Annotated in this window: 31 protein-coding genes; 19 read left to right on the top strand and 12 right to left on the bottom strand. The window is 50.4% G+C overall.

The features are described 5' to 3' along the window. Positions 1-142: 142 nt before the first annotated feature. The 3 genes from VFS25_RS20705 to VFS25_RS20715 all read left to right on the top strand — a co-directional run bounded on the left by VFS25_RS20705 (position 143) and on the right by VFS25_RS20715 (position 5,953). A complete protein-coding gene (locus tag VFS25_RS20705; RefSeq protein WP_326464085.1) occupies positions 143-3,310 on the top strand; it encodes an efflux RND transporter permease subunit in 3,168 nt (1,055 codons plus the stop codon). Then, entirely contained in the window at positions 3,303-4,736 is a 1,434-nt protein-coding gene (locus tag VFS25_RS20710; protein ID WP_326464086.1) for a TolC family protein, read from the top strand. Before VFS25_RS20705 ends, VFS25_RS20710 begins: the two co-directional genes overlap by 8 nt. Positions 4,737-4,915: 179 nt before the next feature. Continuing rightward, positions 4,916-5,953 (top strand): DUF6340 family protein, encoded by a 1,038-nt coding sequence (locus tag VFS25_RS20715; protein WP_326464087.1) that lies wholly within the window; start codon positions 4,916-4,918, stop codon positions 5,951-5,953. Positions 5,954-5,957: 4 nt separating this feature from the next. Here VFS25_RS20715 and VFS25_RS20720 read toward each other — a convergent pair whose 3' ends face one another. Continuing rightward, positions 5,958-6,758 carry an OmpA family protein gene (locus VFS25_RS20720; RefSeq protein WP_326464088.1) on the bottom strand — a complete coding sequence of 267 codons (801 nt, stop codon included), beginning with the start codon at positions 6,756-6,758 and terminating at the stop codon, positions 5,958-5,960. A gap of 217 nt (positions 6,759-6,975) precedes the next feature. Here VFS25_RS20720 and VFS25_RS20725 point away from each other — a divergent pair, with 217 nt between their 5' ends. The 8 genes from VFS25_RS20725 (at position 6,976) to VFS25_RS20760 (ending at position 18,933) form a co-directional block, all read left to right on the top strand. After that, the gene (locus VFS25_RS20725; protein WP_326464089.1) at positions 6,976-7,626 is read left to right on the top strand and encodes a FadR/GntR family transcriptional regulator; all 651 of its coding nucleotides are present in this window, start codon (positions 6,976-6,978) and stop codon (positions 7,624-7,626) included. Positions 7,627-8,252: 626 nt separating this feature from the next. Continuing rightward, positions 8,253-9,491 carry a sialidase family protein gene (locus VFS25_RS20730; RefSeq protein WP_326464090.1) on the top strand — a complete coding sequence of 413 codons (1,239 nt, stop codon included), beginning with the start codon at positions 8,253-8,255 and terminating at the stop codon, positions 9,489-9,491. A 65-nt stretch (positions 9,492-9,556) separates the two neighbouring features. Further along, complete coding sequence (locus tag VFS25_RS20735; RefSeq protein ID WP_326464091.1) at positions 9,557-12,907, top strand: SusC/RagA family TonB-linked outer membrane protein; 3,351 nt, start codon at positions 9,557-9,559, stop codon at positions 12,905-12,907. A gap of 29 nt (positions 12,908-12,936) precedes the next feature. Further along, positions 12,937-14,409 (top strand): RagB/SusD family nutrient uptake outer membrane protein, encoded by a 1,473-nt coding sequence (locus VFS25_RS20740; protein WP_326464092.1) that lies wholly within the window; start codon positions 12,937-12,939, stop codon positions 14,407-14,409. A gap of 15 nt (positions 14,410-14,424) precedes the next feature. Further along, on the top strand, positions 14,425-15,585 hold the full coding sequence (locus VFS25_RS20745; RefSeq protein WP_326464093.1) for a sialidase family protein: 1,161 nt from the start codon (positions 14,425-14,427) through the stop codon (positions 15,583-15,585). A gap of 12 nt (positions 15,586-15,597) precedes the next feature. Then, entirely contained in the window at positions 15,598-16,533 is a 936-nt protein-coding gene (locus VFS25_RS20750) for a dihydrodipicolinate synthase family protein (RefSeq protein ID WP_326464094.1), read from the top strand. Positions 16,534-16,585: 52 nt separating this feature from the next. Continuing rightward, complete coding sequence (locus VFS25_RS20755) at positions 16,586-17,668, top strand: galactose oxidase (RefSeq protein ID WP_326464095.1); 1,083 nt, start codon at positions 16,586-16,588, stop codon at positions 17,666-17,668. A gap of 29 nt (positions 17,669-17,697) precedes the next feature. Beyond that, on the top strand, positions 17,698-18,933 hold the full coding sequence (locus VFS25_RS20760) for an MFS transporter (RefSeq protein ID WP_326464096.1): 1,236 nt from the start codon (positions 17,698-17,700) through the stop codon (positions 18,931-18,933). A 97-nt stretch (positions 18,934-19,030) separates the two neighbouring features. Here the strand turns inward: VFS25_RS20760 and VFS25_RS20765 are convergent, their stop codons facing one another. Together VFS25_RS20765 and VFS25_RS20770 are read right to left on the bottom strand one after the other, a co-directional pair. After that, positions 19,031-19,801, bottom strand: a complete 771-nt coding sequence (locus VFS25_RS20765; protein ID WP_326464097.1) for a response regulator transcription factor — start codon at positions 19,799-19,801, stop codon at positions 19,031-19,033. Beyond that, complete coding sequence (locus tag VFS25_RS20770) at positions 19,773-22,907, bottom strand: ligand-binding sensor domain-containing protein (protein WP_326464098.1); 3,135 nt, start codon at positions 22,905-22,907, stop codon at positions 19,773-19,775. Before VFS25_RS20770 ends, VFS25_RS20765 begins: the two co-directional genes overlap by 29 nt. Positions 22,908-23,077: 170 nt before the next feature. On the opposite strand from VFS25_RS20770, the gene VFS25_RS20775 reads away from it, so the two are divergent. From VFS25_RS20775 to VFS25_RS20790, 4 genes are all read left to right on the top strand, one after another. After that, the gene (locus VFS25_RS20775; protein ID WP_326464099.1) at positions 23,078-26,245 is read left to right on the top strand and encodes a TonB-dependent receptor; all 3,168 of its coding nucleotides are present in this window, start codon (positions 23,078-23,080) and stop codon (positions 26,243-26,245) included. Between the two features lie 20 nt (positions 26,246-26,265). Beyond that, on the top strand, positions 26,266-27,822 hold the full coding sequence (locus VFS25_RS20780) for a RagB/SusD family nutrient uptake outer membrane protein (protein WP_326464100.1): 1,557 nt from the start codon (positions 26,266-26,268) through the stop codon (positions 27,820-27,822). Between the two features lie 27 nt (positions 27,823-27,849). Next, on the top strand, positions 27,850-28,911 hold the full coding sequence (locus VFS25_RS20785) for a glycoside hydrolase family 43 protein (protein ID WP_326464101.1): 1,062 nt from the start codon (positions 27,850-27,852) through the stop codon (positions 28,909-28,911). Between the two features lie 194 nt (positions 28,912-29,105). Next, entirely contained in the window at positions 29,106-30,377 is a 1,272-nt protein-coding gene (locus VFS25_RS20790; RefSeq protein ID WP_326464102.1) for an alpha/beta hydrolase-fold protein, read from the top strand. An 18-nt stretch (positions 30,378-30,395) separates the two neighbouring features. Here VFS25_RS20790 and VFS25_RS20795 read toward each other — a convergent pair whose 3' ends face one another. Both VFS25_RS20795 and VFS25_RS20800 read right to left on the bottom strand, forming a co-directional pair. Then, positions 30,396-30,857: a hypothetical protein gene (locus tag VFS25_RS20795; protein WP_326464103.1), complete on the bottom strand. Its 462-nt coding sequence runs from the start codon at positions 30,855-30,857 to the stop codon at positions 30,396-30,398. A gap of 61 nt (positions 30,858-30,918) precedes the next feature. Continuing rightward, positions 30,919-31,500, bottom strand: a complete 582-nt coding sequence (locus tag VFS25_RS20800; protein WP_326464104.1) for a Crp/Fnr family transcriptional regulator — start codon at positions 31,498-31,500, stop codon at positions 30,919-30,921. A gap of 184 nt (positions 31,501-31,684) precedes the next feature. On the opposite strand from VFS25_RS20800, the gene VFS25_RS20805 reads away from it, so the two are divergent. Further along, positions 31,685-32,386, top strand: coding sequence for a hypothetical protein (locus tag VFS25_RS20805; protein ID WP_326464105.1), 702 nt, complete (start codon positions 31,685-31,687; stop codon positions 32,384-32,386). Between the two features lie 21 nt (positions 32,387-32,407). Here the strand turns inward: VFS25_RS20805 and VFS25_RS20810 are convergent, their stop codons facing one another. Further along, positions 32,408-34,165 (bottom strand): ABC transporter ATP-binding protein, encoded by a 1,758-nt coding sequence (locus VFS25_RS20810; protein ID WP_326464106.1) that lies wholly within the window; start codon positions 34,163-34,165, stop codon positions 32,408-32,410. A 70-nt stretch (positions 34,166-34,235) separates the two neighbouring features. Here VFS25_RS20810 and VFS25_RS20815 point away from each other — a divergent pair, with 70 nt between their 5' ends. The 3 genes from VFS25_RS20815 (at position 34,236) to VFS25_RS20825 (ending at position 38,995) form a co-directional block, all read left to right on the top strand. Beyond that, positions 34,236-35,408, top strand: a complete 1,173-nt coding sequence (locus VFS25_RS20815) for a M20 family metallopeptidase (RefSeq protein WP_326464107.1) — start codon at positions 34,236-34,238, stop codon at positions 35,406-35,408. Between the two features lie 115 nt (positions 35,409-35,523). Beyond that, complete coding sequence (locus VFS25_RS20820; protein ID WP_326464108.1) at positions 35,524-36,300, top strand: SDR family oxidoreductase; 777 nt, start codon at positions 35,524-35,526, stop codon at positions 36,298-36,300. Positions 36,301-36,466: 166 nt separating this feature from the next. After that, positions 36,467-38,995 carry a phosphocholine-specific phospholipase C gene (locus VFS25_RS20825; RefSeq protein ID WP_326464109.1) on the top strand — a complete coding sequence of 843 codons (2,529 nt, stop codon included), beginning with the start codon at positions 36,467-36,469 and terminating at the stop codon, positions 38,993-38,995. A 71-nt stretch (positions 38,996-39,066) separates the two neighbouring features. On the opposite strand, the gene VFS25_RS20830 is transcribed toward VFS25_RS20825, so the two are convergent. The 6 genes from VFS25_RS20830 to VFS25_RS20855 form a co-directional block, all read right to left on the bottom strand. After that, the gene (locus VFS25_RS20830; RefSeq protein WP_326464110.1) at positions 39,067-39,933 is read right to left on the bottom strand and encodes an ankyrin repeat domain-containing protein; all 867 of its coding nucleotides are present in this window, start codon (positions 39,931-39,933) and stop codon (positions 39,067-39,069) included. A gap of 137 nt (positions 39,934-40,070) precedes the next feature. Further along, positions 40,071-40,952 carry an ROK family protein gene (locus tag VFS25_RS20835; RefSeq protein ID WP_326464111.1) on the bottom strand — a complete coding sequence of 294 codons (882 nt, stop codon included), beginning with the start codon at positions 40,950-40,952 and terminating at the stop codon, positions 40,071-40,073. Continuing rightward, positions 40,931-42,223 carry an MFS transporter gene (locus VFS25_RS20840; protein ID WP_326464112.1) on the bottom strand — a complete coding sequence of 431 codons (1,293 nt, stop codon included), beginning with the start codon at positions 42,221-42,223 and terminating at the stop codon, positions 40,931-40,933. The genes VFS25_RS20835 and VFS25_RS20840 overlap by 22 nt, the downstream gene beginning before the upstream one ends. Further along, positions 42,220-44,064 carry a class I mannose-6-phosphate isomerase gene (locus tag VFS25_RS20845; protein WP_326464113.1) on the bottom strand — a complete coding sequence of 615 codons (1,845 nt, stop codon included), beginning with the start codon at positions 44,062-44,064 and terminating at the stop codon, positions 42,220-42,222. The genes VFS25_RS20840 and VFS25_RS20845 overlap by 4 nt, the downstream gene beginning before the upstream one ends. A gap of 27 nt (positions 44,065-44,091) precedes the next feature. Beyond that, positions 44,092-46,980: a glycoside hydrolase family 38 C-terminal domain-containing protein gene (locus VFS25_RS20850; RefSeq protein ID WP_326464114.1), complete on the bottom strand. Its 2,889-nt coding sequence runs from the start codon at positions 46,978-46,980 to the stop codon at positions 44,092-44,094. 220 nt (positions 46,981-47,200) lie between these two features. Continuing rightward, on the bottom strand, positions 47,201-47,731 hold a 531-nt coding region (locus tag VFS25_RS20855), incomplete at its 5' end, for a RagB/SusD family nutrient uptake outer membrane protein (RefSeq protein ID WP_326464115.1).

Genomic DNA, 47,731 nt, shown 5'->3' on the forward strand with positions numbered 1-47,731 from the left:
CTGAACATGATAAAATACTGCTGGAAGGAGTGCAAAAGGTGAGAGATAATGACCAGATCTCATACACTTACCAGGAACCCAAAGCAGTGATCTCTCATCTAAGACTGAAAGCTGAATAACTAAGCACTCAAAAAGTAATTACATGTTCGGTAATTTTATTAAAAGGCCCGTCCTTTCCATTATTATATCGCTCTTTATCCTCTTCCTGGGGATATTGGGCATCTCAAAGCTTCCCATAACACAGTTTCCCGCTATATCGCCGCCAACAGTAAAGGTTACGGCCGAATACCCGGGCGCTAACGGCGAACTGCTGGTGAGAACCGTTATCATTCCGCTGGAAAGAGCCATTAACGGCGTTCCCGGCATGAAGTATATGACCTCCGACGCTACCAATACCGGTGAGGCTAACATACAGATCATATTTGACCTGGGCACTGATCCCAAACAGGCTGCGTTAAATGTTCAGAACCGCATTGCGAAGGTGGTGAACAAGCTGCCGCCGCTGGTAATACGCGAAGGGTTGTTAACCAGCCTTGAGCAGCCGGCCATGCTGATGTATGTTAATCTTTACAGTAAGGATAAGCATACCGATGAAAGGTTCCTGTACAACTACGCCGATATTAATATACTGCCGGAGCTGCGGCGCTTAAAAGGCGTGGGTAATGCCCGCATATTGGGCACACGCGAATATTCCATGCGTATATGGCTAAAGCCCGACCGGATGCTGGCCTATAAGATCTCTGCTGAAGAGGTAATGAAGGCGCTGGGCGAACAAAGCCTGGAGGCCTCTCCCGGTAAAACCGGGGAAAGCTCGGGTAAACGTTCGCAGGCTTTTGAATACGTGTTGAAATATTCGGGAAGGTTCAGTACAAAGGAGGAGTACGAAAATATTATCCTGCGCGCGAATCCCAATGGCGAACTGCTTTACCTGAAAGACGTGGCGGATATTGAGTTCGGCAGCCTGTTCTACGATATTTATTCCAACCTGAACGGCCGGCCTTCGGCGGCTATTGTGCTAAAGCAATATTACGGCAGTAACGCCAGCCAGGTAATTGACGAAGTAAAAGCCACCCTGAAGAAGATCAAGGCCACCTCGTTTCCACCGGGAATGGACTATGAGATCAGCTATGACGTTTCCAAGTTTCTCGATGCTTCTATTGAAAAGGTAATTCATACGCTGGTAGAGGCATTCATACTGGTGGGGATAGTGGTATTTGTGTTCCTGGGCGACTGGCGCTCTACCCTTATTCCAACCCTGGCGGTGCCGGTGTCGCTTGTAGGGTCGTTTTTGTTCATGCAGCTATTCGGGCTTACGCTTAACCTTATTACGCTGTTTGCGCTGGTGCTGGCTATCGGTATTGTGGTGGATAACGCGATAGTGGTAATTGAAGCAGTGCATGCCAAAATGGAAGAGGAGCATCTTTCGCCGTACAAGGCTACCAAAAAAGTGGTTCATGAGATCAGCGGCGCTGTTATTGCCATTACCTTCCTGATGTCGGCAGTGTTTATACCGGTAGCATTTATGTCGGGCCCTGTAGGTATATTTTACCGGCAGTTTTCCATTACCATGGCTACTTCCATTGTGCTTTCCGGTATAATAGCGCTTACGCTTACGCCTGCGCTTTGCGCCATGATATTAAAGAATACGCATGGCATGCCGAAAAAGAAAACGCCCATAAACAGGTTCCTCGACAGCTTTAACAGGGGATTTGAGAAGATTACCGGCAGGTATACCGGTTTGCTGAAGCTGATAGTGAACCGCCGGGTGGTAACCTTTGCCATATTAATCGCCTTTTGCGTTGTTACATGGCTGTTAAGTAAAAGCGTTCCTTCCGGCTTTATTCCCAGTGAAGACCAGGGGATGATTTATGGTATTATACAGGCGCCGCCCGGTTCCTCACTGGAAAGAACCAACGAAATATCCGAACGGCTGCAGAAAATTGCCGAACATATTGAAGGCATACAATCTGTTTCCGCGCTGGCAGGTTATGAGGTGCTGACCGAAGGCACCGGCTCTAACTCCGGCACCTGTTTAATTAACCTGAAAAACTGGTCGGAGCGTAAGCACTCCGCAGCGGAAATTATCCGCGAGCTGGAAGAAAAGGCCAAAGACATCCCCGGCGCCACCATTGAATTCTTTCAGCCCCCCGCAGTACCGGGCTATGGCGCGGCAGGCGGTTTTGACCTGCGCCTGCTGGATAAAACCGGCAGCGGCGACTATAAGAAAATGGAAGCGGTGAACAGGGAGTTTGTAAATGCGCTGCGAAAACGCAAAGAGCTGGCGGCCATATTCTCTTTCTACAGCGCCAGCTACCCGCAGTACATGCTGAGGATCGACAACGCCATTGCCATGCAAAAAGGCGTTACCATTGCCAACGCCATGAAAACCCTTTCTACATTAATAGGAAGTAACTACGAAACCAGCTTTATCCGGTACGGCCGCCTTTACAAGGTAATGGTGCAGGCAGGGCCGCAATACCGGGCATTGCCTGCAGACATCCTGAAGCTGTATGTGAAAAATGACCGCGACGAGATGGTGCCGCTTTCCGACTTCATGAAGATGGAAAAGATATACGGGCTCAATGAAATTACCCGCTATAACATGTACACCTCATCGGCCATTAAAGGTGCGCCCGCGCCGGGGTACAGCAGCGGCGAAGCGATTGAAGCCATTAAAGAGGTAGCGGCCAAAACGCTGCCCAGGGGATATGACATAGACTGGGGCGGTATTACCAAAGATGAAATAGGCCGCGGAAATGAGGCGGTTATCATTTTCCTTATTTGCCTGGTGTTTGTGTACATGATCCTTTGCGCGCAGTATGAAAGCTTTTTACTGCCGCTGGTAGTAATTCTTTCCCTGCCGGTGGGTGTTTTCGGATCGTTGCTGATGCTGAAGGTAATGGGGCTGGAAAATAATATTTATGCCCAGGTAGGGCTGGTGATGCTGATTGGTTTGCTGGGTAAGAACGCTGTGTTGATAGTAGAGTTTGCGGTGCAGAAACACCGTTCCGGTGAAACCGTGCTCAATGCAGCAATAGAAGGCGCCAAAACGCGTTTCCGGCCCATATTAATGACCTCATTCGCCTTTATTGCAGGGTTAATTCCCCTGGTATTTGCTACGGGGCCGGGCGCCGTTGGTAACCGCACTATCGGTACTGCTGCTGCAGGGGGTATGCTTTTCGGAACCGTCTTCGGAGTGATCATCGTTCCCGGGTTGTACTACGTATTCGGCAAAATGGCTGAAAAACGTAAGCTGATTAAAGATGAAGAAGAGAATCCTCTAACCGAAGAAATTGATCACAATGTTTAAAGGAAAAATATATAAATGTATAGGAGCAGCCGGCATATTGTTAGCCTATGCGGCCTGTAAAATTCCCGCTGTAGTTGAAAAAACAGCCAACAATACAGTGCCTGCCAGCTATAACAATTCGCACGATACTGTTAATACAGCAACCGTAAAGTGGAAGAACTACTTTACGGACCCATACCTGGATGCGCTGATTGACACGGCGTTGAAAAACAACCAGGAGCTGAATATCACCTTACAGGAAATAACCATTGCCGGTAATGAAATAAGGGCCAGTAAAGGCGAGTACCTGCCGCTTGTTGGCATAAGAGGCGCAGCAGGTGTTGACAAGGTAGGCCGCTACACCAGCGAAGGCGCCAGTGAGCATAACCTTGAGATCAGGCCGGGCAAAGAAACGCCCGAACCTTTGCCGGACTACCTGGTGGGAGCTTATGCTGCCTGGGAGGTGGATATATGGAATAAGCTGCATAATGCAAAAAAAGCAGCCGTAACCCGGTACCTGTCAACCGTTGAAGGGAAAAATTTCATGGTCACTAACCTGATCGCTGAAATTGCCAATTCATATTATGAGCTGCTGGCGCTGGATAACCAGCTGGACATCGTGAAAAAGAATATTGAGATACAAAATAATGCGCTGGAAATAGTAAAGCTGCAGAAAGAATCTACCCGGGTTACGGAACTGGCTGTACGTAAATTTGAAGCTGAGGTATACAACACCAGGAGCCTTCAGTACGACATTCAGCAAAAGATTACGGAAACGGAGAACAGGATCAATTTCCTGGTGGGCAGGTACCCCCAGCATATTCAAAGGAACTACCAGGCTTTCAGCAACCTGGTGCCTGATACCATTCATGCCGGTATTCCCTCCCAGTTACTGGCCAACCGTCCTGATATTAAACAGGCCGAGCTGGACCTGGAAGCAGCCAAGTTGGATGTAAAGGTAGCAAAGGCCAGGTTTTATCCTTCCCTGGGTATATCTGCATCTTTGGGTTACCAGGCATTTAACCCGTCGTACCTGCTAACCACGCCCGAATCGCTGATCTATTCGCTGGCCGGTGACCTCACTGCGCCGCTGATCAATAAAAATGCAATAAAAGCAACGTATTATAGCGCTAATGCAAAGCAGGTGCAGGCTGTTTACAATTACGAACGCGCTATTTTAAATGCCTACATCGAAGTGGCCAACCAGCTGTCAAAGATCAGCAACCTTGAAAAAAGTTATGATCTGAAATCAAAGCAGGTGCAAACGCTTACGGAATCCATTACTATTTCAAACGACCTTTTCAAATCGTCCAGGGCGGATTATATGGAGGTATTGATGACGCAACGTGATGCGTTGGAGTCGAAATTTGAATTGATTGAAACGAAAAAAGAGCAGATGAATGCCCTGGTTAATATTTACCGGGCCCTGGGCGGAGGATGGAATTAAACAGGAGATGTTGATAGATCAATAGGTGTTAAGAAACCGGAAGCCGCTGATTGCCAGCGGCTTTTTGGTTTTTAAAGCCCGGCATCATACATATGTGTTATATTTATTATATTGGCATGGAATATGCGATAGCATATGGGGGACAAATTCAACATCACCTGGGCAAATCACTACTACCTATGAAAAAAATACTTTCCATCGCGCTGGTCACTATCAGCTTATATGCCTGCCGCTCAACCAACCTGGTAACAATAAGTGTTTTACATCCCGCACCGGTAACCATGCCGGGCAACATCAAAAATGTAGGGATTGTAAACAGAAGCCTTATCAAGCCTAAGAATAAGGCGCTGGATGTGGTAGACAAAGTGCTGTCAATAGAAGGGGATAGCCTCGACATCCGCGCTGCGCATGCAGGCGTTACAGGGCTGGCGGATGAGCTGATCAAGAATAACCGCTTTTCCAGTGTTACGGTGTTCAACAGCATTGATCTCAGGAGCAATGTGCCCGGGCAGTTTCCGGCTCCCCTGGACTGGGATGACGTAGACAATATTTGTAAGGAAAGGGGGGTAGATGCATTATTTGCATTGGAGCTGTTTGATACAGACTCCAAAGTAAGCTATGCTGCTGTTCCCATATCTATGAAAACGCCATTGGGGAATATACCGGGTATTGAGCATCATGCCAATATGCTTACCACTGTTAAAACCGGCTGGCGCATATATGATCCTGCACAGCGGGTAATACTGGATGAATACCCGCTGGCCACCAACATTACCTTTTCAGGGAAGGGGGTAAATCCTGTTGCTGCCGCAGGCGCTATTATGAACCGGCAGGAAGCATTGAAAACCGTTAGCGGCCAGGCCGGCCAGGAATATGCCCGCCGCTTAATCCCATTCTGGATAAGGGTTTCAAGAGATTATTATGTGAGGGGCACAGAAAATTTTAAAATTGCGAAACGCAAGGCGCAAACAGGCAACTGGGAGGGCGCCGCTGAACTATGGAAAAAAGAAACAGCGGCTGCGAGCAGCAAAGTTGCAGGCCGGGCCTGTTACAATATGGCTATTATCTGTGAAATAAATGGCGACCTTGACCTGGCCATACAATGGGCGCAAAAGGCATACGAGAATTATAACAATCACCTGGCGCTGCGCTACGTTAATATACTTAAGCACAGGAAAGAGAATGATGAAGTGTTAAAATTCCAGCAGCAAAACTGATGCGTCACGTTCCCAGCAGCTTATACAACTCATCCAGCCTGGGAGAAAGTATGATCTCCGTTCTCCTGTTTTTGGCCCTGCCTTCGGGGGTGCTGTTGCTTTCAACCGGGTCGTACTGGCTATGGCCGGAGGCTACCACCTTGGTAGGATCTACATGGTAGGTATTCACCAGTATTCTTACAATAGCAGTGGCCCGGGCAGTGCTAAGCGCCCAGTTATCGGGGTATTTGCCGCGGATGGGAATAGAATCGGTGTGGCCTTCAATATCAACTGAAATATCCGGGTTAACGATCAGCACCTCTGCCAGTTTGCTGAGCGCTTCCTTACCCTTGGTGTTCACCTCCGCGCTGCCGGAAGGGAACAGCAGGTTTTCACTAAGGCTCACATATACCTTCCCGTTCTTTTGTGTAACGGTTAATTCATTTGAGCTAAACCCGCTCAGGGCGTCGGTCATTTTTTTCCGCAATTCCGCAGCTTTTTGTTTTTGCTGGTCGAGCAGCGACTGCAGCTGCTCCAGCTTTTGCTGCTGGCGGGCATATGCCTCACGGCTGCTGCTTAACTGGTTTTGCGTGGCGCTGGCGTTTTGTGAAATTTTTTCGTTGGCAGCTTTCAGCTCCCGGATCTGTTGTTCCAGCTCCGCAATGTTTGCTTTCAGGTTATTGACCCTGTTGGCCAGCGTTGCGCTGTCGTTTTTTGACAGGCGTAAAGCAACCTGGGAGTCGAGGTATTTCCTCTTTGAAACGCAGCTTGCCATTAGCAATACTGTTACAATTAATACCGGGAACGTTCTTCCAATGTTCTTCATGATGAAACTTTTGGATTAATATAAAAATAGTGGTGTGCCGTAAATTGACAAACATTATGCCTAAACAGCAACCCTGCCAGTGCCTTTGGCAGCGCGCCTGCGCGGCAAAGGTCCAATATAATATAATTGTAGCGGCAATTTCTTTATATATTTGTTTACTTGTAGTACAAAACAAGCATATATGGTTAATGGTATTAAGCCAATTTCATCCAGGTCCATGGCTGAACAAGTGGAAGTGAGCCTGCGGGAGTATTTTGCACAGAAAGCTTTTAAACCGGGCGACCCCCTGCCCACGGAACTTGAGCTGGCGGCGGCGCTGGGCGTAAGCCGCAACGTGGTAAGGGAAGCGTTAAGCCGCTTTAAGATGCTGGGCATCATAGAGGCAAAGAAAAAAGCAGGCATGGTTATTTCCAACCCTGATATTGTAGGCACCTTTGAAAAGGTGCTCACCCCTGAAATAATGGACGAAGCCACGCTGCAGGACATGTTTGAGCTAAGGCTGGTGCTGGAAACGGGCATTGCCGATCTTTTATACATCCGCAAAACTGAAAAAGACCTGGACGAGCTGGAAGAAATTGCCGCCCGTGAAGTGAAAGACAATAATAATTTCCGCATCAACAACGAGATCGCCTTTCACAGCAAGCTGTATGAAATGACCGGCAACAATACGCTGAAGCGGTTCCAGAACCTGCTGCTGCCCATTTTCGGCTTTGTAATAAAGCTGGAAAAGAAGAAGGTTATTTCCGGGAAGGTAACGCACCAGGACCTGGTAAAAATATTGAGAAAAGGAACAGTAAAAGAATTTAAAGAGGGCATGCTATCCCACCTGCAACCGCACTTTGACCGGGTAAAGAATTTTAAGAAATAGATTTAACCGGCGCGGCAGCTTTCAGGGAGGGGACAGGAGGTATCTGAAATACGTGAAGGGCCGTGGAGGCGCCTGAACGGACCGCTGCCTTCATTGTGTGGAGGGACAATTGAAGAAAGATCGCTGCTTTTGTGACTAACATATAAAAGAAGATTACACCGTGCTTTTGATGCGGCGTTCTTGTCTTTTTCCGGATTTTATAAGAGTCTTATAACGCATTAACCTATCAGTGCCTGCAGACTGCTTGCCCCGCCGCATTTTTCCGGCCTTTTATAAATGCTTTTAATGCCATGTTTAACCTGGTTGCCGCCGGCGCTGCCGTTCAATCAACCTGCGCTGCTTATGAACTGTTGCTGCTCCTCAACCTTTCACGCTTATAAATATCCTTAATGCGGCCTGCAATAGGTACAGCATTATTAGCCCGCCCTTGCTTCAGCCACTATCACGGCGGCCGGATATTTTCCCATATTTAAATGCCCTGAAATACAATACCCTACCGGTTTACAGCCCATTTTACCCCCTGCATTTTTCCATTACCTGAAAAATTCTGCAAAAAAAATTTCTGTAATCTAAAAACAATTTCTACATTTATTATGTAGTACATAACTACTAATAAACTTTACGTTATGAAATTCGCAATTCCACCGTTGGGAAACTGCACACTCATTGCTGTTGCCTGCCTGCTTTTTACCGCATGTAAAAAAAGCGGCGCAGAACAGCGGTTGCAACCTGTACCCACAACAGGTAAAAATGCGGTAATGGCTGCCACCGCCGCCGCACAATCACACAGCTATATGAAGCTTTTCGACGGCGGCCCCAGTGGCCAGCACTCCTTCCGCATTCCCTCCATTGTTAAAACAAAAAACGGAACCCTGGTAGCCATCTGCGAATGCAGGCGCTGGAACAATTCCGACTGGGGGGATATTAATGTAGTATACAAGCGCTCTTTTGACAACGGCGCCACCTGGACCGCCATGGGCGAAATTGCCGCTTCCGGCGATGACACCTGGGGCAATCCTACTTCCGTGTATGACCCTTCTTACGGCACCAATGGCCGTATATGGGTGTTTATGTCATGGAACGATGGTGCGCTCACTGCCATCAGCCAGGTTGATACCTGGGGCGAAAGAAAGGTGTACTCCAGCTATAGCGATGATATGGGCGCTACCTGGTCAACGCCGGCTGACAGAACCGCCGCACTGCTGCCGCCGGGCTACACCTGGGACGCCGTTGGCCCGGGCATTGGTATTGTTACACAGTTCAACCATCCCGGCAGGATCATTATTCCGGCCAAAGGCCGTAACATTTACAGCGATGACCACGGCGCCACCTGGCAGTATGCATTGGCGCCCGCGGGCTCCGATGAAGGCACCATTGTGGAGCTGATGGATGGCCGGTTAATGCGGAACGACCGTCCCGTGAGCAGCCAGTGGGAGCTTTCCAAAAGAAGAAGGGTATCTGCAGGCTCCATTGAGAGCGGCTTTCCTGCCTTTACATCCGATAACACCCTGCTGGATCCCAAGTGCGAAGCATCTATTCTTCGCTATAATACAGATGCGCCGCACCGCATTGTGTTCCTGAACTCGGCCAGCACCGTTACCCGCGGGAAAATGCGGGTGCGCATCAGCTACGACGACGGGCAAACCTGGCCAATAAGCAGGCGTATCTATGATTGGCTTACAGAAGATGAAGCGCAGCAGCAGGGCAAAGGAGGCTATTCCAGTATGATAAAAACCTCCGACTACCATGTGGCTGCCTTAATAGAAGTGAACGAAGATACCGGTAACAATTCCACCAGCCACCGGTCAATAGAATTCCACAAGTTCAACCTCCCCTGGATGTTGAACGGAAATCCTGAACCTTAATACAAAACATACATCCCTTACCAGGCATGCTGCCAATTATTTTGAAACTTTTCAACAAGATGCAAATGACATTCTTCAGAATTTGCTGCTGCTTCCTTTTCCTGTTCGGTATACAGGAAGGTTATAGCCAGACCAACACGTTCACGGTATCAGGGACAGTCCGTGACTCGGCCAACAATGAACCGCTTATAGGAGTAAGCATCTCCGTAAAAGGCCGGCCTGCATCCGGCACAGTTACCGATGCCTCCGGCCATTACACCTTAAACATTGCTTCCGGCAGCGCAACGCTTTTATTCCGGATGATCAACTATGCCGCAAAAGAAATTCCGGTGAACAATAAGCATGAACATAATATTGTGCTGGCCACCACCTCCTCACAGCTGGGAGAAGTATTGGTAGTGGGTTACACGGAACAATCCACCAAAAAGAACACGGCCGCCATTGCCAAGCTGGATGTGGCGGAGCTGGAAAACAATCCCAATCCTAACCCTGTACAGGCATTGCAGGGTAAGGTAGCGGGTGTATCTATTCCCATTACACAGGGGCAGCCGGGCATAGGCGCCACCAACATTATTATCCGCGGCGGCACCAAGCCCAATGCTTATGGTTCCGGTTTAGGTAATAATAACGGTGCTGCAGTAGGTTCATCAGACGGTAACAATCCGCTGGTGATCATAGACGGTGTGTTCCGGTCAATAAATGATGTGAACCCGGACGACATTGCATCGCTGCAGGTAATGAAAGATGCGGCTTCCACCGCTATTTACGGCGCCCGCGGCGCTAACGGCGTTATTGTTATTAAAACAAAAAGGGGCCGGCTTAATCAAAAATCCAGCATTACCTTCAGCCACCGTACTACCTGGGAAACACAGGCCCGCGACTATGATTACCTGTCGGCAGAACAGTACCTGCGCCTGGCGCGCACCACGGTTGCCAATACAGACGATGCTATTAATAAAGACAACCTCCTGAATAACGGCGGCTTTTCCGCCGGTACCCGCATATTCACCAAACCGGGCGAGTATGGCAAAAGCACATACCTGACCGCGTTGTATGATAACATTGTAGACGTGGAAGGCCAGGCCTATGTAGACAACCTGCTGGCCAAAGGCTGGAAAACAATGGACGATCCCATTAATCCCGGTACAAAGCTGCTGTACGCCGATAACCATTACCAGGACATGCTGTGGAAAACCGGTATCAGCAACACCGATAATGTAACGCTCAGCGGCGGTACGGATAAAGCGGATTATAATTTCTCCATGGGCTATACCGATCAGAAAGGCGTGCTGGTAGGCACCGCGTACAAGCGCTATAATGTGCTTGGCAACTTCGGCTACCAGGCTGCCGACAACCTGAAGCTGGACTTTATGGTCAACTACCAGAACGTGATCCCCAAGTATGTAGATGCTTACCAGAACGACCTGGTGCGGGCCATCCGCATTACCCCGCTTATCAGGATATTTAAGGATGACGGCAATCCTGCACCGGGTGAGCTATACACAGTAAGGAACCGTTTTCACACGCTGAAATATGATGATATGCGGACCTCTACCGAACGTATTGTAACACGCGTAGGCGCCGACTGGACAATCATTAAAGGGCTGCACTATAAACCTTCGCTTTCTTATTATATGGATGACTACCGGGAGCTGTTCATGAGAAAAGCCACACCCCCGGATGAGATACAGCCTTCTATGCAGCGCTGGAAAGACGACTACACCAACGACTCACGGCAGCTGATGGTAGACCAGGTATTGCAATATGATTTCAGCGTGCAGCAGGACCATCATGTTACTGTGCTGGCGGGCATGAACTATACACGCAATACCAACCACATTAAGGACATGGGCTCCCAGCGTGCTACCAACGATTATATCTATACCATAGACGAGCCTACCACTACTGTGATCAATGGTTCTGTATTCAGCAACGTGGTAGATTTTGCCACCAACCTGGGAGAAACAAGGTCAGCCAGCTTCTTCGGGCAGTTCAGCTATGATTATAAAACCAGGTACATGCTGGGCGGCACCCTGCGTTATGACGGGTTCTCCAACTTTGCACCGGAAAATAAATACGCGTTGTTCCCCTCCATATCCGCCGGCTGGAACATTGACCGGGAATCTTTCTGGAAGAGCAAAGTTGTAAACGGTCTTAAGCTGCGCGGCAGCTGGGGCATTGCAGGGTTAAGCACTTTAAGCCTGGCAGATACTTACGGAGAATATTCATCCGTTAGCTATGCCATGTATTCCGGCATTTTGCGGTCGGGGTTATCCAACGTTAACCTGCGCTGGGAGTCAACCGTTACTACCGACCTGGCCGTGGACGCATCTTTCTTCAATAACCGGCTTAATCTTTCTGTTGATTATTATAACAAGCTTACCAAAGACCGTCTTACTTCCAAACCGCTGCCTTCAGAAGCGCCTTTTACCACCATCACCTATAACAACGGCGCATTACGCAACCGTGGTGTTGAAATAGCCATCGGCGGCACCGTTATCCGTTCGGGGGCCTTTGCCTGGAATGCGAATTTCTCATTTGCATTCAACAGAACAATGATTACCCAATTGCCGGAAAACGGGCGCGACAAGAACCGACAGGGCGGCGATATTATTTTTGATAAAGCCAGTGGTAAGGAAATAGAAGCCGGTGGCTTCGCAGAAGGCGAACGGCCATACGGCATATGGGCTTATAATGTGCTGGGGGTATTTGCCACGGATGAAGAAGCTGCAGCATGGAACGCGCGCATTAAAGACACCAAGGCCTCTCCGCAGGGTATTCTTGTAGGCAAGCGGGCCGGGGATTTTATTTTTGACGATGTTAATAACGACGGTGTAATAGACACCAAAGACCAGGTATTTATGGGCTACCGCAACCCCGATAAGATAGGCGGTATTCAGAATACATTCACCTACAAAAGGCTCTCTTTAAGGATCACGGCAGATTATGCCATGGGCCACATTATCAGCAACGGCGCGCTGGCACGTTCCCTTGGCCAGGGCAGGGCATTTAATGAAGGCGCCCCCGCAGAAGCACTGGGACCGGATATATGGAAACAGTCGGGTGATGTTGGTAAAAAATATGCGCGCTTCTCTTTTGCGGATTATGACTTCGGGCAGCGCAACTACCTGCGCAGCGCTACGCTGGGCAATAACCAGGGCTACGGGTCAGATGTGTCTGTAATGTACCAGAAAGGCGATTTCCTGGCCCTGCGCGAGATCACGCTGTCATATGATTTCCCGGTTAGCATGCTCAATAAGTTCAAAGCCAGCAGCCTGAATGTTTTTGCAAGCGTGTATAATATCGGCTATATCACTGCTTATAAAGGGCTGAACCCTGAAATATACAGCGGCTTTGATCCCGGCGGCTATCCGCGTCCGCGGCAGTTTTCACTGGGCGCAAACCTGCGATTCTGATTTTTTTAGATTGAGTAAACACGGCTTTTATGAAAAAAATATGCTTAAATATATTAACAGTGCTGATTCCGGTATTCCTGGTAATAGGGTGTACGGATATATTGGAAGTAACGCCGCAGTCCGATATTACGGAACAGGTGTTCTTTAAAAATGAAAGCGACTTTGAACCTAACGTAGCAGGCATTTACACTGTGCTGCGCAGCCTGGCTAATAACGTAACTTATGGCATGGAAAGAGGGGAGGAGCTTATCTCTGCTTCCAACTCACGGTTTACTGTTGCCTGGTCGCACACCTTATCGCCTTCATCCGGGGCGGTAAACTACGCTGAATGGTACCGCGGCATAGGCCATTGCAATTTGCTGCTGGATAAAATAAAAGGTTTTTCCTTCAGCACTAATCCTGACCTGCGTAAAAAGATAGTGGGCGAAACCTATGCTTTACGCGCGTACTTTTATTTTCACCTGGTAAGGGTAATTGGCGATGCGCCCATTATGCTGGATCCTGTGGTGGATGAAAACGTGCCGCAGCTGCCCCGCTCTCCTGCAAAGGATGTAATGAAGCAGATACAGGCCGACCTGGATTCTGCCATACAGAATTTTACCGGTATGGCCAGCTTTTCCCCCACCAGCTATCCTTCCAAATACCGCTTTGCATATGGATCTGCGCTGGCATTAAAGGCCGATGCGCTTTTGTGGAGCGCCAAAGTGCTGGGTGGCGGCGATGCCGACCTGCAGGCTGCCATTACTGCTATTGGCAGTATAGAAACCACCGGGTTAAGCCTGAACGAAAATTTTGGAAATGTAACAGGCGTAAGGGCATCCTCCAACAAAGAAGTGCTGATGGCTGCCTACTACCAGCGGGATGAAACACCGTCGGGCAACTATGCAAAGAATGCGCTGCCCTTCCTGTCTATCATCCAGGGAGCGCTTAATCTCGACTCAATTCCTTATGCCGTATCTTCGGGCAATGGCCAGGGCGCTTACCAGATAAGCCCTTTGTCTAAATCGTTGTTCACCAACAATGCGGATAAACGCATTCCGTTTACCTGGATATTGGAAAGGCAAACCTCCGGCCCTAAAGTATCGTGGATCACCAAATACCCCGGTACCAAGTATTCTGATGACAGGATCCCGGATAATGACCTTATTCTTTACAGACTCGCAGATGTGTATTTAATGAAGGCCGAAGCCTATGCAGCGCTGAATGATGTTGCCAATGCAACCAAATACCTGAACTATGTGCGTGCAAGGGCCGGCACCGGCGACTATGCAGGCGCTATGACCAAAGCTGCCGTGGAAAGGGAAATACTGGATGAACGCGGCCGCGAGCTTTATTTTGAAAACAAACGCTGGTTCGACCTGGTGCGTTTCCATAAAGGAGGTACCATTGATGTATATACGTATGTACCCAACCTGGCCGGTAAAAGCACGCCGCTGTTCTGGCCTGTTAACAGCACGGTAATGGCAAACAACCCGAACATTGAACAAACGGACGGCTACTAAACCCAAGGAAAAATAATGACGTACAGAAATCTTTTCTTTCTGCTGCTGGCTGCAGGTGTGGTAACACAATCCTGCAGCAGCAGCAAACACACCACCGCCGGGCAGGCAGTTGAAAGCCATGTGGTGTATGAACCGGGCGGCATTTATACCTCCATGCGCATACCTGCGCTGGTAATAACAAAGCAAAATACCCTGCTTGCTTTTTGTGAAGCCAGGATAGGAAGCGCCAGCGACTGGGCCGGTATGCACCTGGCCCTGCGTAGGAGCACAGATGAGGGTAAAACCTGGAGCGGGATCACGGTGATTGACAGCAGCCGTGAGTACCCTGCGGGCAACCCGGTGCCTATTGTGGATGATAATGGCACCATCCATTTGCTGTACCAGAAGAATTATAATGAAGGTTATTATACCTGGTCGGCAGATGACGGCCGCACCTGGGCAACGCCGGTTAACATTACTTCGGTGTATGACCAGTTTAGAAACGAATATAGCTGGAAGGTGCTGGCGCCTGGCCCCGGCCATGGCATTCAGCTAAAGAACGGAAGGCTGCTGGCTGCTGCATGGCTGGCCAATTCACGCAGGCTTACGCCGCACCGGAGCCACTGGCCTTCATGCCTGGTTACCATTTACAGCGATGATCATGGTAAAACATGGCAGCGCGGGGCCATTGTAGCAGATAGTTCTGCCGCCGTTGCCAATCCCAGCGAAAGCACGCCGGTGCAGCTGGCAGACGGGCGGGTGCTGCTTAGCATACGTACGGCCACACCGGTTAAAAGAAGAGCGTTCAGCATCAGTAACACCGGCATATCAGGCTGGAGCCCGGTATGGTTTGAGGATGAGCTGTTTGACCCCACCTGCATGGCCAGCATTATAAGTCTGCCTGCGCTGGAAAATAACGGTCATATACCGCTTTTATTTGCCAACCCTGATAGCAGGAATATTGAAAAGCATCCGCGCCGGAACCTTACGGTAAAGGTATCTTATGATGATGGTAAAACCTGGCCGGTACAGCAGGTGCTGGACAGCGGGCCTTCGGGGTACAGCGATATGGCAGTGGGTAGGCAGAACACCGTGTACTGCCTGTATGAAACCAATACTAAAAATTTTAAAGGCTTCAACTATAGCCTGGTGCTGAAAAAATTTAACGCAGCATGGATAACAAAAAATAAAAAATAACATAGCAAAGCAATGAGAATAAAAGGACTGATAGCTGCTACATTCAGCACATTCAAAGAAGATGGTTCGGTAGATCTTTCCCTTATACCCGCCCTGGTAGAAAAACTGATCGGTGATGGCGTGCAAGGCGTTTTTATCTGCGGCACAAACGGGGAGGGGCCTAACCTTACCATTGAGGAGCGGATGGCCATTACAGAAGCATATGTGAAAGCGGTGAACAAACGCTGCCTGGTGCTGGTACATGTGGGGCACCCGTCCATAGCAGATGCACGCAAGCTGGCTGCGCACGCAAAAGCAGCAGGCGCAGATGCAATATCCGCGGTAGCGGCGTTCTACTTCAAACCTACATCTGCAAACAACCTGGTCGATTGCATGGCGGAAATTGCATCGGCTGCGCCGGACATGCCTTTTTATTACTATCACATACCGGTTATGACTGGTGTGGCGTTAGACCTGCTGGAGTTTCTGCGGCTGGCGGAAACCCGTATACCCAACCTGGCTGGTATCAAATACACCGCAGCTACCCTGCATGAATACCAGGCATGCCTGAATTACAAGAACGGAAAATATGATATATTGTACGGGTATGACGAGCTGCTGCTTTCTGCGCTGGCAGTGGGCGCACAGGGTGCCATTGGCAGCACCTATACTTTTGCAGCGCCCCTGTATCTTAAGCTGATGGCGTACTTTCGTGAAGGTAAGCTGCCCGAAGCCCGGCAAATGCAGCTGCATGCCGTTAATATGATACGCTGCCTTTCCCGTTTTGGGCCTATTCCCACGCAAAAAACTATTTTGAAGCTGCTGGGCACCAACCTGGGCCCGTGCCGTTTACCGCTGGTAAGCCTTTCTGCACAACAGGAACAGGAAATAAGCCGTTACCTGGATGAGATAAAGTTTGCAGAAGTGCTGCAGTCCGTTGCACAGGGTACTGCGGTAAACCACAAGTAATGGAGTAATGAAACACACTTTTTATTTCATATTTATTTTCTTAACCTGCTGTATGGCTGAAAGTTGTTTGATGGGCGGAAACACGGTTTCGCAGGCGGGGTATCACTGGGATACGCTGCCTGCCATCCCGGATAGTATTGGATTTGCCGGATCGTTTGCCGGTGTTGCAAATAATGTATTGATTGTTGCCGGCGGCAGTAATTTCCCGGATGGCGGCACGCCCTGGAACGGCGGAAAAAAAGTTTGGTCTGACCGGGTATTTGTGCTGGAGCACCCGGATGGAGCCTGGAAAGAAGCCGGCCGGCTGCCCCGCCCACTGGGATATGGCGCATCCATTTCAACAGGCAAAGGATTGATATGCATCGGCGGCAGCAATGCTGCGGGCCATTACAGCGATGTTTTCCTGTTAAACTGGCAGCAGGGGCGTATTGTTATTACCTCCCTGCCTTCGCTGCCGGCGCCGCTGGCCAATACGTGCGGCGCCCTGGCAGACAGCTGTATTTATGTTGCAGGCGGCCTGCGAACGCCGGATGCCACTGAAACCACGCACGATTTTTTTATGCTGGACCTGGAAGATACTGCCGCTATGCGCTGGCGTGCGCTTCCGGCCTGGCCCGGCCCTTCGCGCATGCTGAGCGTTGCCGGCGCTTTACAGCATGATTTTTTCCTGTTCAGCGGTGCAACGTTAAAGAACGGGCAGCGTGAGTATTTAAAAGATGCCTACAGCTACAATATTCATACAGGCTGGCGTAAGTGCGCAGATATGCCGTTAGCAACGGTAGCTGCGCCAACGCCGGCATGGGCCGGCAATAACCATGCGCTGGTTGTTTTTGGCGGCGATTCCGGTAAAGATGCGGCGCAGGCAGCCACGTTGCGGGAACACCATCCTGGTTTTTCTGATGAGATACTTACCTATGACCTTACAAAAAACAGCTGGATGCAAACCGGGAAAATATACACCCGCCATGATACAGCTGCAGTTACCAATCCCAATGCAGGCATATGGGCGCCGGTAACCACCACCTTTGTGCAATGGAACGGGCTATTGGTATTTCCCGGCGGTGAGGTACGCCCCGGAACAAGAACGCCGCATGTGCTCACTGCAACAGCAGTGAATGGCAGCCCGCAACATTGATCATATATTTAATTACTGCATTGGAAAAGATGAAACACGCAAAATATTATCCTTGGCTGGTTGTGGCGCTGCTTTGGGGGGTGGCCATGCTAAACTACCTGGACCGGCAAATGCTCTCCACCATGAAACCATCCATACAGCTGGATATACCGGAGCTGGAAAGCGCCACCAACTTCGGGCGCTTAATGGCGGTGTTCCTGTGGATTTACGGTTTTATGTCGCCGGTATCTGGTATTGTTGCGGATAAGGTTAGCAGGAAGTGGCTGATTGTAGGCAGCCTGTTCGTATGGTCGGCAGTTACGCTGCTTATGAGCTATGCTACCGGTTTTAACCAGCTGTACTGGCTAAGGGCTATTATGGGTATAAGTGAGGCATTGTATATACCTGCCGCGCTGTCGCTGATAGCAGACTACCACAGCTCCTCCACCCGCTCGCTGGCAGTAGGCATACACATGACAGGGCTGTATATGGGGCAGGCGCTGGGCGGGTTTGGCGCTACCATTGCAGCGGCTTATTCGTGGCAGTTTACTTTTCACAGCATTGGCCTTATCGGCATCGTTTATGCGGTACTGTTAGTACTGTTCCTGAAAGAAAAGCGGCCGCTTGCAATACCGGCGTTGCGCAATACGCGCGAGTCCCCGCATTTTTTGCGCGGCCTGCGGTACCTGTTGCCGCTGTTGCCTTTCTGGATTATTTTGCTGTATTTTTCCATTCCAAGCATACCTGGCTGGGCCATCAAAAACTGGCTGCCCACGCTTTTTTCCAACAGCCTGCATGTGCCTATGAGCGAGGCCGGCCCGGTAGCTACCATTACCATTGCCGCCAGCTCCTTTATAGGTGTTGTTATAGGCGGCCTGCTGTCGGACCGTTGGGTGCAGCACCACGTAAAAGGGCGTGTATACACCAGCGCTATAGGGTTATCGCTCACCATACCGGCGCTGTTCCTGCTCGGAATAGGACATTCCACTTTTTACCTGGTTGCTTCCGCTTTTTGTTTTGGTATTGGCTTTGGTATGTTCGATGCCAACAACATGCCAATACTTTGCCAGTTTGTTCCCCCGCAGTACAGGGCTACGGCCTATGGCATCATGAACATGGGCGGGGTGTTTTCCGGGGCCTTCATCACCAACTTCCTGGGCCGCTCTACCGACGCCGGCCACCTGGGGCGTGATTTTGCTTTTATGTCGCTGGTGATACTGGCTGCTGTTGCTATGCTGCTGGTGTTCCTGCGGCCCAAGGTAAAAGATGCCGTTGAGCTGTCCTGAGCAGCTGTGCAGCATAATAGCGCTGTATGACTGTTATTAGCGGATATTAATGTATATGCTCAATGTACTGCGTAATAATGTGGCCTGTAACAGCGTGCTATTCTTTTTCCGCAGCATTCCGTTTCATATACTCTACGGGTGAAAGCCCGAACTGCTTGCTGAAGCTTCTGCCAAAGTTGGAGAGGGAGCTGAAGCCCAGCATATCCGCCACTTCGTTTACTTTATAATGGCCGGTGAGCAGCAGCTCGGCCGCTTTTTTCAGCCGGGTAAGGCTAATCAGCTCATAAGGGCTCATATCGGACAATACGCTGATCTTCCGGTATAACGTGGGCCGGCTCATATTCATTTGCCTGGCCAGGAAATCTACATCCAGCAGCTTATCATCCAGGTGCTTACCAATAATTTGCTGCAGTGTGCCCAGGAACTGTTCATCTGCTTTATTGTAAGCCATGCTTTTGATATGCGCCAGCGGCGAGCTGGCAAAATGGGCCTTTACCTTATTACGGTTGCTTAGCAGGCTGGCAATCTGCGCCTGCAGGTATTCCGGTGAAAAGGGTTTTTCCACGTAAGCATCTGCGCCTATTTCCAGTCCTTCTATTTTAGCCTGCATGGTATTTTTAGCGGTGAGCAATATTACGGGTATGTGGCAGTACTCCATATTGTTTTTGATATGGCTGCACAGCGCAAAGCCGTCCATATCCGGCATCATTACGTCTGATACGATCAGCTGTATCACTTCATTGTTCAGTATTTCCAAAGCCTGCGCAGCACTTGTGGCAGTGAAGATGGTATATTGCTCCTCAAGATCATCCTGCAGGAAAACCAGTATCTCTTCATTGTCATCTACCAAAAGAAGCGTTGGATTCATAGCGTACCTTTTTAAATTCAAATTCTACATCCTGGTGCACGGGTAAGCGCAGCACAAATGTATTCTTTTCTGTTATCTGCAGTTGCAGCGTGCCGTGGTGCAGGATGGTCAGCGATTTTGCCAGCGCCAGCCCTATGCCGCTGCCTGGTTGGCCGGATGCGCTTTTAAGCCTTACAAACGGTTCAAATATCTTCTCTTTTGCATTATCCGGTACCAGCGGCCCGTCATTTTCTACGGTCAGTAAAAACCAGTTGTTGGCCGGCGCTTCCATGGCCAGGGATATGCTTACTTGTGCAACGCCGTATTTTAAAGCATTATCCACCAGGTTGCCGGCTATTTTGCGAAAAGCCTCTACATCCAGGTAGGCAAACAGGTCTTTTTCCGGCAGGTGCAGCGTATAGCTGCATTTTTTTTCTGCTGCTATGGGCATAAAGTTCTCAAACAACGCTTTCACCAGGTACGAAACATTGGTGCGCACAAAGTTCAGGCGGTATCCTTCTTTTTCCGTTTGGCGAAAATCCAGCAGCTGCTGGCTAAGCTCTACCAGCCGGTTGGTATTGCGCTCCATTGTTTTCAGGTATTTGAGCATGTCGGGCAGCGCAGCTGCTTTTTTCAGCGCTTTTTCCAGCGGACCTTTTATAAGGGTGAGAGGGTTGCGGATCTCATGCGCTACGTTGGTGAAAAATTCAATTTTGGATCGGTATATCTCTTTTTCTTTCTCATGCTCCAGCAGCTCCATGCGGCGGCGGGTGCGTTCCCTGTTACGGCGGTGATAGCCGCGTACCAGCAGCCATACCAGAGAAATAGCCAGCAGCGCATATATTACAAACGCCAGCGGGCTGGCCCAGAAAGGCGGCAGCACTTCAATGAACAACAGTGTTTCTTTGCCGCTCCATTGTCCGCTGCCATTGGCTGCTTTTAAACGAAAGGTGTATTTGCCGGGCTGCAGCTCCGTGAAATATGCTTTACGGTTGGTGCTCAGGTAAGTCCATTCCTCCCGCAGTCCTTCCATTTTATAGGCATACTGCGTCATTTCAGGCGCAGTGTAGCTGAGCGCAGCAAAGCTGATGCTGAAGGATGATTTGTTGTAAGGGAGGCGGATGGTATCGGTAAAGATGATGGATTTTTTGAGAATGCCGTCTGCGCCGCCTATTTCCAGCTCGCGGTTTGATACCTGGAAACCGGTAAAATACACCGGCGGCTCATGATGGTTCTCTGTAAAAGAGGCGGGATTAAAGCGGATCATGCCCTTTACACAACCGAAATACATGTTGCCGCAGCTGTCTTTATAAGCAGAGCTGTAGTTGAACTGGTCGGAGAGCAGCCCATTGGCTTTGGTGTACACGCGCAGCTGCCCGTTGCGCGGATCAAAGCGCACCAGCCCTTTGGAGGTGCTTATCCACAGCTGCTGCCGCTGCACATCTTCCAGCACGCAGTACATAAGGTTGCTGGGAAAGCCCTGCTCCACGCGGTAGCAGTTCCATTTACCGGTGGCCCTTACGTATTGGTACAACCCTTCCTCCGTGGTGATCCAGATGTTGGTATGGCTGTCTTCCACAACCTGGTTAATGCGCTTGTTCTTTAAAAAAAGCCTGCTTGCTCCCTGCGTGTCCATGCAATACAGCCCGTCCCGTGAGGTGCCTGCCCACAACAGGCCTTTGCTGTCCTGCAGCACCGCGGTATAAAACACAACCTCCGGCAGGTCCTTTAGCAGCGTAAAGCCGCTGCGGTCGGGCAGTGCCTGGTACAGGCCATTGCTGGTAGTGAGCAATATATTGCCGCCAGGCGCACGGTAAATGCTGTAAATAAAATTGCTGGTGAAACTATTGGGACCACTGTTAGCCGTATAGTGCTTCATCACTTTACAGGTTCTGATATTGAACAGGTCTAACCCGCTTTCAAAAGTGCCTATCCATAAAGTATCGCCGGTAAGCAGCAACCCGTGCAGGTTGGTGTTGGCAATATCAGTGGGTTTATCGCCTGGTTCAAAGCTGCTGAAGTGGTTGGTGCGGATGTCCAGCATATTCAGTCCGCCGTCTTCCGTGCCTATCCACAGGCGGTCATATGGGTCGGGATGAATTTCACGTATAGCGTTCCCCGTTAGTGAGTTTTCATGCGCAATGGGGAAGAACTTTTCAAAGAAGGTGTACCGTTCAGGGCAATAATTAAGCCCGCCAAAATAAGTGCCTGCCCACATGCCGCCTTCATGATCGCGGCACAGCGTATATACAGCGTTATCGGATAAAGACCACGGGTTGTTATACTGCTTTTGCAGATGGTGGCTTTTGTTTGTTAAGGCATCATATACATATAAGCCCGATTCTGTGGCAATCCAGTAGGTGTGCTTATCCTTGCCCAGGATGTCGCGTACAAAAATAGGCGTGCCGTCATGATTAGTGCGCACCAGGTCGGCGTATGTGTCGGTAAGCGGATCAAACTTTTTAAAGCCCTGTTTGGCGGTGCCTACCAGCAGAAAGCCCTGGCCGGTATCATAGATCTTGTTAATGATCTTTGAGATTGGTTGCGGTGAATGACTGAACAGGTCATAAGCAGTAAAGCTGTCGTGCGCGGCATCATACTTTTCAATTTTACCATTACGGGTAGGCACCCATACAGTGCCGTCTGTTGCTATGCAAACAGTAACGGCATCAAAATATTTTGCAGGATCAAACCTTTGTACCCGGCCGGTGGCGGTATGGTATTTTACCAGCGTAAAATCAGCTATGAACCACAGGTTTCCTTTATCGTCTGCTTTAATGTCCCGCACTGCGGCCTTGCCGCTGGGCGCAAAATGATCAAACTGTTCCGTAGCAGGGTTCATGCGGAACATGCCTTTTTCGGTGCCCGCCCATATCATACCGCCGTATTCGTAAAGAGAGTGAATGTAGTTGTTGCCCAGGCTGCCTGGCACCCGTGCATCCGGCAAAAATACTTTGAAGGAGTAGCCGTCAAAACGGTTCAGCCCATCTGCAGTGCCCAGCCATAAAAATCCCTTTTTATCAAGCAGGCTGCTTAATACCGCATTGTTGGATAAACCATTTTCAACCTGGTATGTTTTGAAATAATACGATTGTCCAGCTACATGATGACCGGCAACAACGGTCATGAATAATAATAAAACAACGTGGCCATAAAAGCGCATCTGGTATAGTTTGTACGCTGGTTAAAGATACAAAAGCTTTATGCAGCAACAGTGAGAAAATTTGAAAACATTTTGAGATATGGTGAATACACTGTTTCCTTCCTTTGCTGTTACTTTACTTTTAAACGAACGTTATGAAATTTTTCTACACACGGGGGAACCGGCTGCTATCTTGTAGTGGCCCTCATGATCCTTTTTTCTCTTTACTCAAAACAGTTTTTTTCAACGCGCGGCTACGGCTGGCGGCTATTTTTCTTACAGCAGGGCTGTTATGCGCGCACACCGCATTATGGGCGCAAACTGCGGTAACCGGCACCGTACGCTCCGGTGAGGGAGAGGCGCTGCCCGGGGCCACGGTAGTGCTTAAAGGCAAGCAGGTATCGGCCAGCACCGATAACGATGGTAAGTTTACCATACAGGCTGCACAGGGCGATATACTGGTAGTATCTTATGTTGGCTATACTACAAATGAAACGCCGGTAACAGGTGCAGTGCATTATAATATTACCCTGCAGCAAGCTAATATTGGCATGAACGAGATAGTGGTAATCGGCTATCAAAGTGTACGGAAAAAAGACCTTACCGGCGCTATTGCGGCAGTGAACACTAAAAACTCTTCCAGCATTACGGCCAATTCCGCGGCAGAGTCGTTACAGGGCCTGGTGCCGGGTGTAACCGTGCGCAATGCCGGCGCGCCGGGGCAAAACCCGGTGGTGGAAATAAGGGGTGTGGCCAGCTTTACCAACAGCGATCCGCTGTATGTAATAGATGGTATGATCGCAGATGCCAACTCTACCATCAACACCAATGACATTGAATCCATACAGGTGTTGAAAGACGCGTCTGCAGCGGCTATTTATGGCTCCAGGGCCGCTAATGGCGTTATTATCATTACTACCCGCAAAGGCCGTTCAGGCCCGGCAAAAGTGAGCTTCTCCGCCAAATACGGCGTGCAGCAGCTGCCAAAACAGTGGGATGTAATGGATGCCGGCCAGTACCTGCAAACCGTTAAAACACAGTACGCCAACTCCGGACAGGGATTGCCTCCCGGCATTGCCGCGCAGCTGGTGAATAATACCATTAATACGGACTGGCAGGATGCTATTTACCGCACCGGTAATACGCAGGATTATAACATTGGCGTTTCCGGCGGCAGCAGCAGCGGCAGCTACCTGATCTCCGGCAGCTATTTCAAGAACAAGGGTACGCTGGTAGCCAATGATTTTGAAAGAACCAGCCTGCGTATTAATACAGAAGCTAAAAAAGGAAGGTTAACAGTAGGCGAGAACATGGTGCTGAGCTATACCAGCGGGCGCAATCCCATGGGCGGCATTAATGCTTTTTATGAAGCGCCGCAGATGCTGCCGATTATTGGTGTGCAAAGCGATGCCTATAAAGCCATTCCCAACAACCCCGGCGGCTGGGGCATTGGTACTACCGAAATGCCCACCTATGCCAACAACTACCTGGCTGTAGCTGCGCTGGACCAGGGTAACTTTAACTACTCTAAAATAGTGGGCAACGCTTATGTTGATTTTAAGCTGGCCGACTGGCTCAGCTACCGTTTTAATGCAGGGGTAGAGGCCAGCTTTGATTTTGCAAAAGAAGTGCGTGATACGGGCATCTGGCGCTATGCCAACCAGCCGGCAGCTACGTTTGTTAACGAACAACGCTCAACCTTTACCAATTTCCTGCTGGAGCATACGCTCAATTTCAACAAAACATTAGGTGCGCATAACATTAACGGCGTGGTAGGTTATTCCTACCAGCAGGTAAGAAGAGAGTATACCAACGGCAGCCGCACCGGTTTGCAGCATGTTGGCGGGCAAACGTTTACTACTATTTCCTCCGGACTGGGCATCTCCTCTGCAGGTAGCGGCGCATCTGAGTTTTACCGTATACAGGGTTTCCTGGGACGCCTGAATTATTCATATAACGATAAATACCTGCTTACCTTATCCGGCAGGATAGACCAGGATTCGCGTTTCGGGCCGGATTACAGAACCGGTAACTTTTATGCAGGCGCTGTTTCATGGCGTATCAGCAAAGAAGATTTCTTTCATGTAGATTGGATCTCGGACCTGAAACTACGTGCTTCTTACGGAGAGCTGGGCATCAGCAATGTGCTGCAGGCCCTGGGCGGTTCCTGGCCTACACTGGGCTTTATTAACCGCAGCCCGCGGGCAGTGTACGGGGTAAGCCAGGTGCCTGTTGCCGGCGGCTACCAGGCCACCATTTCCAATCCTGACCTGCACTGGGAAAAACGGAAGGAAACCAACATCGGTGTGGATGCATCTTTATTCAACGACAAAATAGCGGTATCGCTGGATGTATATAACAACCTCTCAAAAGATGTATTGGTGAATGTGCCTTTGGGCTATTACCTGGGTACAGCCGATTCAAAGATTATAGCAAACGCCGCCTCTATCCGCAACCGTGGCATAGAGTTTACCGTAGCTTACCGGCATAACGAAGGCGCTTTTAAATGGGATGTAGCCGTTAACGGTACTACCATACAAAACCGCGTAGTAGCAGTAGGCAACCAGGGCGCCGGCGTAAATTACGTGGATGTGCCTAACATCACTTTTGTAAGGTCGCAGATCGGTAATGCCATGAGCGCCTGGTATGTGCTGAAGGCAGAAGGTATTTTCCAAAGCCAGGAAGAGATTGATAATTACAAGAGCAAAAATGGTACGGTGATACAGCCGCAGGCCAAGCCCGGTGACATAAAATACCTGGATAATAACGGCGACGGGCAAATCAATAACGACGACCGCGTGTTTATGGGCTCTCCCTGGCCTACGTTCCAGGGTGGCATACAATGGAATGCCAGCTACAGGAACTTTAGTCTGAACCTGCAGCTCACCGGCGTGTTTGGTTATAAAGTGTATAACGATATACGCCGCGTGCTGGACGGCTACCAGAATACCAACTTCCGCGCAGACATTGACCCCTGGACGGCTACCAACACCGGCGCAAAAGATCCCCGGCTGGGTACGGAAGTCAATGATCCGGGCATTAGCTCCAATAACTACGCGAACAGCTCCCGCTGGCTGGAGAATGCTTCCTATGGCCGCATACGCAATATAGAGCTGGGCTATAACCTGCCGCAGGACCTGCTGAAAAAGGTTAATGTTGCCAGCGCGCGTGTGTACGTGAGCGGGCAAAACCTGGTAACCTTTACCGGTTATAAAGGGCTTGACCCGGAAGTACGCGGTTCCGGCGTACAGCTCCGTGGCTTTGACAACGGCAACTGGCCGGCCAGCCGCATTATATCATTCGGGGTACAATGCGAATTTTAATTCACCAGCAAACAAAAGTTATGAAAAAGATATTTTTGGTTTCCGCTACCGCTGTTGCATTACTGGCAGCAGGTTGCAAAAGCAAGCTTGATATACCCAATCCCAATACACCTACTATCAACAACTACTGGAAAACAGCCAAAGATGCGCTGGATGGCGTGAATACATTGTACAGCACCTACCACCGCGTAGGGCTTTGCAGGAACCAGTTTTTCATTGATGTGGTACGTTCCGATGAAGGGTACAGCACCAGCCCGAATGCCACATTGGTGAATAACTTCGACAAGTTTATTATTACGGATTATAACCTGTTTGAAACGCGCTCGCTGTGGCAGGACTGTTACATAGGCATTAACCGCGCCAACCAGGTACTGGATAATGTGCCGGCCATTGACATGGATGAAACCACCAAACAGCAATACCTGGGCGAAGCAAAATTCATGCGCGGGCTGTTCTATTACTACCTGGCCCAGTATTGGGGTAATGTGCCGCTGCAGCTGAAAACACCGGTACCGGACGATCACCCTGCCACATCGCCGCAAGCCGAAGTATGGGCGCAGGTGGAGAAAGACCTTTCAGAAGCAGCGCCGGTGCTGCCCATCCGCTACGATGACAATAACAGGGGCAGGGCTACCCGTGGCGCCGCTTACGCCTTGCTTGGCAAAGCTTATATGCAGGAGCATAAATACCAGCAGGCTGCCGATGCTTTTAAATGGTTCTTTGAAGGAGAAGGCAACGGCGTATATTCATTGATGCCCGATTACAGGGATAACTTTGTAATTACATCCGAGAACAATGCAGAATCTGTATTTGAGTTCCAGTTTGCGGTAAACCCTACAGATAACCATGATGACGATACAGACCCGAACAATACAGATAACCTGAACTACGGCTCTTCACTGCCGCCATTTTTTGCGCCCCGCCCCATTGGCTTTACAGACGGGCAGGCAAGGCGCTGGGTAGTACATGAGTTTTTAATGGAAAAAACAGCCGCCAACCAGCGCGATCCCCGGCTGGCTGCATCTTTCCTGTATGACTCAACCGATGAAAGAGGACCTGATTTTACACTGGTGTATGGTAAAACATTCTCCTCGCTGGGTTACTCCACTGATCCCGCTGCAGTGCCCAATACACAGGATGTATATTTCCGGAAAATGCTGAATGACTTTACGGATAACGTTGAATCTTTCCACTCGGGGAATAATTACCGCTACATTCGTTTTGCAGATGTATTACTTTTATATGCAGAAGCGCTGAACAACTTAAGCAGGGCAACAGAAGCCTATAAGTATGTGGATATGGTAAGGGAACGCGCCGGCCTGCAAAAGCTGTCTGTTGTAAAACCCGGCCTGAGCGGCGATGCATTCCTGGCGCAGCTGAAGCATGAACGGATCACCGAGCTGTCAGGCGAAGGCCACCGCTGGGAAGACCTTGCCCGCTGGGGCGACCTGGGACTGCAGCTGGCCCAGCGCGATGCCGGCTTTGCAAACTTTAAAACAGGCAAGCATGAGCTGTTGCCTGTTCCGCAGCAGGATATAGATGTAAACCCGAACCTGCAACAGAACCCGGGCTGGTAATAACCGTACTTTATTAAAGACTGAACCATGAGTAACCGTATGTTATATTTAGTTTTACTGGCTTTTACAATAGCCTGCTCCCGAAGTAGCGATGCCGGCGGCACTGTTGACAAACCCGACACAACAGGTGCTACCTTTACTAACCCTTTGCTGCCCGGTGGACCGGATCCCTGGGTGTTTTTTAAAGATGGTAAGTATTATTATACCAGTACCCTCGGAAACCGTGTAGGCGTAAGGGTAACCAATAAAATGTCGGCATTGAAAGATGCGCCGCTGGTCACCCTTTGGACGCCGCCGGCCGATGGCCCTTATTCCCGCGAAATATGGGCGCCGGAAATACACTTTGTACAGGGCAAATGGTACGTTTATTTTGCTGCAGACAATGGCAGCAATGACAACCACCGCATGTACGTAATTGAGAACGGCAATGCCGATCCTACACAGGGCAGCTGGACCTTTAAAGGAAAGATTGCCGATGCTACCGATAAATGGGCCATTGACGGTTCTGTGTTTGAATACAACAGCAAGCTGTATATGATATGGTCCGGGTGGGAAGGCGATACCAATGAAAAACAGCAGATATACATTGCGCCCCTGAGCAATCCCTGGACCATTGGCGGAGATCGCGTAATGATCTCTACCCCTACCTACGACTGGGAGAAAAGAGGTAACAGCGGCGGGCTGCCCCAGGTGAATGAAGGACCTGAAGCGCTGATAAGCCCCACCGGACGCCTGTTTCTCACTTACTCTGCCAGCGGCTGCTGGACAGATGATTATGCACTGGGGCTATTGACCTTGAAAGAAGGCGGCGACCCGCTGAATGCGGCAGACTGGCAAAAATCCGCCACGCCTGTTTTTTCCAAAAGCGAAAGCTCCGGCGCCTTTGGTCCCGGTCATAACGGGTTCTTTAAGTCCGTTGATCAAAAGGAGAGCTGGATTATTTACCATGCGAACCCATTGCCTGGCCAGGGCTGCGGCAATAACAGAAGCCCGCGCATGCAGCCGTTCACCTGGAAGGCCGATGGTACGCCGGACTTCGGCCAACCGGCAAATATAGCCGTACCGCTGCAGGTGCCGTCAGGAGAATAAATTTGCTTTTATAAAATTAAAGCGGGCCGTCTTATTGCAAGGCGGCCCGTTTTTTATTTGATGCCATACAGGTTTACAATAGCGAAGCTTACCTGTACTGCGAATACCCTGTTCCGGCCCGCGTTTGCAATGGTTCGTCACATTTTATCAAAAGGGTTGCGCCTTTTGTTTAATCTTGTTCAAAACCATTACTCATGCACCTGAACTGGCGTAAATACGGTAGTCTTTTTTTAGCTGTCATCATTCTCTGGATGCTTGTTATTATCAGCGCAGTAGCCTATGCACAATCCAGTATTATAACAGGAACCAAAACGCATATTCATTCCCGCATTTTAGGGGAAGACCGGGAAATATGGGTACATGTGCCGGAAAGCAATGGTCCCGGGAGCATATTTGCCCCCCAGCGCTACCCGGTAATTTATGTGCTGGATGGCGATGATCATTTTAATGCGGTGGTTGACATAACAAACCAGCTAAGTAAAGACGGCATGAACGCCCTGCTGCCGCCGATGATAGTGGTAGGCATACTGAATACAAACCGTACCCGCGATCTTACGCCCACGCATGTAGCGGCAGTGCCTATGATGGATAGCATGTCTGCAGCGCATTCAGGCGGCGGCGAAAATTTTATTGCTTTCCTGCAGCATGAGCTGATCCCGCATATAGATTCCCTTTACCCTGCTGCGCCTTACCGCCTGTTCATAGGGCATTCCCTGGGCGGGTTAATGGCCGTGCACGCGCTCATCAACCATACCAATTTATTTAATGCCTGTATTGCTATTGACCCCAGCATGATGTGGGACAACCAGCACCTGTTGAAGCAGGCGCAGGCCGCACTGGCCGGGAAAGATTTCACCGGCCGCGCCCTGTACCTGGCCATGGCCAATACCATGCAGAACGGCATGGACACGGTAACCGTACAAAAAGCAACGGATTTCATGAACATGCATCCGCGCTCCATCCTGGAGCTGGGCCATGCCCTGGATGCGCACCCCCATAACGGGTTGCATTACAGCTGGAAATATTATCCGGATTATAACCATCATACCATACCGTTGGTGGCGGCATATGACGGGCTGCAAAGCATTTTCAGCTTTTATAAATATGAATTGCCGTTTGATACGTTTTTTCAGCCGGGTTATAAAAACGACAGCCTGCTAACAGCACATTATGAAAACGTCAGCCGCAACATGGGCTATAAGGTATTGCCGCCGGAGGACCTGTACAACATGCTGGGCTACCAGCTAATGTCATCCAAACAATATGACCGCGCCCATTACTTTTTCATGCAGAATATCAATAACTATCCCCGGAGCTTTAACACCTATGATTCCATGGGTGACCTGTACATGGCAAAAGGCGATAAGCAGGCAGCTAAAAAATACTACCTGCAATCGCTGGCTGTAAAAGAAACAGCAGATACCCGCAAAAAAGTTGAGCAGCTGAACAGGGAAGGGGTTAAGTAGCTGTGGTTAACATAGCCTTCAGTTTGAGGCTAAATAAACAGAGAAATAATATACCCAGCCTGTGAACAAGAGCTGCAATGGCACCCTGAACCACAGGTAACGGGGGCCCGGCCCGTCATAGGCGGCCTTTTCCATGTTAAGGTGCTGCATGGCGGCATAAATGTTACAGGGCAGCAGCAACGCGAAAAACAGGATAAGTATATAACCGGCAGGCACCCTTAACGCAGGTACCAGCAGCGCTGCGCCCAGCAGTATTTCCAGCACGCCGGTCAGGTACACCAGCGCTGCTTTGTATGGCAGAAAGGAGGGGATCATCAGCATCATGCCTTTGGTGAACATAAAATGTCCTGCGGCAGTAAGGAATAGCATAAGGCACATGGCCAGGTTGCCGCTGAAAAACAGGTGCCAGCTGCCTGTGGTAAAGCGCGCAATCAACAATGCAATGGTAAATACGCCGGGCAATACGATTAAAGGTTTCATGGTTGTTTGCTTTGTACAGTACAAAATTCAGCAACCGGCCGGCGCTGGAAAATGATGTATGTTAGTTTCGGCTGTGCTGCTTGCGGATGCGGCTCAGGCTCTCAGGGTGAATGCCCAGGTACGACGACAGGTGTTTAACGGATATTTGTTGTATCAGGTCCGGGTTGCGCCGCATCAATGCGGCATAACGTTCTTCCGCTGTGTGGGATAGCAGGTCCATTTCCTTGCGCAGCCTTTTAATGTACTGGTATTCTGCTATAAGCCTGCCTATTTTTTCGCCGTGGTGGTATTTGCTGTAAAATTCGTTCAGGAACTCCAGGGAAATGGCTATTACCTCCGCGTTTTCCAGCAGCTCAATAAAAACCGTGCTTGGCTCACGGGTAATAAGTGAGTAATAGGCAGTTACAAAATCGCCCTGGAACTGGAAGTCTACCGTGAACTCCTTGCCGTCTTTTATAAAATAATGGCGGGTAGCGCCTTTATTCAGGAAATAAACGAAGTTTTCCACCTGCCCTTCGCGTACCAGGAAATCGCCTTTGGCATACTGTTTAACAAGCAGCTTCCCGGAAAAGTCGTCCCATTCCGCGGCGTCCAGCGGCTGCAGCTTGTAAATGGCTTGCTGTATCAGTGAAAAGTCGCTCATAGGGCCGGGTGGGTTGAATAAGGGAAAATTAGTTAATATTTCCTTTCCCGCCGCCCTATATTTTGATTTTCAGGTCATATGACGTATTTTAGCTATCAATCCGGCGGTGTGAATTTTTCCGATAGATGAATTATTGTTTATGAACCGACTTTTCCAGTTGGCGCCTCTAGCAATTTTGGGTTTGTTGGCTATAGGCGCATTCAGGCATAGCTATCCTGACCTGAAACCCAAGCCCTGTACCTGTGATACCTTACAGACCAGGGCCATTGTCTGCGATCCCAATTATGACCGCATCCCGCAATATGATGCGGATGAATTTACCGATTGGGATTTTTACAAGCTGGATTCCGCTACGAACCGTACGCTATGGTTCCGCGACGTGGAAAGTGTTGATTCTACAAAGCTTACAGCTTACTGGAACGATTACTACCAGCACAACTACCATATATCCCAGCGCGATTTTATAAAGTATTATACCGGCAGGCCAGGTATTGAAATGGCTTTCCTGCTGGGACCTAACCACCTGGATCTGTGGGCCTATCATATTTTTGTAATTAAAAAGGTGGGTTGCTGCTACGTGCTTACCCGCAGCTATTTCCGCCATGCCCGGTTTACCTATAAAGCCTATGCTATCCTGAACCAGGCTAAAATGGATTCCCTGCACATACTGGTGGATAAAACCGGCAAAGCGCCGATGAACGATACGGAGCACGACGGGTATGCCGCCTATTTTACCGACAATTGTAACCAGCAGCAATACTTTATTGACCTGCAGAAGAAGCCCGCCGGCGATACCGCTGCCGCTGCAGCCCAGGCGAACCTGCGCGCCCTGCTGCGTTTTGTAGACAAAGGCATTGCCTGGAACAAAACTTACCCCATGCAGTAAGCAAAGGTCCGGCTTGTGCATTTACGCCAGCTGGCTGCTTCTTCTTTCACCCACCTGCTGCCGCCACATGGCATAATACAATCCTTTTTTTTCCAGCAGCGCTTCATGGGAGCCGGTTTCGGAGATACTTCCTTTTTCCAGCACATAAATCGTATGTGCGTGCATGATAGTAGACAGGCGGTGCGCGATCAGGATCGTGATCTGCTCGCGGCTTTGCGACACATCGCGGATGGTGCTGGTAATATCGTCTTCTGTAAGGGAGTCCAGCGCAGAAGTAGCTTCGTCGAATATCAGCAGGCGCGGGTTCCTGAGCAGCGCGCGTGCAATGGAAATGCGTTGTTTTTCGCCGCCGGAAAGCTTCATGCCGTTTTCGCCAAGCACGGTGTCAATACCTTTCTCCGACCGCGCCAGCAAGGGCGCGCAGGCGGCCTTGCGCAGGGCATCCACTATTTCGGCGTCTGTAGCATCGGCCTTTACAAACAACAGGTTTTCTTTAATGGTGCCTGCAAACAGCTGTGTGTCCTGGGTTACAAAACCTATTTGCCGCCGCAGCTCATTGTAGCGGATGTCGCCGGAAGATATTCCGTTGAACAATATAGCGCCGGACACCGGCCGGTACAAGCCCACCAGCAGCTTTACCAGCGTAGACTTCCCCGAACCGGAAGGGCCTACAAAGGCAATGGTTTCACCCAGGTTTACCTGGAATGATACGTTGTCAATAGCATTGATGTTCGCAGTTTTATGGTGGAAAACAACCTGGTCAAACCGTATGCTTTTCAAAGGCCCTGTTGCTACCGGCGTTTCGGGGCGGCGCTCAACAGGCTTATGCATCAGCTGGTCAAAGTTGTTAATAGACGCTTCCACCTCACGGTAGTTAAGTATAATATTGCCAATATCCTGCAGCGGGCCAAAAATGGAGGTGGAGATGAACTGCATGGCAATCAGCTCCCCGGTGCTTAATACTTTCCTGAAAATAAGCCACAGCAGTATAAACAGGATGGACTGCTTTAACACGTTCAGCGTAGTGCCCTGTAAAAAGGAGAGGGTGCGCACCCGGGTGGTTTTCAGCATTTCCAGGTCGTAGATCTTCTGTGTTTGCAGCTTTAAACGGCGTATTTCCGGGAAGGTAAGGCCCAGGCTTTTTACCAGCTCTATATTGCGCAGCGATTCTGTAATAACGCCCGACATTTTATTGGTTTCCTTATTAATGGAGCGCTGCACTGTTTTGATCTTTTTGCTCACCAGCCCTGTAAGAGAGCCCAGCACCAGTATGCCGATCACAAAAATGGGCACCAGCATCCAGTTGCGGGTAATGGAGTACCAGATCAGGAAGCCCATGCCTACAATGGAAGAGAAGAGGATATTGATAAACGAGTTGATAAAACGTTCCGTATCTGTTTTCACCTTTTGCAGAATGGACAACGTTTCGCCGCTGCGCTGTTCCTCAAACTCCTGGAAAGAGAGGCGCAGGGTTTGCTTTAGCCCGTCGTTAAAGATCTGCATGCCAAACAGCTGCACGGCCTTGCGGGTAAAATATTCCTGGAAGGCTTTGGCAATACGCGATACAACGGCAATAGCAATGGCAATGCCTAACCAGTACAATACGCCCTGTACCAGCTCATGCTCGCTCATGCCATGGGTGTTGGTAGCGTAGTTGTCAATAATTTTTCCGAAGATGATCGGGTCTGTAAGGCTTAGCAGCTGCGCTATACCGGCCAGCAGCAGCGCCAGCGCCACCCACCATTTTTGCTGTTGCAGATAACTCCATAAAATTCGCATATGATAATAATAAGCAAAAAACAGTTATCTTTTATCAGGCATTAACAATCACTAAGCACAGGCATTACCCATGAATGAACATTTGTTTCGGCAACTGGTTACCATAAGACGGCAGCTGCACCAGCACCCCGAGCTGGGTTTTGAAGAATTTAAAACCACGGCCCTGGTGCAGGACCACCTGCTGGATTTGGACATTCCGTTTGAAACCATTGCCGTTACCGGTGTTATTGCCACGCTCAGCAAAGGCAAAGGCGGGCCCGTAGTAGTGTTGCGCGCCGATATGGACGCCCTGCCTGTTGTGGAAGATACCGGCCTGCCCTTCAGCTCCGCACATGAGCGGGTAATGCATGCCTGCGGCCACGACATACATACCACTATGCTGCTGGGCGCTGCCTATGTTTTAAAAGAGCAGGATTTTAACGGCACTGTAAAGCTGGTGTTTCAACCGTCGGAAGAAGGCACTGCCCGCAGCCCGGAAAAAGGTAAATCCGGCGGGCAAATGATCATTGAAAGCGGCAAACTGAATGATGCAAAAGCAGCATTGGGATTGCATGTGCATCCCCTGCTGCCCGTAGGCGTGCTGGGCTACAGGAACGGGGAAGCCCTGGCTAATGTGAGCAATTTTTTTATTCACATAAACGGTAAAGGCGGGCATGCGGGCTCGCTGGAGCATGTTACGGACCCGGTGCTCATTGGCAGCCAGCTGATAGTAGCAGCGCAATCCATCATATCCCATACCGCCACTATTGAGCCGGCAGTGCTGGCAGTCACCAATATTGCCATTAAAGGAGAGCCCAGTCATAATGTAATACCCAACGGTGTGCTGCTGCAGGGCTCTTTAAGGGCATTGAACATTGATACCTATAACCGGATCGTGGAAAAGCTGCGGGCGCTCATCAGGGGCATGGAAATTTCCTATAGCTGCAGCATTGAGCTGGAGTTTACGGCATATTATCCCAGCCTGCTGAATGATGCAGGCATGCACCAGGCGCTGGCGCCCGCGCAGGAGCAGGTGTTTGGCAGGGAAAAAATACAGGAAGTCAGCGGGCAGCTGATAGCTGAGGACTTTTCTTTTTATTCCCGCCTGATGCCTTCCCAGTTTTATTTCCTGGGCGCACAGCATAATGGCAATACTGACTTTTTCCTGCATCATCCCAAAGTGATATTTAATGAAGATTGCATAAAGCTGGGCGTACCTTTTTTAGTGAATGGGGCCATGGATATGATCAGGCATTTTAGCTGACGCCGTTGTATAAACCGCCGCTCATATTTTGCTATGATGCGCGCAAATAACTTCTTATACTTGCGGCATTATCGTTTTGTCATCCACGTTCTTCACTTAAATAAATAATAAGGTTATGTTCGCTAAACCGATATTCCACGGCCAGGTGGCTATTGTTACCGGCGCAGGGCAGGGCATAGGGTATGAGATATGCCGGCAGCTGGTGCAGCAGGGCGCGCAGGTATTGTTAAATGATGTGGATGCAGCGCTGGCGCAGCAGGCCGCCCGCAGCATTGACGCCACGGGGCAGGCATGCATTGGCATAGGCGGCGATGTGGCCGAAGCGCCGTTCATACAACAGCTGGTGCATACCGCTGTAGACCGCTTTGGCCGGCTGGATATTGCAATTGGCAATGCCGGCATTACGTTGTTCGGTGATTTTTTTACGTATCCTGAAACTGATTTTTATAAAGTGCTGCAGGTGAACCTGGGCGGTAATTTCTTTCTGGCGCAGGCGGCTGCGCGGCAAATGAAACAACAGGGACAAGGCGGCGCCATCCTGTTTACCTCTTCTGTTACCGGCCACCAGGCGCATAAAAATTTAGCAGTGTACGGCATGACGAAAGCTGCGCTTGAAATGTTGGCCAAAAGCCTGGTGGTAGAGCTGTCGCCATTCCGCATTAACGTAAATGCCATAGCACCCGGCGCCACGCTTACAGAAAGAACCACCGCAGAAGCGGATTATGAGCAGGTATGGTCGCGGTTAACGCCGATGGGGCGCCCTGCAACTACTGCGGATATTGCGCACGCGGCGCTGTTCCTGGTGTCGCCGCTGGCCAAACACATTACCGGGCAAAGCCTGGTAATAGATGGCGGATGGACTTCCGTAAGCCCTTCGCCGTATGAAGAATAATATACAGCCCGTAAAAAACTGCTGCCACTCATCACCCGTATTTGCCGTTGCATTATTGAAACAGCCGCATGGTTTTTATTTGTATGCCTGCCTTTTTAAATTTATGCTAACGGGGCTGCATAAGGCTTTCACGTATATGAAGACTATTAATTAACAATTATATAATATGGATACACGCAGGGAGTTTCTCAAAAAATCAGTACTGCTTTCCGGCGCCGCGGGCCTGTCGGCCTTTATGCCGGCTTCTATTCAAAGGGCATTGGCTATTGACCCGTCACCAGGCAGCACCTGGCTGGATGCAGAGCATATTGTGATACTGATGCAGGAGAACCGTTCTTTTGACCATTGCTTTGGCACCCTGCGGGGTGTGCGCGGCTTTAACGATCCCCGCGCGCTGATGCTGCCCGACAAGAAGCCGGTATTTCTGCAAACCAATGAGCGGGGCGAAACCTATGCGCCTTTCCGCCTGGATATTAAAGACACCAAGGTAACCTGGATGGGGTCCCTGCCGCACTCCCGCGCCAGCCAGGTAGACGCTAATAACAATGGCAAGTACGACCAGTGGCTGCTGGCTAAAAGGTCGGGCAACAAACAATATGCCGCCATGCCCTTAACAATGGGCTATTACAACCGGGAAGACCTGCCCTTTAACTACGCCATGGCAGACGCCTTTACCATTTGCGATCAGAACTTTTGCTCGGCCATGACCAGCACCACGCCTAACCGCTCTTTTTTCTGGACAGGCAAGATCACGCATGATGTAGACGGCCTGCCTAAAGCGCATATACGCAATGATGATTACAGCTATGCCAAGCTGCCCTGGAACACGTTCCCCGAGCTGCTGGAGCAAAATAATATTGCCTGGAAATTTTACCAGAACGAAACCAGCTGCGGCGGCGGTTTTAAAGGAGAGGAGCGCTCCTGGCTGGCTAACTTCGGCTGTAACCTGCTGGAGTTTTTTGCTGCCTATAACATAAAATTTGCACCGCGTTATATACAAAGCCTGCAAAGGCAGGTAGACACGCTGCCGGACCAGATCAACAAGCTGCAGGAAGCCAGCCCCTCTACAGAAGAAGCGGCACAGAAAATAAGAACAGAGCTGGCTAAAAAGCAGGAAGTGCTGGACAAAGCAAAGGCCGAGCTGGCGAAATGGAACCAGGAGAATTTTGAAAAGCTCACCGATGAGCAAAAGAACCTGTACCGCCGCGCTTTTGTTACCAATGAAGGCGATCCTGACTGCCGCAATATTACAAAGCTGAGCTATACAGACGGTAATGAAAAACGTGAAGTAACCGTGCCCGGAGGCGACGTATTATACCAGTTCCGTAAAGATGTGCAGGAAGGTAAGCTGCCCACTGTATCATGGCTGGCAGCGCCGCAGAATTTCTCAGACCATCCCAGCGCACCCTGGTACGGAGCATGGTATGTGTCTGAAATACTGGACATTCTTACCCAAAACCCCGATGTATGGAAGAAAACCATTTTCATTGTTACCTATGATGAGAATGATGGTTACTTTGACCACGTGCCGCCCTTTTATATACCCGATGAAAACAAGCCCGGAACAGGCAAGGTATCTGCCGGTATTGACACGGAAATAGAGCACGTGCGTTTAGCCAATGAGCTGAAACAGGGCGTGCCTGAAAAAGCTGCCCGCGAAGCGCCTATAGGCCTTGGTTTCCGCGTACCTATGATCATAGCCTCTCCCTGGAGCCGCGGCGGTAAGGTATGCTCGCAGCTGTTTGACCATACCTCTACCATACAGTTCCTGGAAACATTTGTGAACCAGAAGTATAAAAAGAACATCCGGCAAAATAATATCAGCGCCTGGCGCAGAACCATCTGCGGCGATCTTACCTCCGCCTTCAGCCCCTTTAACGGTGATAAGCTGGAGCCTATTCCCTTCCTGGACCGCAATAAGTATGTAGAAGATATTTATAACGCAAAGTTCAAGCAGGAGCCGGGCGGATATAAAAAATTATCTGACCAGGAGATCCGTCATATTATCCGCAACCCGCTGAAGCTGGATGACCTCTCCACGCAGGAAAAAGGCGTGCGTCCTTCCTGTGCGCTGCCTTATGAGCTGTATGCAGAGGCGCAGGCAGATAAAAAGCAGGTAACATTCACCATGCAGGCCGGTAATAAAATGCACGGTAAAAAGGCTGCCGGCGCTCCCTTTACCGTATATGCGCCAGGGCAATATAAAGATGGGAAAGGTACGGTAGATGTGTGCCGTAACTGGGCCTTTGCCGTAAAGCCGGGCGACAGCCTTACTTACCAGTGGCCGCTGGAGGCATTTGAAAATAACCGCTATCATTTACGCCTGTACGGTCCCAATGGTTTTTACCGCGAAGTGATGGGCAATGCCGGTGATCCTGCGCTGCAGATAGCGGTAGCATATGAGCAGGACGCAAAAACCAAAAAGCCCACGGGCAACCTGGTAATAAAAGTAAGCAACGATGCTGCCGGCGACATGCAGGTAGCTGTTAAAGACCATGCCTACAAAACTAATGATGTAACAAAAACAGTAGCTAAAGGCGACGCCGCCAATATAGTGCTGCCGCTGAAGAACAGCCATGGCTGGTATGATTTCAGCATTACCATTAATGGTTTTGATGCCTTTGAAAAACGCTATGCCGGCCGGGTGGAAACCGGCGCCGAAAGTTTCAGCGATCCGTTTATGGGACGCGTTTAATGAATAATTAAGAATTAATAATTAAGAATGAATAATTAATAAGGCACCGGTGCGTTAACGCACCGGTGCTTTTACTTAGCAATAGTACGCAGGTAGCCGGCAATGCGGGCAAACTGCTGTTTGGCTGCCGCATCATATTGCTCTTCGCTTTGCAGGTATTCAGCCCATCCCAATGGGGTACCCTGGTATAGCTGGTCACGCAGATCAGGCCGGGCGCCTGCATGTATCAGCATTTTTACCGCATCCAGTGAACCGGAGCATACTGCCTGGTGCAGCGCTGTTGCATGCTCATGGAAATGGCATTTGGCGTGCGGGAATGCATTTACATCCACCCCGGTTTTTAACAGCAGTGAAATAACATCGGTTTGCCCGTAAAAGGCTGCAGCAGCCAGCGCTACTTCCCGTACCCGCTCATCGGCTACGGCTGCCAGGCGTTCCACACTGCCGGTAAGCCCCAGGCAGGCCGCTACCGGCAGGGTAAGCGCTTCGCCCCGTTCCAGCAAATGTTTGGCTGCTGTTACATTGCTATGCGCCAGGGCATCCAGCGCGCCGGATGCTATGGCGCCTGCGTCCAGCAGCAGGTCCATAAGCGTTAGCTGTACGCCGCAAGCCCGGCAGGTGCTGCTGGTAGCTACCAGGCTTAAGGTATAATTAAGCTGCTTTTGGAGGGTATCAGGCGCATGCTGCTGCACGGTGTGGATGATAACAGCAGCAATGTCGGTAATATTAACGGGGCGCGTGCCGGTACGTACGGGGTTATCTGCAATAAAGTAAAGCAGGTAAGGTTGCCGGAAGTATTTTTCTGCAGGCATATCCAGCTGCTTACAGGCCAGGTAAGGGTGTTGCGCCAGCAGTTGCTCCAGCACAGGCACGTTACCGGCATCCATGGCAGCAACCGCCTCAAGGAACACGGGATCAGAAATTTCCGGTTGATCCATAATGTACAATTGATAATAGAAAGTGAATGTAACTCCAGTTGGCAACGCAGCGCATAAACGCCGCTACCGGCGCATAAACACCGGGCAGTATCAATTTAGCAATTTTAGCGGACAACAAAAAAAGTTGAAGAAATACTTCAGGCAAACAGCATTCCGGCAGCGCCAAAAAGGGCTGCCTGCTCGCCCAGGGCCGATACTACAAAGGTGGTGGGTAAGCCTTGCTCCTGGATTTTTTCTTGCAGTCCGCCTTTAAACAGGGAATAGGTTTGCGCAATGTTGCCGCCCAGTACCACCAGGTCAGGGGCCGGTTGCAGGGTAGCTGTAAACTCGCCCAGGTTAGCGCCAAATTCATGGAACAGGGCAGCAACAACAGGCGTTGTTTGCGCAATGCCGGCAATGGCCTTTACGTTTTTGGCGGTTTGCCCGCTGATGTCTTTATACCGCTGCATGATCCAGCGTGCGCTGAAATATTCTTCCGCACGCGCGTCTTTAAAGGGAGTATTGAAATAGGAGAGGTCGCGCGCCACGCCATTTTCCGCAACGGCCGATCCAAAGCCGGTGCCCAGCGTAAAGCCCATGGCCCGGGGCTGGTCTTTTACAGCGCCGTTAAACAGCTCGCCCTGCAAAAAGCATTGCGCATCGTTGGCCATTTTAATGCAGGAAGCAGGCATGTTCAGCTCCTGCGCCAGCAGCGTTTTTACATTTAACCCGTACAGCGCTTCATATTTGTGCAGCCCCTTGATAAAGGAAATGCCTGCTTCATAATCAAAAGGCCCGGGCATGGCAATGCCTATGCGCTGCACACCTGCTGCTGCCTGCATGCTTTGCCGTATAACTTTGGCCCATGCCTGTATAATTGCCGCTGCGCTGCCCTGCGCATTCACATGCTCCCGGTAAAAAGAGCCGGGCACCAGCGTTCTGCTTTGCCGGTTTATCAATGCCGTAGTAATATGTGATCCGCCAATGTCGGCGCCCAGCACAATATTATGCTGCGCGTTTAGTGCATTATTTTGTTCCAATGTGCCTGAATTTGTTCTATTGATTGTCCTTTTGTTTCCGGAACCAGTTTATATACCGTAATAAATGCCAGTACGCAAAACAGGGCAAAGAACCAGAAAGTGGGCGCCGTACCTATGCCGTTGAGCAGCATAGGCGTTAGCTGTCCTACAATGGTATCTGCTATCCACATTACCATAATGCTGAAGGAGAGGGCTTTTGCGCGAATGTGATCGGGGAATATCTCCGCTGCTATCACAAACTTCAAAGGGCCTATGGAAAATGCAAAGAAAGCCAGGAAAGCCAGCACGCAAAGCAGTAAGTATATACCGGTAGTGGCGCCGGTGTAAAAGCAGATGCCGGTAAGCACCAGGCTTACGGCAGCGCCGGCGGTGCCCCACAGGTACAGCGGCCGCCTGCCCAGGCTATCTACCTTCCAGATGGCAAACAGGGTAAAGAATACATTGGCTGCGCCAAAAAACAGCTGGCTTAATAACGAATTGCTAAGGGTAATGCCTGCTTTGTGCAAAATAGTAGGCCCGTAGTAAATAATGGCATTAATACCGCTGAACTGTGAGAACAGGGGCAGCAAAATGCCTATGAGCAAGGCGCGGCGGTAAACCGGCGCAAACAGCTGCCCATAGCCGCCGGCAGCAGGCGCCGCGCTTACGGTTGCTGCGTGCCGCTGCTTTAACCAGCGCGGGCTTTCGGGTATAATGGTAACGCCCAGCAGAAACAGTAATGCCGGTATAATGCCTACGCCGAACATTTTACGCCACAACGCCAAACCGCCTGCATCTGCCGCATATTGCAGCAGCAGGGCATTGCTCAGGTAAGCAATGAAAATGCCGATGGTAATGGCCAGCTGGTAAAAGGTAACAAGCCGGCCGCGCTGATGGTCGGGCGCTATTTCAGACAGGTACAGCGGCACTATGCTGGAGGCAATGCCTACTGCCAGCCCGCCCAGTATGCGCGCCAGTATTAACAGCGAAAATACCGGTATAAACGTGCAGCCGGCAGCGGCCAGCAGAAACAGCACGGCGGCCAGCAGCATTACTTTTTTACGCCCCAGGCGGTCGCCCAGGTCACTGGCAAATATTACTCCGATGATGCAGCCTGCCAGCGCAGAAGATACAAACCAGCCCTGCTGCGCCGCGGTAAGGTTAAACTGCTCCTGTACAAAAGGCAGCACGCCTGATACCACGGCCATATCAAAGCCAAAGAGGAAACCGCCCAGGGAGGCTATCAGCGTGGTAAGCGCCAGGTTGTTATGGGTAGAGGATTGCATGCTCATTGTCTGGAAATAAGATCGCTGAAAACAGGGTGACCGGGTTTTAAAAATGCCTGCACCACTTTTGCACGCCCCGCGCCGTTATTGGTAATGGTGCAGGTAGCTGCGGCTGCGGGTATTACAAAGGTTTCCGCATAGTGGTACACGGTTGTGGCGCTGCCGGTAGTAACGGTAACAGCCGTGCCTTCTACCAGCATCATTACCAGGCAGCAGTTGCCGGTAGGTACCGTAATGGTGGTATCAAACTCCAGGCGGTGCACATCATAAAAATGAGCGGCATGCGTGGGTACATGCACAATCTGCCAGTCGCTACCCGACTGAATTACGCCGGGCACCGACAATAGCTGCTGTGTAACCACAGCTCCCTGCCTGCTGAAGTCCAGGTTGTTGAATGCATGGTCTATGCTGATGGAGCGGGGCTTTCCGTCCAGCCCAGGCCGCAGCCAGTCATACATCTTGAATGTAAAAATATACGGTGTAGCGCTGATCTCCAATACCAGGTTATCGGCGCCCGCGCTATGCACCGTGCCGTTAGGTATCAGAAAAAGGTCGTGCCGGGCGGCCTTGTGCAGCTGCACATAGTCTGTAACAGGTACCGGCTCCTGGTTATCGCGGCTGTTTTCCAGCACTTTGCGGAAGGCTGCAGGGTCAATACCTTCCCGGAAGCCCAGGTACACGCCGGCATTGTCCTTACAATCCAGTATATAATAGGTTTCGTCCTGCGTAATATTTTCGCCAAAGTTGTCGCGGATGTATTGCAGGGTGGGATGGCATTGTATAGAAAGGTTACCGCCGTCAAAAGTGTCCAGGAAATCAAAACGGATGGGAAACTCATACCGGAAAATATCCGCATGGTTGCCCAGTATGTTCCGGTGCTGGTAAAACATCAGCCATTCAAAAGGTATTTCCAGCAGGTAATGGTCGCTTTCAAATATTACCCCGTTCTCCGGTACTATCATTTCAAAAGACCAGGCATAGTTTACCTCCTGCTGGTTCAGCGCAGGTATGTGCTGCTTCATCCACTGACCGCCCCAGGCGCCGGCTTCAAACCAGGGCCGTACCCGGAAGCTGGTGCGGCTTATGCTGGCAATGCCCGCCTGCAGGTCGGTGTTAAATACCCAGGTAAGCGTATCGCGCCACTGCGTGTCGGCCATAATGGTAATGCGGCTGGCAATGGACTGTTTATAATTATTCAGCACCACCCAGTCAACAAAGTAGGCGCGCTTGTACATTTCATTATAGGCTTCGGTTTTCGTGTTACCCAGGTTGGTGACTGTGCCGGCCCGCATGCGGTACTGCAGCTCGTTTTTAGGAATATCCAGGTAAATAACCGGCGCCTGCAAATGTGTTAGCGCAGCGCCGGTACCGATTACTATATGGGTGGAATTAGCATTAAAGTGTAAGCGGCCGGATGTGCCGGGCTGAAAAAAATCTGTCAATTGCAGCGTAGCTCTTTTGCCCCATACATCTCCTTCCGCTCCTATAAAAGGAGCAACCAGCTGTTGTACAGCCGTTGCTGGTTTTAAGAGCGCGGCTGTGGTATGCCAGGTTACGTGTATGCCTTGCTGTTGCAGCGCCTTTTCCAGCGCCTGCTGCACAGTGTCCCAGTAAATGCCGGCATAACCGTCTATCAGCACCAGTGGCTGTGTGGCTATCCAGCTGGCAAGCGTGTCATAGCCGGCATGTATTTTCCCGGCGCCCAGGCTGTGGGTAGGGTAAATATTATAACCTGTTTCCGGCGCACAGGTTTTTTGTACCGGCAGCAACGGCTGTGAGCTGCTGCGCCATTTTGTTTTTTTCTCAGAACCGCCGGTAACGGCCGGCCCCTGGGTGCTTGTATTCATGAATATATTGCTCTCGGTTTTTTCTTTTTACCTGGTTGTTACATGTATCATCATTACGCCTTTGGCAGGCACGGTAAAGGTGGCGCCCAGCTCCCGGCCGTCTGCTTCCAGTAAATTGCTTTCATGCACTTCCAGCGTGGTATTGTGCTGCCTGGGCTGCAGCGTTACCGTGGCCGGCTCACCGGCGGCATTCACCAGCTGCAGCTGCACGCCTTTGCCGTTACGGGCAGGACTTATATTCTCTACATAAACTGTTTTTGCATCCAGGTTAAAGAACAGCGCTTCTGTGGCAGCGCCGGTGGCTGGTGCGGCCACCAGCGGCTGGTGGCTGGCCAGCCCGTACCGGTTGGCGGCTACTGCATCATATGCATGATGTACCTGCAGGTAGTAATGGAAAGTAGCAGGGCCCTCTTGGGAGCGGCGGAAATTGGTATGCCATAAATTGTTCATTACCCAGGAGGCTATTACCGGCTGCTGCTCTGTAAATGAGCGCCATAACGGGGAATTATGCAGGCCGCCTATAAGACCGGCGGTAGGGTAGCGGCCAATTTCAAACAGGGGCGCATCCGGGCTGCTCCAGGTAATGCCCATGTTTTTGTTGGAAACATCTACCCAGCGTTGCAGCGTGTACCAGTTACGGTTAGTATAGGGCAGCTGGTCTGCCTCGGCCATAACGCTGCCCCAGGGTATGCTGTAGCGCACCTGTGCGCCCGGCACATGAAAGGGAAACACGAAATGCACGCTTTCCTTGCTGCCAATGGCCTTTTTATCAATCGTGTTGGTGAGCGCTATATTATCTATGCCGGCTACCAGCTGCACTTCCTGCTGCAGGCTATTAGCGCCCGGCGCATCTGATCTTACGGCCAGGCTTACCACCAGCGGCCCTTTTTCCTTTACCTGTATGCGGGCATGGCCTGCGTACTGCACTTTTTCGGCGGAGTCGCCGGGCAGGTAGGTGTATTGGTTCAGTCCCGCGGAATCGGCCAGGTTCACATTGCTGCCTTTCCTGAGCAGGCGTATGATATTGCCGGTGTTTTCATCCAGCGTAATGGTGTAAATGCCGTTTTCCAGCGTATTGCCTTTTACAGTAGCCTTATCCGTTACATAGGCGGCGCCTTTTTGAATAGTAAAGCGCTGTTTGGAAAAAGGCGGCAGCATAGGCGGCACAAAGGCCAGCTCTCCGCTGCCCAGGCGCTGGGAGGGCACTTTATGGCCCTGGCTGTCTTGTACCAGGTCGCCTGCGCTGCTTAGTGAGGCCGGCACTACTACCAGTCCTGTGCGGGCATGGGCAAGTGTATTGTACACATCCACAGCGTTGGCGGCGGCAGCTTCACCTGCCTCACTTTTTGCAAGCAGCGCATTTGCCTGTTCGGCTCCGTTTAACGCAAATGCCTGTTTGTATTTCCATTGGGATATGGCCTTGGGGTCCTCCGGGTGCGAAACGCTGTTGTAGGCGCCCCATGTATGCTCGTTGAACATGATGATGTTGGTCCACGCGGTATCAAAATCCGCTGCCGGATAACCGGGCTTGCCCCGTAATGCCCAGATGGCGCCTGCCTGCTGCAAACGGTCGGAAGCGTTGCGGTTAATGCCTGTTTCGCGTGCGGCAGAGGCAATACCATCTGTCCAGAACTCTGTGTAATCGCCTGCTATCACCGGTATTTTATCCTTATAGGCTTTTTCAAAATCCTGCAGGAACTGTTTAACGGAAGTGATCACCAGCTTAGGCGATGCATAGCGTTCATTCCATGCCTTAACTGCTTCGGGCAGCTCGGGGTCAATGGGCGCATTGTCGCTCATAGCCCAGGTAAGTAAGGTCATGTTGTAGGGAAAACCTTTCTGTTCCAGCCTGGCCAGGTAGTCAAACAGGAAAGGATCCAGGAAGTGTTCGGAAGGATGGCCGGTGTAATAAGGTTTGGGGTCTTCTACGGTGAAAAAGTTAGGGATCTTATTGCCTTTGATCCGGTAACCGATAGAGTAGGGGGAGGACTGCCAGAACAACAGCTTTTGCCCACCGGACGGCGACTGCCAGTAAAAAGGTTTATCCCGCCACAGGTCTGCGCTGCCAATGCGATCCGATGCATTGGGCGCGCTCAGGAAGTAATGCACACCGGTTATATCTGCCTGGGCGGCCAGGCCCCAGGAGGCGCCGGGCACATCGCCCTGGAACATGGAGTTAACCTGTATGCCGTGCGTTTGCCCCAGGTGTATGCCGGTATAAAACATATGCAGCAGCTGTGCGGCGCTGGTGGCGCTGGTATTAATGTTGCCATATCCGCCATCCAGGTTAATCCATCCTTTTTTAACGGCGTCCCAGAAGCGGCGCTGCTTTGCTTCATCGGAAAGCGCCAGGTAGTGCTCCACTACCCAAATGGCCTCTGTATTCCATTTAAAACGCGCTTCAGGCGGATAGGAGGCCGAGCGTTCCGCTATCTTAATAGCTTCATCAATGTTGTTCATATGAATGGCCAGCACCTTGGATTGTACGTTGGTGTAACCAACATCTACATGGGAGTGCGGCATTACATATACTTTCCAGTCGGTACGCGCGGGCGGTACAATGCAGCGGGCATGGTACTGCCGCCCGCCGGTGGCGTAACGTATGTACGCCTGCACATCATGCGTTACGGGTGCGCCGGGCAGGGGAATTTCATATTCCTTTAAACCCGCTGTATCAGCCGGCAGCCGCAGGCTGTCCTGCAAACCGTTAAACGAAACATATACCTGGCCGGGTGCGTAGCTTGCGCCGCCATGCAATATCATGCGTACCATCCGGCATGCCTGGCCGTTGTGCTGTAAATAGGCCGTGGTAGGCTGCACGGCTATAGCGGTAAAGGTAGATGAAGTGGTTTGGGCATATCCTGCTGCCGTGTATAAGAAGGCAACGGCAAACAGGTTAAACAGTTTTGCTTTCATCTGTTAATATTTATTTCGCAGCGCATTGCCTTTTCAATTCCGCAATACGCTCCTGCAGTTTCATAAGGGCAATGGTAATATGTACAAACATATGTACATATTCCCGATTATCCAATTAAAATTCCTGATTTATGGGATTTTGAGCAGGGAGCAGGCAAGCGCCGGAAATAAAAAAGCCCACCGTTTACCGGTGGGCTTTTTCAACTTTGTATGAACAAAATTAGAAGCCAGGATTCTGCGGCAGAATAGCCGGGTTCACATCTGTTTCCTGCTTGGGCAGCGGGAACAGTAATTGTTTTTCTCCGAAAGTGGCGCCGAACACGGTTTTGTGTCCTACAAAATCATCCCAGTTGCCGGTTACATCGTTGTGCACCTTGCGGGTACGCAGCATGTCAAACCACATTTTGTTTTCAAAGCACAGCTCATAGTAGCGTTGCAGCCATACTTCATGCTCAAAGTCGGTTTGTGACATTGCGGCAATGGGTGCCAGCTTTGCACGTGTACGGATAGCATTTACATATGAAATGGCCTGGGGATTGGGTCCGCCTTCTGCACGGTTGGATGCTTCGGCATACATCAGGTACACATCGGCCAGGCGGTACAGCGTATAGTTCAGGTTTGACTTGGCAGTGTTAACTACTGCGGTTGAGTCAAAGTATTTGTAAATGTAAGGATGGCGGAATGTAACAGTGTCCGGACCATCTTTGCTCTTATATTTTGTAAAGAAGAACTGGCGCTCCTGCACACGCTT

The sequence above is a fragment of the Chitinophaga sp. genome, assembly GCF_035761305.1.
In the GTDB taxonomy this organism is placed as follows: domain Bacteria; phylum Bacteroidota; class Bacteroidia; order Chitinophagales; family Chitinophagaceae; genus Chitinophaga.

Coding starts and splice junctions, on each gene's coding strand:
- VFS25_RS20785 (WP_326464101.1), top strand. CDS start 27,850: ATGAGTAACCGTATGTTATATTTAGTTTTACTGGCTTTTACAATAGCC.
- VFS25_RS20715 (WP_326464087.1), top strand. CDS start 4,916: ATGAAAAAAATACTTTCCATCGCGCTGGTCACTATCAGCTTATATGCC.
- VFS25_RS20740 (WP_326464092.1), top strand. CDS start 12,937: ATGAAAAAAATATGCTTAAATATATTAACAGTGCTGATTCCGGTATTC.
- VFS25_RS20795 (WP_326464103.1), bottom strand. CDS start 30,857: ATGAAACCTTTAATCGTATTGCCCGGCGTATTTACCATTGCATTGTTG.
- VFS25_RS20825 (WP_326464109.1), top strand. CDS start 36,467: ATGGATACACGCAGGGAGTTTCTCAAAAAATCAGTACTGCTTTCCGGC.
- VFS25_RS20800 (WP_326464104.1), bottom strand. CDS start 31,500: ATGAGCGACTTTTCACTGATACAGCAAGCCATTTACAAGCTGCAGCCG.
- VFS25_RS20845 (WP_326464113.1), bottom strand. CDS start 44,064: ATGAATACAAGCACCCAGGGGCCGGCCGTTACCGGCGGTTCTGAGAAA.
- VFS25_RS20735 (WP_326464091.1), top strand. CDS start 9,557: ATGACATTCTTCAGAATTTGCTGCTGCTTCCTTTTCCTGTTCGGTATA.
- VFS25_RS20830 (WP_326464110.1), bottom strand. CDS start 39,933: ATGGATCAACCGGAAATTTCTGATCCCGTGTTCCTTGAGGCGGTTGCT.
- VFS25_RS20850 (WP_326464114.1), bottom strand. CDS start 46,980: ATGAAAGCAAAACTGTTTAACCTGTTTGCCGTTGCCTTCTTATACACG.
- VFS25_RS20720 (WP_326464088.1), bottom strand. CDS start 6,758: ATGAAGAACATTGGAAGAACGTTCCCGGTATTAATTGTAACAGTATTG.
- VFS25_RS20750 (WP_326464094.1), top strand. CDS start 15,598: ATGAGAATAAAAGGACTGATAGCTGCTACATTCAGCACATTCAAAGAA.
- VFS25_RS20760 (WP_326464096.1), top strand. CDS start 17,698: ATGAAACACGCAAAATATTATCCTTGGCTGGTTGTGGCGCTGCTTTGG.
- VFS25_RS20705 (WP_326464085.1), top strand. CDS start 143: ATGTTCGGTAATTTTATTAAAAGGCCCGTCCTTTCCATTATTATATCG.
- VFS25_RS20745 (WP_326464093.1), top strand. CDS start 14,425: ATGACGTACAGAAATCTTTTCTTTCTGCTGCTGGCTGCAGGTGTGGTA.
- VFS25_RS20820 (WP_326464108.1), top strand. CDS start 35,524: ATGTTCGCTAAACCGATATTCCACGGCCAGGTGGCTATTGTTACCGGC.
- VFS25_RS20730 (WP_326464090.1), top strand. CDS start 8,253: ATGAAATTCGCAATTCCACCGTTGGGAAACTGCACACTCATTGCTGTT.
- VFS25_RS20790 (WP_326464102.1), top strand. CDS start 29,106: ATGCACCTGAACTGGCGTAAATACGGTAGTCTTTTTTTAGCTGTCATC.
- VFS25_RS20815 (WP_326464107.1), top strand. CDS start 34,236: ATGAATGAACATTTGTTTCGGCAACTGGTTACCATAAGACGGCAGCTG.
- VFS25_RS20780 (WP_326464100.1), top strand. CDS start 26,266: ATGAAAAAGATATTTTTGGTTTCCGCTACCGCTGTTGCATTACTGGCA.
- VFS25_RS20775 (WP_326464099.1), top strand. CDS start 23,078: ATGAAATTTTTCTACACACGGGGGAACCGGCTGCTATCTTGTAGTGGC.
- VFS25_RS20810 (WP_326464106.1), bottom strand. CDS start 34,165: ATGCGAATTTTATGGAGTTATCTGCAACAGCAAAAATGGTGGGTGGCG.
- VFS25_RS20725 (WP_326464089.1), top strand. CDS start 6,976: ATGGCTGAACAAGTGGAAGTGAGCCTGCGGGAGTATTTTGCACAGAAA.
- VFS25_RS20840 (WP_326464112.1), bottom strand. CDS start 42,223: ATGAGCATGCAATCCTCTACCCATAACAACCTGGCGCTTACCACGCTG.
- VFS25_RS20765 (WP_326464097.1), bottom strand. CDS start 19,801: ATGAATCCAACGCTTCTTTTGGTAGATGACAATGAAGAGATACTGGTT.
- VFS25_RS20770 (WP_326464098.1), bottom strand. CDS start 22,907: ATGACCGTTGTTGCCGGTCATCATGTAGCTGGACAATCGTATTATTTC.
- VFS25_RS20710 (WP_326464086.1), top strand. CDS start 3,303: ATGTTTAAAGGAAAAATATATAAATGTATAGGAGCAGCCGGCATATTG.
- VFS25_RS20755 (WP_326464095.1), top strand. CDS start 16,586: ATGGCTGAAAGTTGTTTGATGGGCGGAAACACGGTTTCGCAGGCGGGG.